The sequence below is a fragment of the Vibrio sp. 1CM23M genome, from assembly GCF_023161755.1.
GTDB classification, from domain to species: Bacteria; Pseudomonadota; Gammaproteobacteria; order Enterobacterales; family Vibrionaceae; genus Vibrio; species Vibrio coralliirubri.
In genome coordinates this window covers 1-57,671 of record NZ_JALNTR010000014.1, presented here as the reverse complement: position 1 = coordinate 57,671, position 57,671 = coordinate 1, and the positions used below count along the sequence as shown (strand labels likewise).

53 protein-coding genes and 1 riboswitch (1 of these 54 running past the window's edge) are annotated in these 57,671 nt (G+C 45.7%); of the genes, 18 read left to right on the top strand and 35 right to left on the bottom strand.

What is annotated here, in order from left to right; all coding sequences use genetic code 11:
• Positions 1–235, bottom strand: partial view of a YifB family Mg chelatase-like AAA ATPase gene (locus MSG35_RS22925; RefSeq protein WP_017058783.1) — the 5' portion only. Its footprint begins 1,289 nt before the window's first position; the window shows 235 of its 1,524 coding nt (coding positions 1–235); its start codon is at positions 233–235; its stop codon lies beyond the left edge, outside the window.
• Positions 236–707: 472 nt separating this feature from the next.
• On the opposite strand from MSG35_RS22925, the gene ilvG reads away from it, so the two are divergent.
• The 5 genes from ilvG to ilvA are packed head-to-tail and all read left to right on the top strand — an operon-like array spanning position 708 to position 7,043.
• Positions 708–2,354 carry an acetolactate synthase 2 catalytic subunit gene (gene ilvG, locus MSG35_RS22920; RefSeq protein WP_059022104.1) on the top strand — a complete coding sequence of 549 codons (1,647 nt, stop codon included), beginning with the start codon at positions 708–710 and terminating at the stop codon, positions 2,352–2,354.
• Position 2,355: 1 nt separating this feature from the next.
• Complete coding sequence (gene ilvM / locus MSG35_RS22915) at positions 2,356–2,640, top strand: acetolactate synthase 2 small subunit (RefSeq protein WP_017055442.1); 285 nt, start codon at positions 2,356–2,358, stop codon at positions 2,638–2,640.
• Between the two features lie 12 nt (positions 2,641–2,652).
• A complete protein-coding gene (locus MSG35_RS22910) occupies positions 2,653–3,621 on the top strand; it encodes a branched-chain amino acid transaminase (protein WP_017063017.1) in 969 nt (322 codons plus the stop codon).
• Positions 3,622–3,654: 33 nt separating this feature from the next.
• On the top strand, positions 3,655–5,496 hold the full coding sequence (gene ilvD / locus MSG35_RS22905; RefSeq protein ID WP_019825534.1) for a dihydroxy-acid dehydratase: 1,842 nt from the start codon (positions 3,655–3,657) through the stop codon (positions 5,494–5,496).
• A 2-nt stretch (positions 5,497–5,498) separates the two neighbouring features.
• Positions 5,499–7,043 carry a threonine ammonia-lyase, biosynthetic gene (gene ilvA / locus MSG35_RS22900; RefSeq protein WP_248385048.1) on the top strand — a complete coding sequence of 515 codons (1,545 nt, stop codon included), beginning with the start codon at positions 5,499–5,501 and terminating at the stop codon, positions 7,041–7,043.
• 100 nt (positions 7,044–7,143) lie between these two features.
• Here the strand turns inward: ilvA and punR are convergent, their stop codons facing one another.
• The gene (gene punR / locus MSG35_RS22895; protein ID WP_017058788.1) at positions 7,144–8,058 is read right to left on the bottom strand and encodes a DNA-binding transcriptional activator PunR; all 915 of its coding nucleotides are present in this window, start codon (positions 8,056–8,058) and stop codon (positions 7,144–7,146) included.
• Positions 8,059–8,221: 163 nt separating this feature from the next.
• On the opposite strand from punR, the gene punC reads away from it, so the two are divergent.
• Positions 8,222–9,433: a purine nucleoside transporter PunC gene (gene punC / locus MSG35_RS22890; RefSeq protein WP_050633564.1), complete on the top strand. Its 1,212-nt coding sequence runs from the start codon at positions 8,222–8,224 to the stop codon at positions 9,431–9,433.
• Between the two features lie 77 nt (positions 9,434–9,510).
• On the opposite strand, the gene MSG35_RS22885 is transcribed toward punC, so the two are convergent.
• From MSG35_RS22885 to MSG35_RS22770, 24 genes are all read right to left on the bottom strand, one after another.
• Positions 9,511–11,130: a sensor domain-containing diguanylate cyclase gene (locus MSG35_RS22885; RefSeq protein ID WP_248385047.1), complete on the bottom strand. Its 1,620-nt coding sequence runs from the start codon at positions 11,128–11,130 to the stop codon at positions 9,511–9,513.
• Between the two features lie 220 nt (positions 11,131–11,350).
• On the bottom strand, positions 11,351–12,709 hold the full coding sequence (gene glmU / locus MSG35_RS22880; RefSeq protein WP_048610853.1) for a bifunctional UDP-N-acetylglucosamine diphosphorylase/glucosamine-1-phosphate N-acetyltransferase GlmU: 1,359 nt from the start codon (positions 12,707–12,709) through the stop codon (positions 11,351–11,353).
• A gap of 183 nt (positions 12,710–12,892) precedes the next feature.
• A complete protein-coding gene (locus MSG35_RS22875) occupies positions 12,893–13,315 on the bottom strand; it encodes a F0F1 ATP synthase subunit epsilon (protein ID WP_004735742.1) in 423 nt (140 codons plus the stop codon).
• An 18-nt stretch (positions 13,316–13,333) separates the two neighbouring features.
• A complete protein-coding gene (gene atpD / locus MSG35_RS22870; protein ID WP_048610850.1) occupies positions 13,334–14,737 on the bottom strand; it encodes a F0F1 ATP synthase subunit beta in 1,404 nt (467 codons plus the stop codon).
• A 34-nt stretch (positions 14,738–14,771) separates the two neighbouring features.
• Positions 14,772–15,638, bottom strand: coding sequence for a F0F1 ATP synthase subunit gamma (gene atpG / locus MSG35_RS22865; RefSeq protein ID WP_016794171.1), 867 nt, complete (start codon positions 15,636–15,638; stop codon positions 14,772–14,774).
• 48 nt (positions 15,639–15,686) lie between these two features.
• Positions 15,687–17,228, bottom strand: coding sequence for a F0F1 ATP synthase subunit alpha (gene atpA, locus MSG35_RS22860; protein ID WP_010433235.1), 1,542 nt, complete (start codon positions 17,226–17,228; stop codon positions 15,687–15,689).
• A gap of 13 nt (positions 17,229–17,241) precedes the next feature.
• The gene (gene atpH, locus MSG35_RS22855; protein WP_009848122.1) at positions 17,242–17,775 is read right to left on the bottom strand and encodes a F0F1 ATP synthase subunit delta; all 534 of its coding nucleotides are present in this window, start codon (positions 17,773–17,775) and stop codon (positions 17,242–17,244) included.
• A 15-nt stretch (positions 17,776–17,790) separates the two neighbouring features.
• On the bottom strand, positions 17,791–18,261 hold the full coding sequence (atpF, locus tag MSG35_RS22850) for a F0F1 ATP synthase subunit B (protein ID WP_010433231.1): 471 nt from the start codon (positions 18,259–18,261) through the stop codon (positions 17,791–17,793).
• A gap of 58 nt (positions 18,262–18,319) precedes the next feature.
• Positions 18,320–18,577, bottom strand: coding sequence for a F0F1 ATP synthase subunit C (atpE, locus tag MSG35_RS22845; protein WP_004411110.1), 258 nt, complete (start codon positions 18,575–18,577; stop codon positions 18,320–18,322).
• Between the two features lie 50 nt (positions 18,578–18,627).
• Positions 18,628–19,425: a F0F1 ATP synthase subunit A gene (gene atpB / locus MSG35_RS22840; RefSeq protein ID WP_009848124.1), complete on the bottom strand. Its 798-nt coding sequence runs from the start codon at positions 19,423–19,425 to the stop codon at positions 18,628–18,630.
• Positions 19,426–19,433: 8 nt separating this feature from the next.
• Complete coding sequence (locus MSG35_RS22835) at positions 19,434–19,823, bottom strand: F0F1 ATP synthase subunit I (RefSeq protein WP_017058798.1); 390 nt, start codon at positions 19,821–19,823, stop codon at positions 19,434–19,436.
• Positions 19,824–20,015: 192 nt separating this feature from the next.
• Positions 20,016–20,897, bottom strand: a complete 882-nt coding sequence (locus tag MSG35_RS22830) for a ParB/RepB/Spo0J family partition protein (RefSeq protein ID WP_248385046.1) — start codon at positions 20,895–20,897, stop codon at positions 20,016–20,018.
• 23 nt (positions 20,898–20,920) lie between these two features.
• Positions 20,921–21,694 (bottom strand): ParA family protein, encoded by a 774-nt coding sequence (locus MSG35_RS22825; protein ID WP_019825554.1) that lies wholly within the window; start codon positions 21,692–21,694, stop codon positions 20,921–20,923.
• Positions 21,695–21,708: 14 nt separating this feature from the next.
• Complete coding sequence (rsmG, locus tag MSG35_RS22820; protein ID WP_017107525.1) at positions 21,709–22,341, bottom strand: 16S rRNA (guanine(527)-N(7))-methyltransferase RsmG; 633 nt, start codon at positions 22,339–22,341, stop codon at positions 21,709–21,711.
• Positions 22,341–24,236, bottom strand: coding sequence for a tRNA uridine-5-carboxymethylaminomethyl(34) synthesis enzyme MnmG (gene mnmG / locus MSG35_RS22815; protein WP_017058802.1), 1,896 nt, complete (start codon positions 24,234–24,236; stop codon positions 22,341–22,343). Before mnmG ends, rsmG begins: the two co-directional genes overlap by 1 nt.
• 482 nt (positions 24,237–24,718) lie before the next feature.
• Entirely contained in the window at positions 24,719–25,153 is a 435-nt protein-coding gene (gene mioC, locus MSG35_RS22810; protein ID WP_050633561.1) for an FMN-binding protein MioC, read from the bottom strand.
• Between the two features lie 50 nt (positions 25,154–25,203).
• Complete coding sequence (mnmE, locus tag MSG35_RS22805; RefSeq protein WP_248385045.1) at positions 25,204–26,565, bottom strand: tRNA uridine-5-carboxymethylaminomethyl(34) synthesis GTPase MnmE; 1,362 nt, start codon at positions 26,563–26,565, stop codon at positions 25,204–25,206.
• Positions 26,566–26,695: 130 nt separating this feature from the next.
• On the bottom strand, positions 26,696–28,318 hold the full coding sequence (gene yidC / locus MSG35_RS22800; protein ID WP_248385044.1) for a membrane protein insertase YidC: 1,623 nt from the start codon (positions 28,316–28,318) through the stop codon (positions 26,696–26,698).
• Between the two features lie 2 nt (positions 28,319–28,320).
• The gene (gene yidD / locus MSG35_RS22795; RefSeq protein ID WP_004735802.1) at positions 28,321–28,578 is read right to left on the bottom strand and encodes a membrane protein insertion efficiency factor YidD; all 258 of its coding nucleotides are present in this window, start codon (positions 28,576–28,578) and stop codon (positions 28,321–28,323) included.
• Entirely contained in the window at positions 28,545–28,868 is a 324-nt protein-coding gene (rnpA, locus tag MSG35_RS22790; RefSeq protein ID WP_017055478.1) for a ribonuclease P protein component, read from the bottom strand. Before rnpA ends, yidD begins: the two co-directional genes overlap by 34 nt.
• 45 nt (positions 28,869–28,913) lie before the next feature.
• The gene (gene rpmH / locus MSG35_RS22785) at positions 28,914–29,048 is read right to left on the bottom strand and encodes a 50S ribosomal protein L34 (protein WP_004735800.1); all 135 of its coding nucleotides are present in this window, start codon (positions 29,046–29,048) and stop codon (positions 28,914–28,916) included.
• 206 nt (positions 29,049–29,254) lie between these two features.
• Positions 29,255–29,992, bottom strand: coding sequence for an amino acid ABC transporter ATP-binding protein (locus MSG35_RS22780; RefSeq protein ID WP_215407469.1), 738 nt, complete (start codon positions 29,990–29,992; stop codon positions 29,255–29,257).
• On the bottom strand, positions 29,989–30,660 hold the full coding sequence (locus MSG35_RS22775; protein ID WP_009848134.1) for an amino acid ABC transporter permease: 672 nt from the start codon (positions 30,658–30,660) through the stop codon (positions 29,989–29,991). Before MSG35_RS22775 ends, MSG35_RS22780 begins: the two co-directional genes overlap by 4 nt.
• Before the next feature lie 135 nt (positions 30,661–30,795).
• Positions 30,796–31,545 (bottom strand): amino acid ABC transporter substrate-binding protein, encoded by a 750-nt coding sequence (locus tag MSG35_RS22770; protein ID WP_009848135.1) that lies wholly within the window; start codon positions 31,543–31,545, stop codon positions 30,796–30,798.
• A 310-nt stretch (positions 31,546–31,855) separates the two neighbouring features.
• Here MSG35_RS22770 and dnaA point away from each other — a divergent pair, with 310 nt between their 5' ends.
• From dnaA to gyrB, 4 genes are all read left to right on the top strand, one after another.
• Positions 31,856–33,277, top strand: coding sequence for a chromosomal replication initiator protein DnaA (dnaA, locus tag MSG35_RS22765; RefSeq protein ID WP_248385043.1), 1,422 nt, complete (start codon positions 31,856–31,858; stop codon positions 33,275–33,277).
• Positions 33,278–33,358: 81 nt separating this feature from the next.
• On the top strand, positions 33,359–34,459 hold the full coding sequence (gene dnaN / locus MSG35_RS22760) for a DNA polymerase III subunit beta (RefSeq protein ID WP_017058809.1): 1,101 nt from the start codon (positions 33,359–33,361) through the stop codon (positions 34,457–34,459).
• A 53-nt stretch (positions 34,460–34,512) separates the two neighbouring features.
• On the top strand, positions 34,513–35,592 hold the full coding sequence (recF, locus tag MSG35_RS22755) for a DNA replication/repair protein RecF (protein WP_017632663.1): 1,080 nt from the start codon (positions 34,513–34,515) through the stop codon (positions 35,590–35,592).
• A gap of 17 nt (positions 35,593–35,609) precedes the next feature.
• Positions 35,610–38,027, top strand: coding sequence for a DNA topoisomerase (ATP-hydrolyzing) subunit B (gyrB, locus tag MSG35_RS22750; RefSeq protein ID WP_048611241.1), 2,418 nt, complete (start codon positions 35,610–35,612; stop codon positions 38,025–38,027).
• A 60-nt stretch (positions 38,028–38,087) separates the two neighbouring features.
• Here the strand turns inward: gyrB and MSG35_RS22745 are convergent, their stop codons facing one another.
• Positions 38,088–39,014 (bottom strand): patatin family protein, encoded by a 927-nt coding sequence (locus MSG35_RS22745; protein ID WP_248385042.1) that lies wholly within the window; start codon positions 39,012–39,014, stop codon positions 38,088–38,090.
• 422 nt (positions 39,015–39,436) lie between these two features.
• Here MSG35_RS22745 and MSG35_RS22740 point away from each other — a divergent pair, with 422 nt between their 5' ends.
• Complete coding sequence (locus MSG35_RS22740) at positions 39,437–39,871, top strand: Hsp20 family protein (protein WP_009848140.1); 435 nt, start codon at positions 39,437–39,439, stop codon at positions 39,869–39,871.
• 106 nt (positions 39,872–39,977) lie between these two features.
• On the opposite strand, the gene MSG35_RS22735 is transcribed toward MSG35_RS22740, so the two are convergent.
• The 4 genes from MSG35_RS22735 to glyQ form a co-directional block, all read right to left on the bottom strand.
• Positions 39,978–41,228, bottom strand: a complete 1,251-nt coding sequence (locus MSG35_RS22735) for a valine--pyruvate transaminase (protein ID WP_048611244.1) — start codon at positions 41,226–41,228, stop codon at positions 39,978–39,980.
• A 254-nt stretch (positions 41,229–41,482) separates the two neighbouring features.
• Positions 41,483–43,570: an alpha-amylase gene (locus MSG35_RS22730; RefSeq protein WP_248385041.1), complete on the bottom strand. Its 2,088-nt coding sequence runs from the start codon at positions 43,568–43,570 to the stop codon at positions 41,483–41,485.
• A 202-nt stretch (positions 43,571–43,772) separates the two neighbouring features.
• Positions 43,773–45,839: a glycine--tRNA ligase subunit beta gene (gene glyS, locus MSG35_RS22725; RefSeq protein ID WP_048610822.1), complete on the bottom strand. Its 2,067-nt coding sequence runs from the start codon at positions 45,837–45,839 to the stop codon at positions 43,773–43,775.
• Positions 45,840–45,841: 2 nt separating this feature from the next.
• Entirely contained in the window at positions 45,842–46,756 is a 915-nt protein-coding gene (gene glyQ / locus MSG35_RS22720; RefSeq protein WP_017632669.1) for a glycine--tRNA ligase subunit alpha, read from the bottom strand.
• A 210-nt stretch (positions 46,757–46,966) separates the two neighbouring features.
• Positions 46,967–47,142: riboswitch (yybP-ykoY riboswitch) on the top strand.
• 34 nt (positions 47,143–47,176) lie between these two features.
• Here glyQ and MSG35_RS22715 point away from each other — a divergent pair.
• Positions 47,177–47,731: a TMEM165/GDT1 family protein gene (locus MSG35_RS22715; RefSeq protein ID WP_017055491.1), complete on the top strand. Its 555-nt coding sequence runs from the start codon at positions 47,177–47,179 to the stop codon at positions 47,729–47,731.
• 151 nt (positions 47,732–47,882) lie between these two features.
• On the top strand, positions 47,883–48,137 hold the full coding sequence (locus tag MSG35_RS22710; protein WP_017058818.1) for a hypothetical protein: 255 nt from the start codon (positions 47,883–47,885) through the stop codon (positions 48,135–48,137).
• An 83-nt stretch (positions 48,138–48,220) separates the two neighbouring features.
• Here the strand turns inward: MSG35_RS22710 and tusA are convergent, their stop codons facing one another.
• The gene (gene tusA / locus MSG35_RS22705; protein ID WP_004736675.1) at positions 48,221–48,472 is read right to left on the bottom strand and encodes a sulfurtransferase TusA; all 252 of its coding nucleotides are present in this window, start codon (positions 48,470–48,472) and stop codon (positions 48,221–48,223) included.
• Between the two features lie 149 nt (positions 48,473–48,621).
• Here tusA and MSG35_RS22700 point away from each other — a divergent pair, with 149 nt between their 5' ends.
• Together MSG35_RS22700 and MSG35_RS22695 are read left to right on the top strand one after the other, a co-directional pair.
• Positions 48,622–48,807, top strand: a complete 186-nt coding sequence (locus tag MSG35_RS22700; RefSeq protein ID WP_004736674.1) for a hypothetical protein — start codon at positions 48,622–48,624, stop codon at positions 48,805–48,807.
• 156 nt (positions 48,808–48,963) lie between these two features.
• Positions 48,964–49,905, top strand: a complete 942-nt coding sequence (locus MSG35_RS22695) for a LysR family transcriptional regulator (protein WP_248385040.1) — start codon at positions 48,964–48,966, stop codon at positions 49,903–49,905.
• A 134-nt stretch (positions 49,906–50,039) separates the two neighbouring features.
• Here MSG35_RS22695 and MSG35_RS22690 read toward each other — a convergent pair whose 3' ends face one another.
• The 3 genes from MSG35_RS22690 to fadB all read right to left on the bottom strand — a co-directional run bounded on the left by MSG35_RS22690 (position 50,040) and on the right by fadB (position 54,625).
• Positions 50,040–51,020 carry an MDR family oxidoreductase gene (locus tag MSG35_RS22690; RefSeq protein WP_019825590.1) on the bottom strand — a complete coding sequence of 327 codons (981 nt, stop codon included), beginning with the start codon at positions 51,018–51,020 and terminating at the stop codon, positions 50,040–50,042.
• 243 nt (positions 51,021–51,263) lie between these two features.
• Complete coding sequence (gene fadA, locus MSG35_RS22685; protein ID WP_017058821.1) at positions 51,264–52,427, bottom strand: acetyl-CoA C-acyltransferase FadA; 1,164 nt, start codon at positions 52,425–52,427, stop codon at positions 51,264–51,266.
• Between the two features lie 26 nt (positions 52,428–52,453).
• Positions 52,454–54,625, bottom strand: coding sequence for a fatty acid oxidation complex subunit alpha FadB (gene fadB / locus MSG35_RS22680; protein WP_248385039.1), 2,172 nt, complete (start codon positions 54,623–54,625; stop codon positions 52,454–52,456).
• 227 nt (positions 54,626–54,852) lie between these two features.
• On the opposite strand from fadB, the gene MSG35_RS22675 reads away from it, so the two are divergent.
• From MSG35_RS22675 to hemG, 3 genes are read left to right on the top strand one after another with little or no spacing between them, the layout of a single operon-like run.
• Positions 54,853–55,476: a YigZ family protein gene (locus MSG35_RS22675; protein WP_017058823.1), complete on the top strand. Its 624-nt coding sequence runs from the start codon at positions 54,853–54,855 to the stop codon at positions 55,474–55,476.
• Between the two features lie 34 nt (positions 55,477–55,510).
• Positions 55,511–56,968 (top strand): TrkH family potassium uptake protein, encoded by a 1,458-nt coding sequence (locus MSG35_RS22670; RefSeq protein ID WP_017077285.1) that lies wholly within the window; start codon positions 55,511–55,513, stop codon positions 56,966–56,968.
• Positions 56,969–56,978: 10 nt separating this feature from the next.
• Positions 56,979–57,506: a menaquinone-dependent protoporphyrinogen IX dehydrogenase gene (hemG, locus tag MSG35_RS22665; protein WP_050622176.1), complete on the top strand. Its 528-nt coding sequence runs from the start codon at positions 56,979–56,981 to the stop codon at positions 57,504–57,506.
• Positions 57,507–57,671: the final 165 nt, after the last annotated feature.

The window sequence follows — 57,671 nt, the reverse complement described above, 5'->3', positions numbered from 1 at the left end:
CCCCTTCTTTGGGTAAATCGGCAGGGGCGAGGTTGACCGTGATTCTTTTCGATGGAAACTCAAAGCGAGAATTGATGATCGCGCTTCTCACTCGATCTTTAGATTCCTTGACCGTTGTTTCAGGTAGACCCACCAGCGTAAAGCCAGGCATTCCGTTGCTTATATGCACCTCAACGGTCACTTCTGGCGCCTCTACACCCACACTAGCTCGACTATGAATTATCGCGAGTCCCATAACTTTCCTTTGTCTTTGATTTAAAAGTATTCGCTCTGGATATTCGTTGCTCACCAAAGCGATAAGGTTGTTATATAGCTTGGTGGAATGGTGTTTTAATGTGAAAAAAGAATGACATTTTCCTTGTCATGCGGCAGATTTGTGTGATAACACTAGAGATGTAGACATTTACTGAAGACAATAAACGAGAAAACTCGAATATTATGATTTTTAACGCTCGCATTTACGCACTGATTAACCTGATTATCGTAGTCATTATTAAGACTGCGCGGGGGCGAGTGGGAAGAAAGTAACCACGAATTAGAAAAAACCCCCGCACTGACAAGTCCGGGGGTTTTTTCTAATTTAAACATTCGATTTTTATATTTTTGAGCATTTTCGGCTTTGCCGATTTACAGGAAGAATGGGAGCACAAGATGTGCAGAGACAAAGGAAACAGTTACCAAAATAAAGGTAATACGGGAGAATTCCGATGAAAGGCGCAGAACTAGTCGTATCCGCACTCAAGCAACAAGGAATTGAGACCGTATTTGGTTACCCAGGTGGTGCCATCATGCCAATCTACGATGCACTCTATGACGGCGGGGTTGAACATATCCTATGTCGCCATGAGCAAGGCGCTGCTATGGCCGCGATCGGCATGGCTCGAGCAACACAAGATGTCGCTGTTTGTATGGCAACGTCTGGCCCAGGTGCTACCAACCTAGTCACTGGCCTTGCTGATGCCTTTATGGACTCTATCCCTATGGTTGCAATCACAGGTCAGGTTGCAAGTTCCCACATTGGTACCGATGCATTCCAAGAAATGGATGTGATTGGTATGTCTCTGTCATGTACTAAACACAGCTACCTAGTAACTGATATTGAAGATCTTGCTCCAACCCTCGCAGAAGCGTTTGTGGTAGCGAAATCTGGCCGTCCTGGCCCGGTTATCGTCGATATCGCGAAAGATGTTCAACTAGCAGAAGCACCTGTTAACGCTCTTCCTGAATTTACTCCACCCGCAATTCCTGTTGCGACAACCGATGCCATTGAACAGGCACAGTACTTTTTGTCTCAAGCAACCCGTCCTGTTTTATACGTAGGTGGTGGTGTTCAACTTGCTAAAGCAACCGATGCGGTTCGTGAGTTTTTACGCCTTAACCCAATGCCAGCAGTAAGCACACTGAAAGGCTTGGGCACTATCGAACGTGACGACCCACACTACCTTGGCATGCTGGGTATGCACGGCACTAAAGCCGCTAACCTTGTGGTTCAAGAGAGTGACCTATTGATTGTAGTCGGTGCTCGTTTTGATGACCGAGTAACAGGCAAACTCGATACCTTTGCGCCACACGCGAAGGTTATCCATATCGATATCGATGCAGCAGAGTTCAGCAAACTGCGTCTTGCCAACGCGCCAATTCGCGGTGACATCAACAAGATCATGCCTCAACTAGAGCTAAGCCAAGACATCTCCTCTTGGGTTCACCACTCTGAAGGGCTTCGTAGCTCATTCAAATGGCGTTACGACCACCCTGGCGATCTGATCTTTGCCCCACTGTTGTTGAAGCAACTATCAGATATGATGCCAGCAAGTTCTATGGTTTCGACCGATGTCGGCCAACACCAAATGTGGGCAGCTCAGCACATTCAGCCTCGCGATCCACAAAACTTCATTACCTCTGCCGGTTTAGGCACCATGGGCTTTGGCTTGCCAGCTGCAATGGGTGCATCGGTTGGGCGTCCTGATGACCAATCTATACTTATCTCTGGTGACGGCTCGTTCATGATGAACATTCAAGAGCTTGGCACATTGAAGCGTCGTCAGATCCCAGTGAAGATGGTACTGCTTAATAACTCTCGTTTGGGCATGGTTCGCCAATGGCAATCGCTGTTCTTTGATGGCCGCCACAGTGAAACTATCTTGGATGACAACCCTGACTTCGTGATGCTTGCGAAAGCGTTCGATATCCCGGGCAAAACCATCACTCGTAAAGAAGAAGTAGAACCAGCATTGAAAGAGATGCTAGAGAGTAAAACCGCTTACCTACTTCATGTTCTTATCGATGAAGAAGAAAACGTATGGCCACTAGTACCGCCAGGTGCTTCAAACAGTGAGATGTTGGAGAACACATAACATGAAAAGATACCTATTAGACATCAAAGCCGATGATAAGCCTGTACTACTAGAGCGTGTTCTTCGTGTTATCCGCCACCGTGGCTTCATTGTTAAGCAAGTTGCGGGCACTCAAAACCACGAAAGCAAAGTGGCGAGTGTTGAGATCATCGTAGACAGTGACCGTCCGATCTCGTTCTTGGTAAACCAAATCGAAAAGCTGTGGGATGTGCGTACCGTTGACGTTATCTCGATCAGCCGTAATGAACTGCCAAACAACAACTTACAACAAAAGATAAACGCATAAGGAACCGTAAACATGACAGCTAAAACAGCAGACTATATTTGGTTTAACGGTGAGATGGTTCCTTGGGCAGAGGCGAACGTTCACGTCCTGACTCACGCAATGCACTACGGTACTTCGGTGTTTGAAGGTGTTCGTTGCTACAACACACCAAAAGGGCCGGTTATCTTCCGTCACCCTGAGCACGCTAAGCGCCTAAAAGATTCAGCAAAAATCTACCGCTTCCCTATTCCTTACACAGAGGAAGAAATTATGGAAGCGACTCGCGAAACGCTACGCCAAAATAAGCTAGAGTCAGCGTACATCCGCCCTCTAGGTTTCGTAGGTAACGTTGGTTTGGGTGTCTGCCCGCCAGAAAACACTGAGATGGAGCTAATCATCGCTGCTTTCCCTTGGGGTTCTTACCTAGGCGAAGAAGCACTAGAAAATGGCGTTGATGCGATGATTTCTAGCTGGAACCGTGCCGCTCCAAACACGATCCCAACCGCAGCAAAAGCCGGTGGTAACTACCTATCTTCACTACTGGTTGGTGGCGAAGCTCGCCGTCATGGTTACGATGAAGGCATCGCACTGAGTGTTGATGGTTACCTTTCTGAAGGTGCAGGTGAGAATATCTTTGTGGTACGTAACGGCGTGCTATCAACGCCACCAGCGACCAGCGCGATTCTGCCGGGTATCACTCGTGATTCGATCATGACACTAGCAAAAGACATGGGTTACGAAATCCGTGAAGAGAACATTGCTCGTGAAGCGCTATACCTTGCCGATGAAGTCTTCATGACAGGCACAGCGGCGGAAATCGTTCCGGTTCGCAGCGTAGACAAAATTACAGTAGGTGAAGGCAAACGCGGTCCTATCACTGAAAAAGTTCAAGCGGCTTACTTTGGTTTATTCAATGGAACCACTGAAGATAAGTGGGGCTGGTTAGACTACGTTTACCCAGCAGACCAAACTTCAGAAAACCAAACGCAAACAACTAAGTAAGCAACAGCCAAATATTTTATAAGGATTTAAGCAATGCCAATCTATCGTTCAGCAACGACTACCCACGGACGCAACATGGCTGGTGCGCGCGCTTTATGGCGTGCAACTGGCGTTAAAGATGATGACTTCGGTAAGCCAATCATCGCGGTTGTAAACTCGTTCACTCAATTTGTACCAGGCCACGTTCACCTTAAAGACATGGGTCAACTGGTTGCGGGTGAAATCGAGAAAGCGGGCGGTATCGCTAAAGAATTCAACACCATCGCGGTTGATGATGGTATCGCAATGGGTCACGGCGGCATGCTTTACTCACTGCCATCACGTGAGCTTATCGCAGACTCAGTAGAGTACATGGTCAATGCACACTGTGCAGATGCTATGGTGTGTATCTCTAACTGTGACAAAATCACTCCGGGAATGATGATGGCTGCAATGCGCCTTAACATCCCAGTGATCTTTGTATCAGGCGGCCCAATGGAAGCAGGTAAAACCAAGCTTTCAGATCAGATCATCAAGCTCGACCTTGTTGATGCAATGATCCAAGGTGCCGATCCAACGATTTCAGATGAGCAAAGTGAGCAAGTAGAACGTTCTGCATGTCCAACCTGTGGTTCATGTTCAGGTATGTTCACAGCTAACTCAATGAACTGTCTAACAGAAGCACTTGGCCTATCTCAGCCTGGTAACGGTTCTATGCTAGCGACGCACGCAGACCGTGAAGAGCTATTCATCAATGCTGGTAAGCGCATCGTTGACCTCACTAAGCGTTACTACGAGCAAGACGACGAATCAGCACTGCCTCGTAACATCGCAAACCGCGCAGCATTCGAAAACGCGATGGCACTGGATATCGCGATGGGCGGTTCTAGTAACACCGTTCTTCACCTATTGGCTTCTGCTCAAGAAGGTGAGATTGATTTTGATATGGGTGATATCGACGAGATGTCTCGCCGCGTTCCACACCTATGTAAGGTTGCGCCTTCAACGCCTAAATACCACATGGAAGACGTTCACCGTGCTGGTGGCGTAATGGCTATCCTAGGTGAGCTTGATCGTGCAGGTCTACTGAACAACCAAACACGCACTGTACTTGGCCTAAGCATGCAAGAGCAGCTAGCTCAATACGACATCATGCAGACCGAAGACGAAGCCGTGCTTAAGTTCTTCCGTGCAGGCCCTGCGGGCATTCGTACGACTAAAGCCTTCTCACAAGATTGTCGTTGGGATCGCCTTGATGATGACCGTGTCGATGGTTGTATTCGTACCAAAGAGAACGCATTCAGCCAAGAAGGTGGCCTAGCGGTACTTTCAGGTAACATCGCCGTTGATGGTTGTATCGTCAAGACCGCGGGTGTTGATGAGGAGAACCTGAAATTCCAAGGTCCTGCAATCGTATTCGAAAGCCAAGACACGGCGGTAGACGGTATCTTAGCGGGTAAAGTAAAAGCCGGCGAAGTGGTTGTTATTCGTTACGAAGGTCCTAAAGGTGGTCCGGGCATGCAAGAAATGCTCTACCCAACTACTTACCTAAAATCTATGGGTCTAGGTAAGTCTTGTGCGCTTCTAACGGACGGACGTTTCTCTGGTGGTACTTCGGGTCTGTCTATCGGTCACGCTTCTCCAGAAGCTGCAAGTGGCGGTGTTATTGGTCTAGTGAATACTGGCGACATCATCACTATCGACATCCCTAGCCGCTCAATCACACTTGATGTGCCTGAAGCTGAGCTAGAAGCGCGTCGTGTTAAGCAAGACGCACTAGGCTGGAAACCAGAAAACCGTCAGCGTGAAGTTTCATTCGCACTGAAAGCTTACGCAAGCATGGCAACCAGTGCCGACAAAGGCGCCGTGCGTGATAAGTCTAAGCTTGAGGGCTAACTATGAGTGATGACACCTCCAGTCCCCAGAAACAAACTGGCGCAGATTACCTGCGTCAGATCCTGAGAGCGCCGGTTTACGAAGCGGCAATCGTGACACCTCTACAGGATATGCCACGTTTAAGCGCGCGCATTGGAAATCAGGTCCAGCTTAAGCGAGAAGACCGCCAGCCGGTGCACTCGTTCAAGCTACGCGGCGCCTACAACATGGTATCAAGCCTTTCTGAGCAGCAAAAAACCGCAGGTGTGATTGCTGCATCGGCGGGTAATCATGCTCAAGGTATGGCGCTATCTGGCTCTAAGTTGGGTATTCAGACCACGATTGTGATGCCAAAAACCACACCAGACATCAAGGTTGATGCGGTACGTGGATTTGGCGGTAACGTGGTTCTGCACGGCAGCAACTTTGATGAAGCCAAGGCAGAAGCCGAGCGTCTTTCTGCTGAACATGGCTTCACCTTTGTGCCTCCTTTCGATCACCCACTGGTGATTGCAGGACAAGGCACGATGGGTATGGAAATGCTGCAGCAAAACGGTCACATGGATTATATCTTTGTGCCGGTTGGTGGTGGTGGCTTAGCTGCGGGTGTTGCTGTGCTAGTAAAACAGCTGATGCCAGAGATTAAAGTCATTGCAGTAGAACCAGAAGATTCGTCGTGCTTAAAAGCGGCCCTCGATGCTGGTGAACCTGTAGTACTGGATCAGGTCAGCATGTTTGCTGATGGTGTTGCGGTTAAACGCATTGGTGAAGAGACATTCCGTCTTTGCCAACAGTACATTGACGGTCACATTGCAGTCTCTAGTGATGAGATCTGCTCTGCGGTGAAAGACATCTTTGAAGACACTCGAGCGATAGCTGAACCTTCAGGAGCGCTTGCTCTGGCTGGCTTGAAGAAGTTTGCTGAACAGAACCAACTGCAAGACAAGCAATTGGCAACGGTATTGTCTGGTGCTAACACCAACTTCCACGGCCTACGATATGTATCTGAACGTTGTGAGCTGGGTGAGAAGCGAGAAGGTCTACTTGCGGTTACTATTCCAGAGCGACAAGGGGCATTCCTGGAGTTCTGTAATATCATTGGTGGCCGAGCGGTGACTGAGTTTAACTACCGCCACAACGACGAAAGCCTAGCGAATATCTTCGTTGGTGTACGCCTACAAGGTGGTCAAGAAGAACTCGAACACATCATCAATGACTTACGTGAGGGCGGCTACCCGGTTGTCGATCTGTCTGATGATGAGATGGCAAAACTGCACATTCGCTACATGATTGGCGGTAAACCATCGAAGCCACTGAAAGAACGCCTATACAGCTTTGAGTTCCCAGAATACCCAGGTGCATTGATTAAATTCCTTGATACCTTAGGTACCCACTGGAACATCAGCCTATTCAATTACCGTAATCACGGTGCCGATTACGGCCGAGTATTGTGTGGCTTTGAGCTTGATGATGATGACTTGGCTCAGTTCTCAACACACCTACGAGAGCTTGGCTACCAGTGTAAAGATGAAACCGATAACCCTTCCTACAAGTTCTTCTTGTCTTAAGAGTTAACGATCGAATCAAAAAAGAGCGAGTATTTACTCGCTCTTTTTATTGGTGCTGATTCAGCTCAAGCTTGAAAAGGATCTTCTTATAAAGAGATCATTAGATCGCCTTGCGATGATCCAACCAATCTTGGTGCAGCTGTTCACTTGATCCTAGATATTTGACCATCCATTCGATCAGTTTATGGTTATCGTCTTTTCGCCATACCAAACAACAATGACTCTGCGGACTCGGTTCAGGCAGTATTTTCTCCACCAGCAGGCCTTGTTCGATAATTGGCGCGGCAATGTGTCTTGGCATATAACCCACCCCTACTCCATTTTTAAGGCATTCAATCGCGCTATACCAGTTAGGTAACAATAGGCGTCTTTGATTTGAGTAATGGCCTGTGTGTCGCTTAGGGAGCACACTAGAAGTATCGTCTAAACATATTGCGGGATACTGGCTAACAAATTCTTCATTGAGGTTTTGCTCTCGCACACACGGGTGGCTTGGCGACATTACAAACGCCCAATCTAGGCGTCCCATATCTTTAACCTCAAAGTCGCCACCGACCGGAATCGCCGAGGTCGCACCAATCACAATATCTGCTCTACCCTGTGCAATAGCTTCCCAAGAGCCATTAAACACCTCCATGTTGATCTGAAGTTCAGCAAACTCAAAGGTTTGATAGAACTCTTCAATCATCGGCTTCATCTTGTCGAGCTTAACCACGTTATCGAGCGTTAGGCGCAAGGTTTTCTTCCAGCCACGCGCTGCTCGGCGAGTCTGGGCACTGACCTCTTCCATCTGCCTCAGTAACGCACGTGCCTCTTCAATGAACAATTCACCTGCAGGTGTCAGCTCTACTTTTCTTGGTAAACGTCTGAAAAGTAGAACATCCAGTTCTTGCTCTACCTGCCTAACACCATAGCTGATCGCCGATGGCACTTTGTGCAATTGTTCTGCCGCCGCAGTAAAACTGCCTAAGCGAGCAACCGTATCGAGCATTTCTAAAGAGGATTTAGAGAACATAAGCCTTCAAATTTTTTGATTGATAACCACATATTTTAGCGTTTTATTTTATCAGGTCTGAAAAATAGAATGTCAGCATAAATAAACAGGGGCTTTCACTTCTGTATATCAAACAATTTTTTTGATGATAAAAACATCACTACCTTTAGCTTAATGGCATCTTATGAATATTTCTAAATTTCAATTGGTCTACCTTGCAGTTCTTTCAATGCTTGGCTTTATTGCGACCGATATGTACCTTCCTGCATTTAAGGCAATGGAAGTTGATTTCGCAACCGGCCCAGAGCAAATAGCTCTGTCTCTAACGGTATTCCTTGGCGGTATGGCAATGGGTCAGCTTCTTTGGGGTCTAGCGAGTGACAAGTATGGTCACCGTAATACGCTGGCGGTTGGTCTTGTTATCTTTACCGCAGCTTCATTCGGCTTAGCATTCAGCACCGAGGTATGGCACCTACTGACACTACGATTCATTCAAGCGATCGGCGTATGTGCTCCTGCGGTAATCTGGCAAGCAATGGTTATCAAGCGTTACTCGCAAAGCAGTAGCCAGCAAATTTTTGCAACCATCATGCCTTTGGTTGCGCTATCTCCTGCACTAGCACCTCAGCTAGGTGTGTTACTGGCAGATAACTTTGGCTGGCACAGTATCTTCATCACATTGACCTTGATGGGTGCACTGCTAGTGGCAACGACAATGGCTCAACCAAAAGAAGCGCCTGAAGTAAAACAAACATCGATTAAGACAGACATCAAGATGTTGCTTAAATCAAAGCCTTACATGGGTAATGTTTTAATGTTTGCATCAGCATCTGCAGCGTTCTTCGCTTACCTAACGGGTATGCCAGAGATAATGGCTCAGCTAGGTTATGAAGCAAAAGATATCGGTTTGAGCTTTATCCCACAAACAATCGCGTTCATGGCGGGTGGTTACTTCGGTAAGCAAGCGGTGAAGAAATATGGTGATGGTGTTGTACTAAGAAACCTTATCGGTTTGTTCAGCGTAGCAGCGATGCTTATTTTTATTGCATCACAATGGGAACTGACGTCAATCTGGCCTCTACTTGCGCCTTTCTGTTTGATTGCTGTCGCAAACGGCGCACTTTACCCAATCGTAGTAAACCGTGCCCTATCAAGCGCTAAACAGAGCCCTGCGACAGCTGCTGGTCTACAAAACAGCCTGCAAATCAGCATCAGTGGCCTATCAAGTGCATTGGTCGCAGCAATGGCTAGCCAAGCACTAAGCGCGACAGGTATCGCGGTTGTGATCTGTTTGGGCGCATTGTGGGTTGGCTATATTGTTTCGAACAAAGAGCTTTCTGAACACTTCGCGACACCAGACAACTCTCGAGTGGTCGCTGACGAGAAACAAGATTAGTTTCTAGGTTAACGAAAACAAAAAAGAGCGAGATTACTCGCTCTTTTTTTATATCTAAATTCAGCCTTTGCTTATGACTATTTCGAAGCCGCTTCACCGTCAACAATTTCTAACGCTGGCGCTTTATGGCGGCTATATTCATCATAGTTAACCACTCGGCTGCGGCCCATATCTTTCGCCATGTACAAAGCATTATCGGCCATCTTGACCAGAGATTCGGTATCAGACGCAGGCTTAGGATAGGTGGCCACACCAATTGAAACTCCAAGCTGCCCTAGCGATAAGCCTTTGTGCTCAAGGTGCATTGAGCGCACCGCATCACACAAGGTTTGACCAAACTCCGTCGCTTCTTGCATTGAATAATGTGGAAGCAGAACCGCTAACTCCTCACCACCGAGCCGGCAAGCAATCTCGTCTTCGCTAACACTCTGTTTGAGTAGTGCACTGATCTCTTTCAATACGAAGTCACCCGCATCATGACCAAAGTTGTCATTAAAGCGTTTGAAGTGATCCAAATCGAGCATCAATAGCGATAATGGCTGCTCGCTGGTGGCCGAATTCATTGAGTGCTCTTCCAGTTTTTGTTCGAAGAAACGACGGTTGAATAAGCCAGTAAGAGGGTCGCTCAATGCTTGCGAGCGAAGCTTCTCTTGCAGGCTCAGGTTAGCTAATGCCAAGCCTAAGTGCTCTGAAACGCTGAACGCCAATTGCTCAGTAATGGGATCTATCTTGATATCACCAACACCGAAATAAAGGTGCATTATACCGATGGTGTTGCCATGTGCCGTCAACGGAATACACAGGGTTTGGTTGTTTTCCATCTCATGCATGTGACCACAGGTTAACGAGTGGAAATCGTCATTTGATTGATGTGCACGCCCCTTACGCAGTGACCAACACTCTTCAGGAGCAAAGCTCGCACTTCCCGGCCAAGTCTCTCCCCAATCGAGCTGAGTGATCAACTGGTTACGCGATGCACGCATCAAAGAAACACTGCCGTTCACGTTACCGAGAATTCGCGGCAAGATATCCGACACGATCTGTTGGGCTTCCACCATGTTGTTACACGCGGCCAGCATATTCGCGAGGCGGTGCATCAACTCAATTTCGTGGGTTCGTTGGCGAATGCGTTCATCTTGCTTCTTCTGTTCTTCTTCCACTCGATGAACAATTTGGCGATTACTCACGTAAGAGGTGCCGATCAAGAAGCTCAAACTCAGTAACACCATACCAACCAGAATCCCCATCAATTGGAAGTTCATCTGTTTCAGTTGATGCATTGGCGAAGAGATCACGATAACGAAATCTTGCCCGTTAACGCTCTCATTCATTGAATAGTAGATTCGGTCGATGGAGGTAACGGTACTAAAACGGACATCACTGCCAGTACCTTGTTGAAGGGCTTGCTTGAATTCGGGGCGGTTAGCGTGATTTTCAACTCTAGCTAGTGCATGGTCTGAAAGATCCGTATCACCAATCACGACACCATCGGGACTGATCACTTGGATTCGGAGTCGAGTGTTGGCTTGCGTTAAGTCTCCGATGTAATCATCGACATCCATATCAGCCGTAAATAACTCACTATCTTCACGAATTTCATAGATAACGTCTGACATCAAAGAGACAAGATGATCACGCTCATTCTCAACAACCAGCTTTTCCAACGTTACATAAAAGCCATAGAGACCTATTAACATTGAAAAAGACAAAATAATGATCGGCAATGTTTGCCATTTCTTTTCAACCAATATCACCGTACATTAACCCATTTATACCGAACTACTGCCCGAATATTAACAATCTATTAAAAAAATACAATTGCCAAATTGATTATTTTGTTAGCAGTGAGTGACCGATACAAAAAAGCCAGTAGCGATGCTACTGGCTTTCATAAGAATATCTTTTGAACGTTAGAGATTATTTCTTAGTTGGACGTTTCCAATCAGCAATCTTACGTTCTTTCGCACGGCTGATAACCAGCTCATTTTCAGAAACATCGCGTGTTACTGTAGAGCCAGCTCCAACGGTAGCACCATTACCAATCGTAACAGGTGCTATTAATTGGCTATCTGAACCAACGAATACGTCGTCGCCGATGATGGTCTTAAACTTATTCGCACCATCGTAGTTACAAGTAATTGCACCCGCACCCACGTTTACGCGCTGACCAATTTCAGCATCGCCTAGATACGTTAAGTGGTTCGCTTTAGAACCTTCACCAAGGCGAGTGTTCTTCACTTCAACAAAGTTACCGACGTGCGAGTTATTACGCATGTCAGCACCAGGACGTAGACGAGTGAAAGGACCAACCGTACAGTCTTCACCTACTGTTGCACCTTCGATCACACTGTATGGGCGAACGATGGTGTTGTCATCAATCTCGCAGTCTTTCAATACACAACCAGTGCCGATAATCACGTTATCGCCAATGCTTACGCTGCCTTCGATGATAACGTTAGTATCAATCTCAACGTCCATACCGCACTGCAGTTCGCCACGTAGATCGAAGCGGCTTGGGTCGCGCAGCATTACGCCTTGCTTTAATAACTTGTCTGCTTGCTCAGCTTGGTAAGCACGCTCTAGACGAGCCAGTTGAGAGCGGTCGTTTACGCCTTCCACTTCAATTGGGCTTACTGGGTGTACCGCTTCAACCGCTCGACCTTCATCGTGAGCCGCTGCGATAACGTCAGTCAGGTAGTATTCACCCTGTGCGTTGTCGTTACTTAGGCCAGACAACCAGCGCTTCAGATCGCCACCAGTCGCCACCATAACGCCAGTGTTGATCTCTTTGATAAGCTTCTGCTCATCCGTTGCATCTTTCTGCTCAACGATAGCCACAACAGGGCCATTACGACGAATAATGCGACCGTATCCCATTGGGTTGTCTAGCACGACCGTAAGTAGCGCGATACCACCGTTTGGTTGAGCGTCTAATAGGTTTTCAATGGTTTCAGGTGAGATCAGTGGAACATCACCGTATAGCACCAATACTTTTTCATCATCAGCGAAATGTGCAGATGCTTGATCCACCGCGTGGCCTGTACCCAGTTGCTCAGCTTGCAGTGCCCAATTTACAGATTCTTCAGCTAGAGTAGCCTTCATCTGATCACCACCGTGGCCGTAAACCAGGTTGATGTTTTGAGCGCCTAGACCATTACAGGTATCGATAACATGCTTCACCATTGGCTTACCCGCAAGTGTGTGCAGAACCTTTGGTGTGTTTGAATACATGCGAGTGCCTTTGCCCGCCGCGAGAATTACCGCGCTAAACTTCATTGTAAACCTATCCAACGTTATTTTTATTAAGCCGATATTGTAACCGTTTTTGGCCGAAAAATTAAATCGCAATAACCATTTAACCAGTAGTGATACGTAAAAGAAGCATTTTTGAGAACATCAAAAATGCAAAAAGGCGACCCTTAGGTCGCCTTTATCTCAGAGTCTATAATCTTAAAAAGATTAACGACGCTGTTTTGTCAGTTCGATAACTCGTAACTGAGCAATGGCTTTAGCCAGTTCACCGGCCGCTTGTGCGAAGTCTATGTCGCCATGCTGATTTTGGATATTCTCCACAGCCTTGCGTTTAGCTTCTTCCGCCTTTGCTGCGTCTAGCTCTTCACCACGGATAGCTGTATCAGCCAGTACAGTCGCTGTACCAGGCTGAACTTCTACCATACCACCAGAAACATAAATAATTTCTTCGTGGCCGTGCTGCTTAACAATACGCACCATACCAGGCTTGATAGCGGTCAGCAGTGGAGTATGACCATGGAAAATACCAAGCTCACCCTCACTACCGGTCACCTGAAACGTCTCAACAAGGCCTGAGAAAATTTGTTTCTCTGCACTTACAACGTCTAGGTGAAAGGTTATTGCTGCCATATCGCCTCCTAGTTAGCCTTATAGCTTCTTAGCATTCTCGATAGCTTCGTCAATTGCACCACAGTACATGAACGCTTGCTCTGGAATGTCATCGTATTCACCAGATAGAAGACCTTGGAAGCCACGTAGAGTCTCTTTAAGAGGTACGTAAACGCCTGGGTCACCTGTAAATACTTCCGCTACGTGGTAAGGCTGAGTTAGGAACTTCTCAATCTTACGAGCACGAGATACAACTTGCTTATCTTCTTCAGATAGCTCGTCCATACCTAGGATAGCAATGATATCTTTCAGCTCTTTATAGCGCTGAAGAGTAGACTGAACGCCACGAGCGATGTCGTAGTGCTCTTGTCCAACTACCAATGGATCCAGTTGACGTGAAGTAGAATCTAGCGGGTCGATCGCTGGGTATAGACCCATAGATGCGATGTTACGGTTAAGTACAACCGTTGCATCCAAGTGAGCGAACGTTGTTGCTGGAGACGGGTCAGTCAAGTCATCCGCTGGTACGTATACCGCCTGTACAGACGTGATAGAACCAGATTTAGTTGACGTGATACGCTCTTGTAGAACACCCATTTCTTCAGCTAGTGTAGGTTGGTAACCTACCGCAGAAGGCATACGACCTAGAAGTGCTGATACTTCAGTACCTGCTAGTGTGTAACGGTAGATGTTATCAACGAACAGTAGAACGTCACGACCTTCGTCACGGAAGCGCTCTGCCATTGTTAGACCAGTCAGTGCAACACGTAGACGGTTACCTGGTGGCTCGTTCATCTGACCGTAAACCATCGCTACTTTTGATTCTTCAGGTTTTTCGATGTTTACAACACCTGCTTCCTGCATCTCAAAGTAGAAATCGTTACCTTCACGAGTACGCTCACCTACACCTGCAAATACAGATAGGCCTGAGTGTTGAAGTGCGATGTTGTTGATAAGTTCCATCATGTTAACGGTCTTACCTACACCAGCACCACCGAATAGACCGATTTTACCACCCTTAGCGAATGGACAAATCAAGTCGATTACTTTAACACCAGTTTCTAGAAGAGCTGTCTCGTTAGACTGCTCTTCGTAGCTTGGAGCTTCACGGTGAATGGCGTAATGCTCTTCAGCACCAATCTCGCCACACTCATCAATCGCGTCACCTAGGACGTTCATGATACGACCCAATGTCTTAGTACCTACTGGTACTGAGATTGGAGCGCCAGTATTTTCAACTGTCAAACCACGACGTAAACCATCAGAGCTACCCATTACGATTGCGCGAACTACGCCACCGCCAAGTTGTTGCTGAACTTCAAGAACTAGACGTTCTTGTACTTCATTAACATTCAGAGCGTCGTATACACGAGGTACTTCACCCTGTGGGAACTCTACGTCGACTACCGCACCGATGATCTGTACGATCTTACCTGTAGCCATCGTTAATCCTCTAACTATTTAGTTTTACCTAAGCTTAAACCGCAGCTGCGCCTGAAACGATCTCAGAAAGTTCTTGTGTAATCGCCGCTTGACGCGCTTTGTTATACACAAGTTCTAAGTCATCAATAATGTCACCAGCGTTATCTGTTGCTGATTTCATTGCAATCATTCGAGCCGCTTGCTCACAAGCAAGGTTCTCAACCACACCTTGGTACACTTGAGATTCGACATAGCGAACCAATAGTGCATCTAGTAGTGGTTTTGGCTCGGGCTCATAAATGTAGTCCCAAGAATGACTGCGTTTCATTTCTTCGCTGTCTGATTTAGGCAAAGGAAGTAATTGATCGATCGTTGGTTCTTGAACCATAGTGTTTTCAAACTTGTTGAACACTACGAACAGGCGATCTAATTCGCCTTCATCATATTTCTTCAGCATAACGCTTACAGAGCCAATCAAGTCTTCAAGGCTTGGACGATCGCCCAGACCAGAAACTTGAGCTGCTACTTTCGCGCCGCTGTTGTTGAAAAATGCTGTCGCTTTTGAACCTACAATTGCAAGTTCAACGTCAGCACCTTTCTCAGACCAATCTTTCATGTCGTTCATGGCTTTTTTGAACAAGTTAATGTTCAAACCACCACAAAGACCACGGTCTGTAGAAACGATGATGTAACCAACACGTTTGGCTTCACGTTCCTCAAGATAAGGATGCTTATACTCGAGGCTACCATTAGCCAAATGACCGATCACTTTACGCATTGTTTCTGCATATGGACGAGTAGCTTCCATTGCGTCTTGAGAACGACGCATTTTTGAAGCTGCTACCATTTCCATTGCTTTCGTAATCTTCTGTGTGCTTTTAACACTACCGATTTTATTACGTATCTCTTTTGCGCCGGCCATCGTTACTCTCCGTTAATGGTATGAGGTGGCCCTAAGACCACCTACCAATTACCAGGTCTGGGTTGCCTTGAAATCGTCAACAAGCTTCTTCAGCTCAGCTTCGATTTCTTTATTGAAAGCACCCGTTGTGTCGATCTGTGTTGCTAGATCGGCATATTGACCACGAGCAAACGACAGTAAAGCAGCTTCAAAGTCTAGAACTTTAGAAAGTTCAACGTCTTGAAGGTATCCACGCTCTGCAGCGAAGATTACTAGAGCTTGGTCAAATACAGACATAGGAGCGTATTGCTTCTGCTTCATCAGTTCTGTAACTTTTTGACCGTGGTCTAGCTGCTTCTTAGTCGCTTCATCAAGATCCGAAGAGAACTGAGCAAATGCTGCAAGTTCACGGTATTGAGCTAGAGCAGTACGGATACCGCCAGATAGCTTCTTGATGATTTTAGTCTGCGCCGAACCACCTACACGAGAAACTGAGATACCAGGGTCAACAGCTGGACGTACGCCCGCGTTGAATAGCTCAGTTTGTAGGAAGATCTGACCATCAGTAATCGAGATTACGTTCGTTGGTACGAATGCAGATACGTCACCAGCTTGCGTTTCGATGATAGGTAGAGCAGTTAAAGAACCAGTCTTGCCTGTCACTTCACCGTTAGTGAATTTTTCTACGTATGCTTCGCTTACACGAGCAGCACGCTCTAGTAGACGAGAGTGAAGGTAGAAAACATCACCTGGGAACGCTTCACGACCTGGTGGACGCTTAAGTAGTAGCGAGATTTGACGGTAAGCTACAGCTTGCTTAGATAGATCATCATAAACAATCAGTGCATCTTCACCGCGATCACGGAAGTATTCGCCCATCGCACAACCAGCATACGGTGCAAGGTATTGCAGCGCTGCAGATTCAGAAGCAGATGCAACAACAACAACAGTGTTTGCTAGTGCGCCGTGCTCTTCTAGTTTGCGAACTACGTTAGCAATAGTCGACGCTTTTTGGCCGATAGCTACGTAGATAGAGAAAATACCAGAATCTTTTTGGTTAATAATCGCATCGATCGCCATTGCTGTTTTACCAGTTTGACGGTCACCGATTACTAGTTCACGTTGACCACGACCGATAGGGATCATTGAGTCAACAGACTTGTAACCAGTTTGAACAGGTTGATCTACCGATTTACGGTCGATTACACCTGGTGCGATAATTTCTACAGGCGAAGTCAATTTAGCTTCGATTGGACCTTTACCATCAATTGGCTCACCTAGCGTGTTTACAACACGACCAAGCATTTCAGGACCTACTGGTACTTCTAGAATACGACCAGTACCTGTAACTTTCATGCCTTCCTGTAGGTCAGCATACGGGCCCATTACAACAGCACCAACCGAATCACGGTTCAAGTTTAGTGCTAGAGCGTAACGGCCACCCGGTAGTTCGATCATTTCACCTTGCATCACGTCCGCTAGGCCGTGGATGCTAAGGATGCCATCGCTTACAGAAACGATAGTACCTTCATTGCGAGCTTCACTAACAACGTCGAAAGATTCAATACGTTGTTTAATTAGATCGCTAATTTCAGTGGAATTAAGTTGCATGCTCCAATCCCCATTAAGACTGCAATGCATCGCTCAGGCGGTCTAGACGACTGCGCGCTGAGTTATCGATGACTAGGTCTCCGGCTCGAATAATAACTCCACTAAGTAGAGTCTCATCTATACTGCAATTCAGCTGAACTTTGCGCGCTAAGCGCTGTTCCAATTTGCTGCTGATCTCTGCGCGTTGTTCTTCAGAAAGTTCAACCGCTGAAGTTACTTCAACGTCGATCTCTTTCTCATACTCTTTTTTGAGTATAAAGAACTCTTTACAAACATCAGGAAAAGCCATTAAGCGGCCATTCTCTGCCATCACTTTAATTAAGTTCTGACCGAATTCATCAAATTGTTCGCCACAAATTACAATGAATACTTCAGCTAATTTTTCAGCAGTCATAGAACCGCTTAATAAATTATGAACATCATCATTTTGTGCCACTTCGGCAGCAAAAGTAAGCATCTGACCCCATTGGTCTAGCTCACCTTTATCTACCGCAAAGTCAAACGCTGCTTTAGCATAGGGGCGTGCGATTGTAGTCAAATCAGACATATACAGCCCCTTGCTTTAAAGTTTTGCAGTAATGTTGTTAAGAAGATCATCGTGTACATCTTTATCGATTGTACGCTCAAGGATTTTCTCAGCACCAGCTATAGCCAGAGTTGCGACTTGTTTGCGCAGGTCATCACGGGCACGTGTACGCTCTGCTTCAATTTCTGCTTCAGCTTGCGCTAAGATTTTCTGGCGTTCTGCCTGAGCTTCTTCGCGTGCTTCATCAATAATTTGAGCTTTACGTTTGTTTGCCTGATCAATAACCTCAGTTGCAGTGCGCTTTGCTTCTTTCATTTGCTCAGAAGCGTTGGCTTGTGCCAGGTTCAAGTCTTTAGCAGCGCGTTCAGCGGCTACTAGACCGTCAGCAATTTTTTTCTGACGTTCTTCAATTGCTTGCATGATTGGTGGCCATACATATTTCATGCAGAACCAAACAAACAATGAAAAAGCAATTGCTTGACCTAACAGAGTTGCGTTCATATTCACAACAGCTACCCCTCGTTAAGAATCAACTACAAAAATTTAATTAACTATTGAGAGTTAATTAGCCTGCTAGTTGACCAACAAATGGGTTAGCAAACGTGAATAGTAGTGCGATTACGATACCGATCATTGGAACAGCATCCAGTAGACCAGCGATGATGAACATCTTAACTTGTAGCATTGGAGCCATTTCAGGTTGACGCGCAGCGCCTTCTAGGAATTTACCACCAAGAATAGCAAAACCAATTGCAGTACCTACGGCACAAAGACCAACAATAATAGCAACAGCGATTGCTGAAAAACTTAGTACAGTTTCCATTTACGTTCTCCGATTAACATTAATAGTTAGAATAAAGCTTAAAAATTTTTTTAGTGATCACTATCTTCATGAGCCATTGATAAGTAAACGATTGTCAACATCATGAAAACAAACGCTTGAATCAAAATAACCAAGATATGGAAGATAGCCCAAGGTAGTGCACCTACCCATTGTAAGTACCACGGTAGCATTGCCGCGATAAGAATAAACACCACCTCACCCGCAAACATATTACCAAATAAACGCATACCTAGAGATAGTGGCTTCGCTAATAACGAAATTACCTCAAGTACCAAGTTAAATGGAATCATGATTGGGTGATTAAATGGATGCAGTGCCAATTCTTTAGCAAATCCGCCTAGACCTTTCACTTTGATGCTGTAGTAGATCATCAGAGCAAAAACACCTAAAGCCATTGCCATTGTTATATTTACATCAGCTGTAGGAACCACTTTCAAGTAAGGGATACCTAGCCAATGCTCTGCAGGATATGGTAAGAAATCGATAGGCACTAAGTCCATCAAGTTCATAATGATAATCCAGCAGAATATAGTCAGTGCTAGTGGGGCAATCAGAGGGTTGCGGCCATGGAAAGTTTCTTTAACGTTGTCACCAACGAATTCCACTACCATTTCAACAAAACACTGAAGCTTACCAGGTACACCTACTGTTGCTTTCTTAGCGACTGAGCGAAAAACCCAAAGGAATAACATCCCTGTCAACACCGAAAAAAACAGACTGTCTATATGTACGTTCCAGAAACTTGTCTCCTCTACAAGACCAAACTTAGCTAAAGAAAGGTTTTGTAAGTGGTGCTCAATGTATCCGGATGCTGTTGGCGCAGCCATAACTCATCCTATTTTTTATTGTTAATGAAAAGCACTGGCGCAAAGATATTAATACCTAGAACCAGTAAATAGGTCAGTTTGAGGGGAACTAATTCCACCTGCATATACATGTAGACAATAGAGAATAGTAGAACTGTGATAAGGATTTTTAGCGCTTCGCCTGCATAGAACGACGCCGCAACTAACTTAGTTGCGCGAGCTCCACTAAATAGGAAAGCACACACACAAAAAACTGCATTTGCGATGACAAAAATACCGCCACCGATTAATGCAGCAAAACCCCAATCAGGATTAACAGCTAAACCTAACCCTATCGCCACTAATATAACCGCGCTAAGCTCGATCAATAACATTTGCTTTGCAAGCACTCGTCCTGGTCTTGCTAACGCCGCTACCATGTATTCGTTCCTCTTTTAAGCCTTCTTTACTACTCGCTTAAAAGCGTGCTGAGAAATTGGCGAAAATTATACGTTCAGCCAAATTGATTGCAATAACAATGCAGCAATCATTTACATTTTTGCATACAAACCTACAACTTTTGTACGAAATTACTTGTTTATTACATAATTGACCTAAATCAATTATCTCATTTAGTACTCTAGTTTAGCAATAAGTTGCTCTAATTTGTGAGGCTCATCAAGAGTAATTATCACTTTTGACTTACCGCTAACAGAACGAGTAACTGAAACGTTTGCTTGCAATTTTTCCGTGAGTCTTCGTGAAAGTTCGATAGCTTCTGTGTCTTCAGGCTTCGATTCACCTTCAACGTCTGGTTTTAAGCACTTTTTGACAAGTTGCTCAGTTTGACGCACGGTCATTTTTTTGGTTGCCGCAGTGTTTGCTGCTTCAACCTGTGTATCACCTTCAAGCGCAAGCAGTGCTCGAGCATGCCCCATTTCCAGTTGTTTATTGGAAACTAAACCTTTTACTTCATTTTCGAGCTGATTTAGACGTAATAAGTTACTCACCGTTGCTCTCGATTTACCGATAACATCAGCGACTTGTTGGTGTGTCAGCTCAAATTCGTTCTGTAGGCGCTCTAGCGCTTGTGCTTCTTCGATAACATTCAGGTCTTCACGCTGAATATTCTCAATCAATGCCATCGCGATAGCGGCCTTGTCTTCAACTCTCTTGATCAGGCATGGCACTTGTTTAAGGCCAGCTTGACGAGCCGCTCTCCAACGACGTTCACCAGCAATAATCTCGAACTGGTCATGCGCCAATGGGCGAACTACGATCGGTTGGATAATACCTTGAGATTGAATTGATGCAGCCAGCTCTTCTAGCGCTTCAGGCGCAATATCCTTACGCGGTTGATATACACCAGGCTTCAAGCAACCAACAGCCAGTTCGATAAGCTCACCATCAGCCGACAACGCCTGACTATGAGAAGCAACTTGCTGTTTTTCACGAGCCAATGAGCTAGTTGCAAGCAATGCATCTAGCCCTTTTCCTAAACCACGCTTAGACATTGAGCGAATTCCTTTGGTTGGACCTATACTGGGACTTCTTCACGACGCAACATTTCGCCTGCAAGAGCAAGATAAGCCTTAGCTCCTGCGGAATATTTGTCGTAGTACATTGCTGGCTTGCCGTGACTCGGAGCTTCTGCCAGACGCACATTTCTAGGGATCACAGTTCGGTAGACTTTGCTACCAAAGTGTTTTTTGAGTTGATCAGATACTTCGTTCGATAAGCGGTTGCGAGGATCGTACATAGTACGCAGAAGACCTTCGATCTTCAGGTTCTCATTTACAACAGCCGCTAGCTTACTGATGGTATCCATCAATGCAGTCAAACCTTCCAAAGCAAAGTATTCACATTGCATAGGAACCAATACGGAGTCGGCCGCAGCCATCGCGTTAATTGTAAGAAGGTTTAATGAGGGCGGGCAATCAATAAAGATGAAATCATAGTTATTGCGAATGGATTCGAGTGCGTTTTTTAAACGAACTTCACGAGCAAACACTTCCATCAGCTTGATTTCTGCCGCAGTAACATCGCCGTTCGCAGCGATGAGGTCATAATTGCCAGATGTACTCCGGCAAACCACCTCATCAAATGGGGTGTCTTCAACCAACAAATCGTAAGCAGTTGCTTCAACTTGATACTTGTCGACACCGCTCGCCATAGTGGCATTACCTTGAGGATCGAGGTCAACAACCAATATCTTGCGTTTTGTTGCCGCCATTGATGCTGCTAAATTAATGCAAGTTGTTGTTTTTCCTACGCCACCCTTCTGGTTGGCAATTGCTACGATTCTACCCACTATGGCCTCGCTGATTATCCCTGACGCGATAAAGTAACTAGATGACGCTCTCCATCAAGCTCTGGCACTTGCAAAGCTTTAATGTCTGTCACTGAACACCATTCAGGTAACAGGTCGATTTCGTCTCTAGGATGTTGTCCCTTAAGAGCCAAAAATACACCGGATTGCTCTTTAGGTAAATGGTGACACCACTCTACCATGTCTGTCATTGATGCAAATGCACGACTGAGCACTGCATCAAACTTTTCTTCTGGTTGAAATTCTTCAACGCGACTTTGAACCGGTACCACGTTGTCGATACCCAGCTCATGAATCACCTGTTTGATAAAACGAATACGCTTACCTAGGCTGTCTAGCAAGTAAAACTCGCAGTCTGGATTCATGATTGAGAGCGGAATCCCAGGAAGACCAGGTCCCGTGCCCACATCGATAAAGCGCTTACCTTGTAAGTGAGTGCTAACAATGATGCTATCTAAGATATGTTTCACCATCATTTCTTGCGGGTCACGAACTGACGTTAGGTTGTAAGCCTTGTTCCACTTGTTCAGTAACTCAACGTAGCCAACCAACTGACCACGTTGTTTTTCAGATACTTCAAGTTCAGTCTGGCCAATCAGGTGATCCAGTTTTTCGCGTAATACGCTCATTATGCTTCCTCACCTTTTTTCAACAGGCCATGTTTTTTCAAGTAAACCAACAGAATTGAGATTGCTGCAGGTGTGATGCCTGAAATTCGCGAAGCAATACCAATTGAATCAGGCTTAGCTGTCGTTAGTTTAAGAACCACTTCGTTAGAAAGTCCTTTTACCTTGCTGTAATCGATATCAGCAGGCAGTTTGGTGTTTTCATGACGCAGTGATTTTTCAATTTCGTCTTGTTGACGCTGAATGTAACCATCGTACTTCACTTGGATCTCAACTTGCTCAGACGCTTGTTGATCTTCCAGTGCAGGACCAAAACGATCCAATGCGGTTAGCTGTGAATAAGTCATTTCAGGGCGACGAAGAAGATCTTCACCGCTCGCTTCACGAGACATTGGTGTTTTCAGAATTTGGTTCAGTTGATCAATATCTTCAGATTTTGGATTAATCCAAGTCTCTTTCAGACGTTGACGCTCCTTCTCCATGTTTTCCATCTTCTCGTTGAAACGAGCCCAACGAGCGTCATCAACAAGGCCAAGTTCACGCGACTTTTCAGTCAAACGGATATCGGCGTTGTCTTCACGAAGCAGCAAACGGTATTCCGCGCGAGATGTAAACATGCGGTAAGGTTCTTTGGTACCCATGGTAGACAGGTCGTCGATAAGCACGCCCATGTAAGCTTGGTCACGACGCGGACTCCAGCCTTCTTTGCCTTGAGTAAACAAACTTGCATTCAGACCGGCCATCAAGCCTTGTGCAGCCGCTTCTTCATAGCCAGTGGTACCGTTGATTTGACCGGCAAAGAATAGACCTTTGATAAACTTAGTTTCGTAAGTCAGCTTAAGGTCGCGAGGATCAAAGAAATCGTACTCAATCGCATAGCCAGGGCGAACGATGTGAGCATTTTCAAAGCCCTTCATCGAACGAACAATTTGAACCTGTACATCAAACGGCAGACTGGTAGAGATACCATTCGGGTATAGCTCGTGAGTCGTTAGACCTTCAGGCTCAATAAAAATTTGGTGACTGTTCTTGTCAGCAAAACGCATTACTTTGTCTTCAATCGAAGGACAGTAACGAGGGCCAATGCCTTCAATCACACCCGCGTACATAGGGCTGCGATCAAGGTTGGCACGAATTACGTCATGCGTATTTTCATTGGTATGCGTGATGTAGCATGGAATTTGACGAGGTTGTTGAGCTCGGCTACCCATGAACGAGAAAACAGGCGTCGGGTTATCGCCGTGCTGAACCTCAAGCTCAGAAAAATCAACGCTACGCGCATCGATACGAGGAGGAGTACCTGTTTTCAGGCGATCAACTCGGAATGGAAGATCACGAAGACGGTCAGCCAGTGCGATCGATGGTGGATCGCCAGCACGGCCGCCTGACGAACTTTCCATACCAATATGGATCTTGCCGCCTAGGAATGTGCCCACAGTCAGAACCACAGCGCTTGCGCGGAATTTAAGGCCCATCTGCGTTACCACACCGACCACTTGATCCTGCTCAACGATCAAGTCATCAACCGACTGTTGGAACAAAGTCAGGTTTGGCGTGTTTTCAAGAACGTTGCGAACAAAGGCTTTGTACAGTGCGCGGTCAGCTTGTGCTCGAGTAGCACGAACCGCAGGGCCTTTTGATGCGTTCAATGTTCTGAACTGAATACCTGCATGATCAATAGCTTGCGCCATTAATCCACCCATTGCATCGACCTCTTTTACCAAGTGGCCCTTACCGATCCCGCCAATGGCTGGGTTACAAGACATTTGTCCTAGTGTATCGATATTATGAGTAAGTAATAACGTACTTTGACCAGTACGTGCAGATGCGAGTGCGGCTTCCGTTCCTGCATGGCCACCACCAACAACGATGACGTCAAATTTTTCGTGATAAAGCATGAACCGACCTCAGGTATTCAAACGTTTTCTAGATTGATAAAAAGGAGCGATATTCTACCTGTTTTCATAGCCTGAGAAAACGTTTTTGGGATTTTTCGAAAAAGCTGTTTTTAATTAATATAGATAAGATCTTTAAGGAGATCTTTTATTAGATCTATTATTAGGATCGAGGGTGTCTGTGGATAAGTCGAAAATGATCAACGAGATCATGGATCTTTTTTGGATCAAATGATGTGATCTAACTTTGATCAGGATGAGGATTAGCTGGGATCAAAATGGCTACTTATTCACAGGAGGAAATTAGCCTAAAACTTGTTATTTGGATAACTATAGGTTAATCACCGTATATGTATAATCTTATCCACAGCAGAAATTGAAAATAGATCGCTAATTTTCGATGTTTTTGAAAAAAAGTTATTCACAATCGCGATGTTCAGAGACAAAAAAAGCGGCATAAGCCGCTTTTTAAGAGAGGAGAGAGGTTAAAACTGGTCGCTATGATCGTTAAACCAAGCTTCTGCTGCGTCTTCTGGTACCGGAGTTTCCAATACATCGATGGTAAAACAGTCAGAAATAGGCTGAGCACCGAGCTCTTTCATCTGGCTGTGGATTGATTTTCCCGCCAAACAGAAGGTATCGTAACTCGAATCACCAAGTGCCACGACAGCAAAGCGAACCGGGCTTAAATCTGGAGATTGCTGGGTCAATGCGTCGATAAACGGCTTAATATTATCTGGAAATTCACCCGCACCATGAGTTGAAGTAACCAGCAACCAAAAGCCTTGTTGGGGAATATCATCGAATTCAGGCTGATTATGAAGGGTGATCTCGTGGCCTTGCTCTTCAAGAAGATCATTAAGGTGATCGCCAACGTACTCTGCACCACCTAAGGTGCTGCCTGTAATAATGTGGATCATTAAGCTGTCCTTACTAAAGAAAAAGGCCAGCATGAGCCGGCCTTTAAAGGTTATTTACCAATACAGAAAGAGGTGAAGATACGGCCGAGTAGGTCATCTGAACTGAACTCACCAGTAATCTCGTTAAGGTGTTGCTGCGTTATACGCAGTTCTTCTGCCAAGATTTCCCCTGCCATATAGCCTTCGAGCTGTTGCTGGCCAATATCTAGATGTTCAGATGCGCGTTCTAGAGCATCTAAGTGGCGACGACGTGCCATGAAGCCACCTTCATTACCACCAGCAAAGCCCATGCAATCTTTTAAATGATTACGCAGCGCATCAACGCCTTGTCCCGTCTTTGCTGATAGTCGAATCAGAGTTGGATCATTAACATGGCAAATCCCGAGATCTTCACCGGTTTGATCGGCTTTGTTACGAATCACGGTCATTCCGATGTTATTCGGCAGACGATCAACGAAATCTGGCCAGATATCTTTCGGGTCGGTTGCATCGGTAGTGGTGCCATCGACCATAAATAAAACGCGATCGGCTTGAGCAATTTCTTCCCAAGCGCGTTCAATACCGATTTTTTCGACTTCATCCGAGGCTTCACGCAGGCCTGCGGTATCAATAATGTGCAGTGGCATACCATCAATATGGATATGTTCACGAAGTACATCACGGGTTGTACCGGCAATATCAGTCACAATCGCGGAGTCTTTACCCGATAATGCATTCAGTAAGCTCGACTTACCTGCATTAGGACGGCCTGCAATCACCACCTTCATGCCTTCACGCATGATGGCACCTTGATTGGCCTCTTGGCGAACCGCTTCGAGGTTGTCGATGATAGCTTGTAAGTCAGCACTTACTTTACCGTCAGCAAGGAAATCAATCTCTTCTTCTGGGAAGTCGATAGCGGCTTCAACATAGATGCGTAAGTGAATCAGAGAGTCCACCAGCGTATTAATGCGTTTCGAGAACTCACCTTGCAACGATTGCAGAGCTGATTTCGCCGCTTCTTCTGAACTGGCATCAATGAGGTCAGCAATCGCTTCTGCTTGGGTTAAATCCATCTTGTCGTTCAAGAACGCACGCTCCGAGAACTCACCTGGGCGTGCTGCGCGTAGCCCTGGAATCGCGAGGATTCGCTTGATGAGCATATCCATTACCACAGGACCACCGTGGCCTTGTAGCTCTAATACGTCTTCACCGGTAAACGAGTACGGGTTAGGAAAGTAAAGCGCGATGCCTTGGTCTAGCTCTAAACCATCGTGAGATTTAAAAGGGGTGTACTCAGCGTAACGTGGTTTCAGTACTTTGCCGGTAACTTCAAGCGCAACTTGGGCTGCTTGTGGGCCTGAAACGCGAATAATACCGACGCCGCCACGGCCGGGTGCAGTCGCTTGAGCAACAATCGTATCTGTAGTCATAGTTGTGCCTGCTAGCATGTGAAAGCCAAAAAGGGGCGCTCACGATTAATCAATTAGCTGAATTGTAATCAGCTAAAAACAAAAAGGCGACCTTTTGGTCGCCTTTCTTTATCTCTTTCTATTATCGAACTTACTTAGAATGTAAGCCTTTCTTTTCCAGCGCGCGGTAGATAAGCGTTTGCTGAATCAGAGTTACGATGTTCGATACTAGCCAGTATAGAACCAGACCTGAAGGGAAGAACAGGAAGAAGAATGTGAACATAACCGGCATAAAGGTCATGATCTTCTGCTGCATTGGATCCGTTACAGTTGTCGGGCTCATCTTCTGGATTAGGAACATTGAAGCACCCATCAGAAGTGGCAAGATGTAGTATGGGTCTTGTGCTGAAAGGTCAGTAATCCAACCGAAGAACGGTGAGTGACGCAGTTCAACAGACTCCATTAGTGCCCAATATAGCGAAATGAAGATAGGCATTTGCAGAAGGATAGGTAAACAGCCACCTAGTGGGTTTACTTTCTCTTTCTTGTAAAGCTCCATCATTTCTTGGCTCATGCGTTGACGGTCGTCGCCAATACGCTCACGCATTGCAGTCAGCTTAGGCTGAAGCATACGCATTTTCGCCATAGACGTGTACTGAGCTTTCGTTAGTGGGTACATAGCACCACGAACGATGAAAGTTAGACAGATGATTGCCAGACCCCAGTTCACAACGATGCCTTGAATGAACGAAAGCAGAGTATGAAGTGGTTTAGCAATGAACCATAACCAACCGTAGTCAACTACTAGGTCTAGGTTTGGTGCAACAGCAGCCATTTGGTCTTGAAGTTTAGGACCAACCCAAAGCGTTGCTTTGAAGTTTGCTTCGTCGCCAGTAGCGATGGTTTTGTTCGGCATGCGAACACCGATGTCGCCAAGGTTACCAATTACACGAGTGTAAAGGTTGCTGCCTGCTTCGTCGCGTGGGATCCATGCACTTGCAAAGTAGTGCTGAATCATCGCTGCCCAACCTTGACCGTTTGCTAGGTTAAGAGACAGGTTGCGATCTTGCATGTCGTCGAAGCTGTATTTTTTGTAACGCGTATCTTCCGTAGAGTAAGCACCACCACGGTAAGTTGGCATTGTTAGGCTACCACCGTCATCCATAACGTTTTGACGTAGGTGAGCGTACATGCCGAATGTTGCGTTATTGCCAGAGTTGTTGATTACATCGTATTCAACGTCAATCGCGTAGCTGCCGCGCTTAAGGATGAATGTTTTAGTGTAATCAAGGCCGTTCGCTTGGTAAGTCATTGGGATGCGTAGTTCATCTTGACCTTCAGCCAGCGTAAAGCTGTCTGCTGAAACCGTGTAGCTAGGGCGGTTAGTGCTGCTTAAATCGATACCTTGAGGACCCACTAGACCGCTTTGAGCGATAAATTGGTGACCTGGTTCGTTTTTAAGAAGAACAAAAGTGTCTTCAGAATCGAACTCTGCAGAGTAATCGTTTAGGTTTGCTTTAACGACATCACCACCAACCGTATCAATTGACAGAGTCAGTACATCAGTTGTTACTGTGATAGTTTTAGCAGAAGAAGCAACTTGACCAGGAGCCGGGTCTAGATCATCTGCATAAGATGGCGCTGGTAGGGTGCTGCCAGATTGTGCCTGCTCAACCGCTTGTGGTGCTGGATTCTGAGCTACGTTCCATTGTTGGAACAGTAGGAAAGAAACCAAAGCCAATGCGATTAACAGGATATTACGTTGAGAATCCATCGTTATTTATCTCTGTCTTGTTTTTGGACTGGTGGAACGGGGTCAAAGCCCCCTTCGTTCAAAGGATGGCATTTTAATAGACGTTTGCCTGATAACCAACACCCTTTTACAAAACCGTGAGCTTTCAACGCTTCTATCGCATATAAAGAGCAGGTTGGAGTAAATCGGCAGCGTGGGCCGATGAGTGGACTAATAAACCATCTATAAAAATAGATGGGTATTAGCGCTATCCACGCGAAGGGCGAGACAGGCGAAGCCATAATTTGTCGAGTAGCTTGAACATTTCTTCATTGCTTAAATCTTGCGCGCTCTTCTTAGCTATTACAACAAAATCTTTGTTAGGAAGTTTGTGTTGAGTGTTACGAAAGCTTTCACGAGTAAGACGCTTGAATCGGTTACGACCCACGGCTGTTTTAATCTGCTTTTTCGGAACGGCTAATCCAAGACGAGGATTTGAAAGAGAGTTATTTCGAGCAATGATGGTGAAATGAGGAGAGCCAGCTCGATGAGCTTGCTTGAAGACATTTTGATAATGTTCGGGAGTTAACAAGCGTAACTCCCGACCGAAGGCTAGCTTATTCAAAATAATCAAAGATTACTTAGAAAGACGCTTACGGCCTTTTGCACGACGTGCATTGATTGTTGCGCGACCGTTCTTAGTAGCCATGCGAGCACGGAAACCGTGAGTACGCTTACGCTTTAGAACTGTAGGTTGAAAAGTGCGTTTCATTGTAATTACCTTACTGATCAGTAGTTTTAGGTTTTTGTTAAACCCGGCGTGGGCATTTTTTCTCTTCTTTATATAAGAAAGGAAAACCGACGCCTCTCAACAAAGAGGCGGAATTGTAATCACTGTCACAAAAAGTGTCAATGATTGGGTTAACTAAAATTCCGGTCGGGGGATTATACGTAGAATAACTAAAATCACAAGGATCCTTAGTCGATCCCAACCTTATTTAAGAATTTTATTAATTTAGGATCCTGTGGATTACCAAAAATATCCTGTGGAGATCCCTGTTCGACAATATGACCGTCAGCCATGAAGATCACTCGGTCTGCGACCTCTCTAGCGAACTGCATTTCATGGGTAACCACCAGCATGGTTTGGTGCTGATTTGCCAGTTTTTTCATTAGGTTAAGCACTTCGCCAACCCACTCAGGATCGAGAGCTGAAGTCGGCTCATCAAACAATAATAGCTCTGGTTGTAGTGCCATTGCACGGCCAATACCAACCCGTTGTTGTTGGCCACCTGAGAGAGCGGCTGGGTAGCTATCACCTTTGTCACCTAAGCCAATATCATCAAGTATTTGTTGTGCTTTTTCATGGGCTTGCTGCTTTTTCCAACCACGAACAGTAATTAAACCTTCAGCAATATTCTGTCTTGCGGTTTGGTGAGCGAACAGTGCATAGTTTTGGAACACAAAACCGGTTTTACGACGAAGTGCAAGCACCTCTGCCTTAGTGTGTTTTTGAGTATCAACCTTGATGTCATCAATCGAAATCGTGCCTTGATCGGCTTGCTCTAGAAAATTCACACAACGCAGCAGGGTAGACTTACCTGTGCCACTTGAACCTATGATGACAATTATCTCACCTTGTTTGATTTCGAGGTCGATCCCTTTCAAAACTTCGGTGTCACCAAACTGCTTGTGGATATTTTGTAATTTGATCATCGTACATATGCCTTATTCAGTTTCACTTCAGCCCAGATTTGAATACGAGTGAGGATAACCACCACGCCCCAGTAAATCAGCGCCACCGCTAAGAAAGCCTCGAAGAAGCGGAAACTTGAAGAAGCCTCCATCTGAGCTTTAGCCATGATTTCGGCTACACCTAGGGTGAATGCAAGGGAAGTCGATTTGATCATGTCGATGAAGTAGTTCATCAATGATGGCAGTGCCACGCGAGTTGCTTGTGGCAAGATCACGCGACGCATGGCTTGACTGGTGGTCATACCTACTGAAAGACTGGCTTCCATCTGGCTGCGATCAATACCGATAATCGCGGCACGAATACTTTCTGCCATATACGCGGCAAAGTGCAGGGTTAAGCCAATCACAGCGGCGCTGAATGCATCCAACCCAACCATCCACGGGAATACTTGTGGTAAGCCATAATAAAGGAGGAACAGCTGTACCAACAATGGTGTTCCTCGGAAGAAGCTAATGTACAGCTGGCTCAATTGGTCGAGTACTGGGATTTTGAATACACGAATATTCGCCAGTATCAGAGACAGGATCAGAGCAAAGAACAAGCCCCAAGTAGCCATCTCCATCGTGGTGCCTAAATACTTCAGTAGTATCGGCAACAGCTCTAGCATGTAATTAAAGTCAAATCCCATAATCTATCTCGTATTTTTATTGGCAGTGTTGTTCTATATGTAAGTACTGTTCTATCAGGTTTTTTAATCAATGCACAAAAGCAAAAAGCCCACCGCTGTATAAAGCAGTGGGCCTTGAATGGAGAAAGTGAGTAATTACTTCTGAGTAATGTCCGCACCAAACCATTTCTGAGAGATACTTTCTAGCGTACCATCTGCGCGCATTGCTGCTAATGCTTCATTTACTTCTGCTTGCAGTTTTTTGCCGTTATCGTTGTCCACGAAAGGCCAAGCGTTTTCAATGGTTTCGAATGGCTGACCAGCTAGTTGTAATGGTAGACCTGTCTTCTTGATAAGCTCTAATGCTGATAGGCGATCCATTACGAACGCATCTGCACGACCCAATGCGACATCATGTTCAATACCTGTATCGTAGGTTTTCACATTGATCTTGCCATCTTTGTCGTAGCTGCGAAGCAGTTGTTCAAAGTTTGAGCCTAGGTTTACCGCAACCGTCTTACCATCTAGGTCTTCGATACCTTTAATGCTGTCATTACCTTTACGAACGGTAATTTGTGCGCCGTCTACTACGTATGGGTCTGCGAATAGGTATTTCGCTTTACGTGCATCTGTCATTGTAATTTGGTTTGAAATAGTATCGATGCGACCCGTTTCAAGAAGACCAAACAGACCAGAGAAGTTTGCCGTTACGTATTCAACCTTGTAATCGTTACGCTTACCGATCTCATCCCATAAATCTACTTCAAAACCTTGTAGCTGGTCTTGCTTAACGAACGTAAACGGGAAGTAGCGACCAGACATGCCGACTTTAACTTCAGTCGCAGCTTGAACAGTAGCAGCAGAGAGTGCGATAGCCGCAATTGCAGCCTTAATCCAGTTATTCATTTGGTAACTCCTTATATTTATAGGGTTGGATGTTACTGGGAAAATGCTCAATAGAATAAATAACCAGATGTTATTAACCATAACCAGATTGAATTCCCAATTTGGGGATAACTAGCAAGGATCCGGGCATAAGTGGATCATTGTGTGAGTAAATTAGGGGCAAGATGTGTGGATCCACCGATTCATTACAAATTTATTGTGAATAACTTGGATCTTATTCACTGGATCTGTGATCAATTGCTGGTGATCTGACTTATCAACAGGTAAAATTAGCAGTCATTTCATATTACTTAAATAGAGTGGGGGCACCGTGTCATCTTCGCTTTGGTTGCAGTGTTTGCAACAGCTTCAAGAAGAGTTACCAGCTACAGAATTCAGTATGTGGGTTCGTCCGTTACAAGCGGAGCTCAATGACAATACTCTAACTCTATTTGCACCGAACCGTTTCGTACTCGATTGGGTTCGTGATAAGTATCTAAATAGCATTAACCGTTTGCTGCAAGAATATTGCGGCAACGATATCCCACATCTTCATTTTGAAGTGGGAAGCAAGCGTGTGATTGCACCAAAGCCTGCGATACCAGCACCGACTCAGACTCGTACTGCAGCCGATGTGGCCGCTGAGTCATCAGCACCTGCGCAATTACAAGCTCGCAAGCCTGTCCATAATATTTGGCGTGATGAAGAGCCTGTCGCGGTTGATTTGAATCACCGCTCAAACGTGAACCCAAAACATAAGTTCAATAACTTTGTTGAAGGTAAGTCGAACCAACTGGGTTTGGCTGCGGCACGTCAGGTTTCTGATAACCCAGGAACAGCCTATAACCCGTTGTTCCTATACGGCGGCACTGGTTTAGGTAAAACGCACTTGTTGCATGCGGTGGGTAACGCCATTGTTGATAATAAGCCAAATGCGAAAGTGGTTTACATGCACTCAGAACGTTTTGTTCAGGATATGGTAAAGGCCCTGCAAAACAACGCGATCGAAGAATTTAAGCGCTACTACCGTAGTGTTGACGCATTGCTTATAGATGACATCCAATTCTTTGCCAATAAAGAGCGTTCTCAAGAAGAGTTCTTCCATACCTTTAACGCGCTGCTTGAAGGTAACCAACAGATCATCCTAACGTCTGACCGTTATCCAAAAGAGATCAACGGGGTAGAGGATCGTCTTAAATCTCGCTTCGGCTGGGGTTTGACGGTTGCGATTGAGCCACCAGAGCTTGAGACGCGTGTTGCGATCTTGATGAAGAAAGCCGAAGACCACCAAATTCACCTTGCGGATGAAGTAGCGTTCTTTATTGCCAAGCGTCTACGCTCTAACGTTCGTGAGCTGGAAGGCGCATTGAACCGTGTTATTGCGAATGCAAACTTCACTGGCCGCCCGATCACGATCGACTTCGTGCGTGAAGCACTGCGTGACCTACTTGCACTGCAAGAAAAACTGGTCACTATTGATAACATTCAAAAGACAGTCGCTGAGTACTACAAAATCAAAGTCGCTGATCTATTGTCTAAGCGTCGTTCTCGTTCTGTTGCTCGTCCACGTCAATTGGCGATGGCACTGGCGAAAGAGCTAACAAACCACAGCTTGCCTGAGATTGGCGATGCATTCGGTGGTCGTGACCACACGACTGTACTGCATGCTTGTCGTAAGATTGCTCAGCTGCGTGAAGAGAGCCACGACATTAAAGAAGATTATTCGAACTTGATTCGTACCCTTTCTTCTTAATACACAGTATTCTTAACCTTAATAAGCAGAATCTTGGCCACGTACTATTACGCAGTGCCATTTAGACCGTAAGAGCAAGATATGAAATTTACCATTGAACGTAGTCACCTGATTAAGCCATTACAACAAGTATCTGGCGCACTCGGTGGCAGGCCAACGCTTCCAATTCTAGGAAACCTACTGATTAAAGTAGAAGATAACGTGTTGTCGATGACAGCGACGGATCTAGAAGTTGAACTGATCAGCCGTGTAACGCTTGAAGGTGATTTCGAAGCGGGCAGCATTACCGTACCTTCACGTAAATTCCTAGATATCTGCCGTGGATTGCCAGATAACTCAGTGATCACTGTGGTATTGGATGGTGACCGTATTCAGGTTCGCTCTGGTCGTAGCCGCTTCTCATTAGCAACATTACCTGCGGCAGATTTTCCAAATATTGAAGACTGGAGCAGTGAAGTTGAAGTGTCAGTGACACAAGCTGAACTTCGCGGTCTTATCGAGAAAACACAATTCTCAATGGCGAACCAAGATGTTCGTTATTACCTCAACGGTATGTTGTTTGAGATTGAAGGTTCTATCCTGCGCAGCGTGGCGACCGATGGTCACCGTATGGCAGTATCTCAAGCACAACTGGGTGCGGATTTTGCTCAGAAGCAGATCATTGTTCCTCGTAAAGGTGTTCAAGAGCTAGTGAAGCTATTGGATGCACCTGAACAGCCAGTAACACTGCAAATTGGTAACTCTAACGTGCGAGCTGAAGTGAACAATTATGTCTTCACTTCTAAGCTGGTTGATGGTCGTTTCCCTGATTATCGCCGCGTAATGCCGCAAAATACCACCAAGACACTTGAAGCTGGCTGTGATGAATTACGTTCAGCATTTTCTCGTGCTGCGATTCTATCGAATGAAAAATTCCGTGGTGTTCGCGTTAATCTTGCGGATAGCGAGATGCGTATTACCGCGAACAACCCAGAGCAAGAAGAAGCAGAAGAAGTACTCGATGTTAACTTCGACGGTGATGCTCTAGAGATTGGCTTTAACGTAAGCTACGTATTGGATGTTCTGAACACACTGCGTTGTGAACAGGTTCGTATCTCAATGTCAGACGCCAATGCGAGTGCTCTTATTGAGAACGCACAAGATGACAGCGCGATGTACGTTGTTATGCCAATTCGCTTATAAGCTGCCCCATGTTGACCTACCGAGTCGTGATTGAAGATTAATATGAAGACGTTATGCCTTTATCGCGCTTAATCGTTAAGCAGTTTAGAAATATTGAAGCCTGTGACATTCAACCGTCATCAGGCTTTAACTTTCTTATAGGGGCTAACGGAAGCGGCAAAACCAGCGTCCTTGAAGCGGTGTATCTGCTCGGACACGGTCGCTCATTCAAGAGTTCACTTACCGGTCGTATCATACAAAACGAGTGTAGTGAGCTGTTTGTACACGGCCGTTTTATGACCTCGGATCAATTTGAGCTGCCAATTGGCATTAATAAGCAGCGCGATGGCACGACAGAGGTTAAAATAAGCGGTCAAACTGGGCAAAAGTTGGCTCAGTTAGCTCAAGTCTTACCTTTGCAGTTGATTCACCCCGAAGGGTTTGATTTACTGACAGATGGACCTAAGCATCGCCGAGCATTCATTGATTGGGGAGTCTTCCACAGTGAGTCGGGCTTTTATGATGCGTGGGGCAGGGTAAAGCGCCTCAATAAGCAGCGAAACGCCTTATTGAAAACGGCAACCCACTATCGAGAGCTGAGCTATTGGGACCAAGAACTGGCCCGTTTAGCAGAAAGCATCAGTCAGTGGCGTGCCACCTACGTTGATCAGCTCAAAGAAGTCGCCGAAGAGATCTGTGCGACCTTCCTTCCTGAGTTTGAGATAAAGATTAACTATTATCGTGGCTGGGACAAAGACACCCCATACGCCGAGATATTAGAAAAGAATTTTGAAAGGGATCAGCAGCTTGGTTACACCTTTAGTGGGCCAAACAAAGCGGATCTGAAGATAAAAGTGAACGGCACTCCAGTGGAAGATGTCTTGTCACGAGGTCAGTTGAAGTTGATGGTGTGCGCGCTGCGAGTAGCACAAGGGCAACACCTCACTCAAATGACAGGTAAGCAGTGCATCTATTTGATAGATGACTTCGCTTCCGAATTAGATAGCCAACGCCGAGCACGTCTTGCTGAGTGTTTAAAGGCGACCGAGGCTCAAGTTTTTGTAAGCTCTATTACCGCTGATCAGATTGCAGATATGCATGACGAAAATAGCAGGATGTTTCATGTGGAACATGGCAAAATAGAGCAAGGATAATTAGTCAGAGAGTAACTATGTCAGATAATTACGATTCATCGAGTATTAAAGTACTGAAGGGTCTGGATGCGGTACGTAAGCGTCCTGGAATGTACATTGGCGACACGGATGATGGTACCGGTCTGCACCACATGGTTTTTGAGGTGGTAGATAACTCTATTGATGAAGCGCTAGCTGGTCACTGTAATGACATCATTGTAACTATCCATGAAGATAGTTCTGTGTCTGTGAGCGATGATGGCCGTGGTATTCCAACAGAATTGCACCCAGAAGAAAACGTATCAGCAGCAGAAGTAATCATGACGGTTCTTCACGCTGGTGGTAAGTTCGATGATAACTCGTACAAGGTATCTGGTGGTCTGCACGGTGTTGGTGTTTCAGTAGTTAACGCACTTTCTAAGCAAGTTACTCTTACTATCCACCGCGGTGGCAAAATCCACACTCAAACCTACAGCCACGGTGAGCCTCAAGCGCCACTAGCAGTTATCGGTGACACGGATAAAACAGGTACAGAGATTCGTTTCTGGCCGAGTGAAGAAACCTTCACTAACATCGAGTTCCATTACGACATTTTAGCTAAGCGTCTACGTGAGCTATCATTCTTGAACTCAGGTGTATCAATTAAGCTAATTGACGAGCGCGAAGAAGACAAAATGGATCACTTCGAATACGAAGGCGGTATCCAAGCGTTTGTTGAACACCTTAATACTAACAAAACGCCAATCATCCAAAAAATCTTTCACTTTAACTCTGAGCGTGAAGACGGTATTACCGTTGAAGTTGCGATGCAGTGGAATGACGGCTACCAAGAAAACATCTACTGTTTCACCAACAACATCCCTCAACGCGATGGTGGTGCTCACTTAGCAGGTTTCCGTGCGGCGCTAACGCGTACACTGAACAGCTTCATGGACAAGGAAGGCTTCTCTAAGAAAGCGAAGACTGCGACCTCTGGTGATGATGCTCGTGAAGGTCTGACGGCGATTGTTTCTGTTAAAGTGCCAGATCCTAAGTTCTCAAGCCAAACTAAAGATAAGCTGGTTTCTTCAGAAGTGAAGTCTGCCGTTGAATCTACAATGGGTGAGAAGTTGTCTGAGTTCCTTATTGAGAACCCAGGTGAAGCGAAAACAGTTTGTTCTAAAATTATTGATGCAGCACGTGCTCGTGATGCAGCGCGTAAAGCTCGTGAAATGACTCGTCGTAAAGGCGCATTAGATTTAGCGGGTCTTCCAGGTAAGCTTGCTGACTGTCAGGAAAAAGATCCTGCACTGTCTGAACTATATATTGTGGAAGGTGACTCTGCTGGCGGTTCAGCTAAGCAGGGGCGTAACCGTAAGAACCAAGCAATCCTACCGCTGAAAGGTAAAATCCTTAACGTAGAGAAAGCACGTTTCGATAAAATGCTGTCTTCTCAAGAAGTAGCAACGCTAATCACAGCTCTTGGTTGTGGTATTGGCCGTGACGAATACAACCCAGATAAACTGCGTTACCACAACATCATCATCATGACCGATGCCGATGTCGATGGTTCTCACATCCGTACTCTGCTACTGACGTTCTTCTACCGTCAAATGCCAGAGCTGATTGAACGTGGTTACATCTACATTGCTCAACCGCCACTTTACAAAGTGAAGAAAGGTAAGCAAGAGCAGTACATTAAAGATGAAGATGCGATGAACCAGTATCAAGTATCTTTGGCTTTAGACAATGCAGAACTGCACGTAAACCCTGAAGCGCCAGCATTTGCAGGTGAAGGTTTAGAGAAGCTTGTTCAGCAATACAATGCAGGCATCAAGCTTGTTGATCGTATGAGCCGCCGTTACCCACGCGCATTGGTTCACGAACTGATTTACGTTCCTCGTCTAACGGCTGAGCAGTGTCATGATGACGCGGCAGTTGAAGCTTGGGGTAAGCAGCTTGTTGAACAGCTAAACGCGAAAGAAGTAGGTGCGAGCCAATACAGCCTTGAAGTTGAAAAACACGAAGAGCTAGGCTTAAGTGTTCCTAAGATTGTGGTTCGTACTCATGGTGTGACTCATGAGCACGTACTGAGCATCGATCTTATTAACTCTAAAGAGTTTGGTAAGCTAGCGGACCTTTCTGAAGCTCTTGATGGCTTGATTGAAGAAGGTGCTTACATTAAGCGTGGTGAGCGTACTCAAGAAGTTTCTAGCTTCGTTGATGCTCTGAACTGGTTAGTGAAAGAGTCTCGTCGTGGTCTAAGTCTACAGCGATACAAAGGTCTAGGTGAGATGAACCCGGATCAACTTTGGGAAACCACAATGGATCCTGAAACTCGCCGTATGATGCAAGTAACGATTGAAGATGCTGTTGGTGCTGATCTGTTGTTTACGACGCTAATGGGTGACCAAGTTGAACCTCGTCGTAACTTCATCGAAGAGAATGCATTGAAGGTAGCTAACCTTGATGTATAGATTTCTTTAGTACTAAAGAAACTCAATACAATAAAAGCACTGCCCATTGGCGGTGCTTTTTTATATCTGTTCGATATGACGACCTGCCGTGGCGAGGAAGTACTTCCCGGATAAAAGTCCTACTTCGTAGTCATGTTCAAGTGCATGCTGTGGGCTGCCCAGCAATGTAGAGTGCAGCGCCTTGTCTGGGTGAATCTCATAGATGGTCGCGTCTTCTGGCGGGTTACTCAGAAAGTCTTGAGTCGCGCGGTAATGGGCTTCGTGCTTGAGTAACAGCTCAATCATCGCTTTAGCTTTTGTTTTCCCTAACAACTTACTGTATTTACACATCCAGCGGTGATCAAAAGACGTTGAGATAGGTACCGTCCGAATCACCACAATATGCTTATAACCCCGCTTATAGGCTTCTTGTGCAGGGATCGGGGCGGCAATGCCACCATCAAGCCACTCTTCATCATTAGCTTGAATTGCCTTTGGGCTGATAAAGGGAACCGCACATGAGGCTTTGAGAGCGTCCTGCCAAGCGTGTGAGTCTAAGTCAAAATAGGCTGGCTCGTGACGAGTCGCGTGGGATGCACAGGCAAGCACCTGACAACTTTTCATATTGTCATGACCTGACTGCCAGTTGAGCGGCAAGTTTGTTTCGGTTTGCTCAAGTAACCAGTCTAGATCTAATCCTTTCTTTTGCAGTAAGAACTTATAGGTATCAAAGAATTCAGGACTGGCTGTTGCTTCTGTTATGACGCGGTAAGCATGGCGATGTTGCCCGCATATATAGGATGCTAGGTTAAGAGAGCCCGCTGATGTGCCAATCATCAATGAAAACGGATTAAAATTTTGTTCGAGAAAAGCATCCAGCACGCCCGCTGTAAAAATTCCGCGTTGGCCGCCGCCTTCCGTCACCAGAGCCACTTTATCGATGTGGATATCTAGGTGCGCTAAGGCATCGTAAGAGTGGAGTGCGTAAGAAATATGCGTAGAAGACATCAGGATTGCCACCAAAAGCGATAGAAAAGGATTCAACCTGATTAGGATATGACCAATGGTGGTTAATTAAAATTAAGTAATATTTATATAGCGTTTGGTTTTTCTTAACTAAAAAGTTGAATCACGCCGCTTGAAAAGCGCTTTGTGGCACCACATATCTATTTATGAAGAGAATGACTGTCTTGCTCAAAAGAGAAGAAACAGAACCTTCATTACCGCTAACGAAGTATCGCTCAATAGAGGATAACTTTGGCAGCACACAACTTAAAAATTGATTCATTGCCATGTCCCAGCGTTGTCGCCAATAGAGGCGAAACCCGAGGAATGCGAATTGAATCTCTTAGCTGTTTACTGGGTCACACACAGGTTCGATCCAAGTAAAATTCTCAGCTAAGACTATTGCTTACTAAAAGGATAGCATTATGAGAACTGTAGATTTCACTCCACTTTACCGCAACGCAATCGGCTTCGATCGTCTATTCAACATGATGGAAGCGAACACATCGAAGAACTCTTCTGGCGGTTATCCTCCATACAACATCGAGCAGAAAGACGAGAACAACTACCGTATTACTATGGCAGTCGCTGGTTTTGCTGATGACCAATTAGACCTGACTCAGAAAGAGAACATGCTAATTGTGAAAGGTGAGCGTAAAGCAGAAGCAGAGAAAACCTTCGTATATCAAGGTATCGCAGAGCGCGATTTCGAGCGTAAATTCCAACTGGCTGACTACGTAAAAGTGGTAGGTGCAAGCATGGAAAATGGTCTTCTTCACATCGACCTAGAACGCGAAATCCCAGAAGCGATGCAACCACGTAAGATTGCTATCAATGGTAATAGCCTACTAGAAGGTTAATTACTGTTAGCTCCTTAGAGCTAAAAATTATCGGGAAGTAAAAGTGAAAGAGCACCTCATGAGGTGCTCTTTTTGTATTTGGTCTACGGTAAGCTAAAAGCCCTGATTACTGCTCTGAGTAAGCCTTTTTCACTTCTTCAGCAATGATAGCAATACCTTTCTGCATCGCTTCATCGTCTTGTACGTAGTTCATACGCAAGCACTGGTGAGCATGATCCCACTCGTCTTCTTGACCGATAAAGAAGTATTCACCAGGAACAATCAACACGCCGCGAGCTTTAAGGCGGTCGTACAATTCCATTGTGGTGATCGGCAACTCATCAAACCATAGCCATAAGAAGATAGCGCCTTCAGGTTTGTGAATGCGGAAGCGTGGGTCATCGATAGCGTCTTGTAGCAGTTCAACTGCACGTAGCGATTTGTCTTTGTAGAAAGGTTTGATCACCTCACTGCTCAAGCGTAGTAAATCACCTTTTTCAATCATGTGGTTGGCAATCGCAGGGCCGACGCTGTTTGGCGCTAAGCTGATGATGCCATTCATGTTGGTCAATGCTTGTGTTACTTCTTCACTCGCAATCACGATACCGCAACGCACACCCGGCAAACCAAGCTTAGAAAGGCTCATGCACAGAATGGTATTTTCATTCCAGAACGGTTCGACATCTTCAAAGATGATGTTTGGAAACGGCAGGCCGTAAGCATTGTCGATCAGCAGTGGGATGTTGTTTTCACGCGCCAGTTTATCCAATTTACGTACTTCTTCGTCGGTCAGTACGTTGCCTGTTGGGTTGGTTGGACGAGATGCACAGATAGCCGCGACTGAGTCATCAACCTTTAGTTGTTCAAAATCGACGTGATATTTGAACTGGCGGTTTTCTAGCAGCTCGATCTCTGGGTGGTAAGAGATAAAGATATCGTCATCAATGCCGGCATCGCCGTAGCCGATGTATTCTGGTGCGATCGGCAGTAGGATTTTCTTATGTGAGCCGTCAGGCTGTTGGCCTGCTAGCAGGTTGAATAGGTAGAAGAAGCCACTTTGACTGCCATTAGTCAGGCTGATGTTCTTCTCGCTGATGTCCCAGCCATAGGTCTCTTTAAGCATTGCCGCTAACGACTTGATGAAGCTGTCTTTACCCTGCGGACCATCGTAGTTGGCGAGGGCGGCGATGAGTTCTCCACTGGCGAGCATGTCGGCACTGGCTTGGTTAAAGTAATCGAGCATGGCAGGGATAGCAGCTGGGTTGCCACCACCGAGCATGATAGCGCCAGGAGTGCGCAGGCCATCATTCAAATCATCCATTAAACGAGTGATTCCAGAGTATCGATTAAACTTTTCGCCAAACTTAGAGAACTGCATTACTAATTTTACCTAATTCATTGTGATTGCTTGTTACGTGTCATTAAGGCAGACCTTATGTCTGCCATCAGTGTATTCCTTGAACATACCGCAATGTTTTTGCGACGCATAGCGCCAAATGCTCTAACACGTAAAAAACTTCTATAAAGTTTGGTTAATGAGTGACAGCTTGCTTATTGAACGTACCATTAGCGATAAAAAAAGGAGAAGCCTAAGCTTCCCCTTTAGTTTCTGGTGTTTATGTTAATGAAGGTTTAGTTCGAGCCGGTATAAACGATTAATACCTTGTCATCTTGGTATTGGCGTTCGAACGCATAGTAGCCCTTACTATTGCGGATGATGTGCTTACCCTGAGCAACGGCTGGGTGGCGTTGGCGGAATTGGCCAAGCGCTTGCCAATGTTCTAGCAGTTCTGCACGTTCGCCAGTGATTTGATCCCAAGGCATGTCAGAGCGAGTGCCTTGCATAGGGTCGGAGCCTGTTGGGCCAAAATCTCGTGCAATTTCGTCCCCGTAATAGATCTGTACCGCACCGGGAGCCAGCATCAATGCGTTTGCTGCCTTGGTCTGTTTGGCAAAGTCGCTGCCGTGTTTTGTCCAGAATAGCGAGGTGTCGTGAGACGATAGGTAACTCAGAACGTTGAATTCGCTGTCGTTGTTGATCTTCTCTGCGTATCGAAGGTAATCAGCATCAAGATCGGATAGACACTTGAGCGCCTTTGGTGCGATATCACTCTGGAATTCAAAGTTGATGATTGAATCAAATCCGTTAGCGAAGTAATCTGATTTGACCACGCTGTGTGCCCATACTTCGCCAGTCATCCAGAAGGGTAAGTCATCCAAGGCCTTGTCTGGGTTGTTCTGTTTCCACTCGGCAAGTGCTTGGTTGGTGCTCTCTTTCAGTTCTGCCCATGCTTCGAGTTCAACGTGTTTAGCGGTATCGACCCTGAAACCATCGACACCGTATTCGCGCACCCAATCCGATAACCAAGTGATTAAATGGTCACGAGGTGTTTTGAGTTCATCGGTCGCGCTGGTGGACTTATTGAGATAGAAATTAGGCAGCCCGGTTGTCTCTGTCGACTCTGTTTTAAAATCGGGTAGGTGCGCCAAAGACATGGTGAGGTTATTGTAACCCGGAGAGTCATAGGCGCCGATATCGCTGCGTAGCCAAGCTTTGCCCCACCACTTTTCCCACGCTTCTTTGTCGCTGTAAGAGATGTAGTTGTTGAAGTAATGCCAGTTCTGACCTTTGGCAGGTTGCCAATCTGTCCAGTTTTCGCCAAGTGTTTGTTTGGCTTCTTCGTCAGTTAGGTTGAGCTTACCAAAATCAAACTCTTGCATGTCGGCAAGCGTCGCATAGCCGGTGTGGTTCATTACCACATCCCAAACAACGCGAATGCCTTTGCTGTGCGCGGTATCGATGAAGGTTTTCAGCTCGTCTTCGGTGCCCATATTGTCATCGAGCTTAGTCCAGTCTTGATGGTAGTAGCCGTGGTAGCCGTAGTGTTTGAAGTCACCTCGATCACCGCCGCCAACCCAGCCGTGGATTTGCTCTAACGGAGACGTTATCCAGATAGCATTAGCTCCAAGTGATTCTATGTAATCGAGCTTTTCGGTTAAGCCTGCCAAGTCACCACCGTGGAAGGTGCCGATTTCGTCTTGTCCATCTTGGCTGCGACCATAGCTGTTGTCGTTATCAGGATTACCATTGTGGAAACGGTCGGTCATTACGAAGTAAACCGTGGCGTTATCCCAACTAAAGTCAGCTTTGGCTTCTGGTTCTACTTTCTCAAGTAGCAGAACACCTTGGCTGTTTTCTGCAGGCTGCATGGTGACACTGCCATTCGTTACTGTGACTTGTTTGCCTGAAAGAGCGTCTCTTACCACGGTACCATCATCAAAGGTTTGAGTAACATCGATGGTGGTTGGTTGGTCACTGGGTACAGGACAGGCAAAGCTTTGAACTTGTTGTTGCTTCGGTTTTATCTGAACCGTGAGTTCATTGGTCTGTGGGTTGAGCGTGAATTGATAAGTGTTAGCGCGAAAGACTTTTATGGCGATCTCAGATTTCTCGGCACAGTCGTCGAGGCGAAGGGGTTTATTGAATTTGATGCGACTCTCTTCGGCTAGCGCATAGTTGGTGCCACAGGTATTTTGAGTATCGCTGATAGAGAAGGTATAGCTACCTTTCGCGAGTTCCTGTTCTGCAATCACGGTGCCTTTACTGGATGATTCGAATACGACAGTGTCGTTATCAATTGTCAGTAATAGGTTGTTGTCACTGGTTTGGCTGCATGCGCTGAGTGCGAGCATTGAAAGCGCGAGTACTGTTTTTTTCATTGTTCCCTTCCCCTGAATAAACAGGTCAGTTATAGCAAACAATGCCCTCTACAGTCTGAGTGCTGTTTCATTCAGTTAATCAATAAGACCTCTACAAACAAATGCTTGGTTCACAAAAACAAAAAGGGAAGCTTTCGCTTCCCTTTGGGTGTTTACCGTTAATTACTCAGAGTATGACTTAGAGTAACTGTCACACTTGTGCTTATTTTTGCAGTAGAGAGATGTCAGCAATCTGTAGGAACAGGTTACGTAGGTTGTTCAGTAGCGTTAGACGGTTCTTCTTAAGCGCTTCGTCATCAGCCATAACCATTACGTTATCGAAGAATGCATCAACAGGTTCACGTAGATCAGCAAGCTTGCTTAGGGCTTCTTGGTAGTTGCCTGTTGCGAATGCTGGTTCTAGTGCTTCTGTCATTACTTCAACGTTTTCAGCCAGTGCTTTCTCTGCGTCTTCTTGAAGAAGAGCAAGATCGATTTCAGCTGGTAGCTCGCCATCGAATTTCGCAAGGATGTTACCTACACGCTTGTTCGCTGCTGCTAGTGCTTCTGCTGCTTCCAGTTCACGGAAGTGAGAAACCGCTTTAACACGTTGGTCAAAGTCAGCTGGCTTAGTTGGACGACGTGCTAGTACCGCTTGGATGATATCAACGCTGAAACCAGCATCTTGGTACCATGCGCGGAAACGACCTAGCATGAAGTCGATAACGTCAGCTTCTACGTTGTCGTTGGTTAGCTTGTCGCCTAGTAGCTCTTTCGCTTTACCGATAAGGTCTGTTAGGTCTAGGTTGTAGCCGTTTTCAACGATGATACGAAGCACACCGAGTGATGCACGACGTAGAGCAAATGGGTCAGAACCTTTTGGTGCTTGGCCAATACCGAAGATACCTACGATAGTGTCTAGCTTGTCTGCCATTGCAACTGCTGAAGAGATGCCTGTGCTTGGTAGGTCGTCACCCGCGAAACGAGGCATGTACTGCTCGTAAAGTGCTAGTGCAACTTGCTCGTCTTCACCATCGTGAGTTGCGTAGTGCATGCCCATTACACCTTGTGTATCCGTGAATTCGAATACCATAGATGTCATTAGGTCACACTTAGCCAGTAGGCCAGCGCGCTTAGACTTCTCAACGTCAGCATCGATTTGCTCAGCGATGTAGCCAGCAAGTTCTGTGATGCGGTCTGTTTTGTCTTTGATAGTACCAAGCTGCTTCTGGAAGATAGCTTGGTCTAGTTCAGCAAGACGGTCGATAAGCGGACGCTTACGGTCTGTGTTGAAGAAGAATTCAGCATCAGCAAGACGCGGACGTACTACTTTCTCGTTACCTTCGATAACATGGCGAGGCTCTTTAGACTCGATGTTTGATACGAAGATGAAGTTCGGTAGTAGTTTCTTGTTGTCATCGTAAACAGGGAAGTACTTTTGGTCACCTTTCATGGTGTAAACCAACGCTTCAGAAGGGACTTTTAGGAATTCTTCTTCGAACTTCGCTGTAAGTACTACCGGCCATTCAACCAGAGACGTTACTTCTTCAACAAGGTCATCTTCTAGGTCAGCTGTACCGCCAACCGCAGCTGCCGCTTTTTGCGAATCAGCAAGGATGATCGCTTTACGCGCTTCGTAATCTGCCATTACTTTACCGCGCTCTTCTAGGATCGCAGGGTATTGGTCAGCAGAATCGATTGTGAACTCTTGTTCGCCCATGAAACGGTGACCACGGATAGTACGAGCAGATGCTACGCCTAGGATTTCGCCTTCAACAAGCTCATCGCCTAGCAGTACTGTCAGTGTTTTCACTGGACGGATAAATTGAATGTCTGAGTTACCCCAGCGCATTGCTTTAGGAATTGGTAGGCCAGCCAGTGCTTTCGCAGCGATGTCCATCACCAATTCTTGAACTGGTTTGCCAGCTACTTCTTGTTTGAAAAGAAGCCACTCGCCTTTGTCTGTTTTCAGACGGTCAGCTTGCTCAACAGTAATACCGTTACCACGAGCCCAACCTTGTGCTGCTTTGGTCGCGTTGCCTTCAGCATCGAATGCAACAGAAACAGCAGGGCCACGCTTCTCAACCACTTTGTCTGCTTGGCCTTCAGCCAGTGCAGTTACTTTAAGTGCTAGACGACGAGGTGCTGCGTACCACTTGATGCCTTCGTGAGAAAGTTCAGCCGTTTTAAGGCCTGCTTCAAAGTTAGAAGCAAATGCTTCTGCTAGAGAACGAAGTGCTGTTGGTGGAAGCTCTTCCGTACCCAGTTCAATTAGAAAATTCTTCGCCATGATTATTTATCCTTCTTACACATTGGGAAGCCAAGCGCTTCACGTGACGCGTAGTACGCCTCAGCAACTGATTTAGTCAGGTTGCGGATACGAAGGATGTAACGTTGACGCTCTGTTACAGAGATAGCTTTGCGCGCATCAAGGATGTTGAATGCGTGACCTGCTTTTAGAATGCGCTCGTAAGCTGGAAGCGGCAGTGGCTTCTCAAGCTCAAGTAGCTCTTTACACTCTTTCTCGCACTGGTCGAAGAAAGTGAATAGGAAATCTACGTCTGCGTGCTCGAAGTTGTACGTTGATTGCTCAACTTCGTTTTGGTGGAAGATGTCACCGTAAGTCACGTTAGAACCGTCTGGTGCTACGTTCCATACTAGGTCGTAAACAGAATCTACTTCCTGGATGTACATTGCTAGACGCTCGATACCGTAAGTGATCTCGCCAGTTACTGGCTTACACTCAAGGCCGCCAACCTGTTGGAAGTAAGTAAACTGAGTTACTTCCATGCCGTTTAGCCATACTTCCCAACCAAGGCCCCATGCGCCTAGTGTTGGGTTTTCCCAGTTATCTTCAACGAAGCGAATGTCGTGAACAAGTGGGTCAACACCAAGAACCTCTAGGGAGCCTAGGTACAACTCTTGGATATTGTCTGGCGATGGTTTTAGCGCTACTTGGAATTGGTAGTAGTGCTGCAGACGGTTAGGGTTTTCACCGTAACGGCCATCGGTCGGACGACGAGAAGGTTGAACGTAAGCTGTAGACATTGGCTCTGGGCCAAGTGCTCGTAGACATGTCATTGGGTGAGAGGTGCCTGCACCTACTTCCATATCTAGAGGTTGAACAATGGTACAACCGTTTTGAGCCCAGTAATCCTGCAGCGCGAGGATCATTCCCTGGAAGGTTTTGATATCGTATTTTTGCATAGTCAGGTTCGCGCGATTCTTTTAAATGAATGAGAAAAATAACCTCTGAGTATACCGAGATATTCGTAAAGCGAGTAGGGGTAATCTTGTTTAATTAGTGGTCTAAAATGTCGTTTAGTGGATTTTTTTGCCTTTAATGTTTGTTTTTCGGCACAAGTGGATATTTTGATAAGTTTGACACTTGTGTTTGAAAGCGTGGGTGATTAAAATCTCGCGGTCTTTGGGGAGTAGCTTACTTATTCATATCCTATTGAATGAGTTCGTTCGTCAACATAATTGATGCAAAATCATCATGGCGTTCGAGGCAACCACCACCTTGGTGGCGCTTAGCAAGACCTTAGACAAGCATCGTGAACCGGGATGGGGCGCGAGGTTTGTCTTTGGTTAAATATAATAATCTCCATCCCAAATGAGCATGTCGTGAGCGTTTTAGCAATTTCAATTACAACTGTCGCCTTAGCCGAGATCGGTGATAAGACCCAGTTGCTGTCCCTTTTATTAGCCAGTCGATATCGAAAACCGATACCTATCATTGCGGCTATCTTCTTTGCCACCATTGCCAATCATGCCCTTGCTGCATGGCTCGGGGTTGTGGTCGCCGACTATCTTTCACCTGAAGTATTAAAGTGGGTGCTGGTGGTCAGTTTCATCGCGATGGCGGGTTGGATTCTGATTCCGGATAAGTTGGATGACGATGAGCAGATCTCGAATCGAGGCCCGTTTGTCGCCAGTTTCATCGCCTTCTTCATTGCTGAGATCGGTGATAAAACCCAGATTGCGACCTCTATTCTAGGGGCTCAATATTCTGATGCATTAACCTGGGTGATTCTGGGTACTACGATCGGTATGTTGCTGGCGAATGTGCCTGTGGTGATCATCGGTAAACTGTCTGCGGATAAGATGCCTCTTGATCTGATTCGTAAGATCACAGCCTTGTTATTCGTGGGTTTAGCTATCGCTGCGGCTTTCTATTAACAGGTGGTATTGAGTCTTATTATACTCAATCAGTAGAGTAATGTGTTGTAGGTCATACTCTTACAGTATTGTGGGGCTTATCGAGCGAATGGACATATAACTGTCATACTTGTCATGATATTTTAATCTTGTGAGTTAAGAACACGAGGGCATGATTATGTTGACGCGTTATATGGGTATTACTCCACAAAGCCAAAGTTATCTTTTTACCTTTGGTCTTGCACTTACACTATTAGGCATGGTGTTGACGGACATGTGGCTGCCAATGGTCGCGGGTGCCATCATCATGACTGCGCTTGCAGTAGAAGCTTGGATTCGGGTCGCGCATATTATTCCGATGCGCAAAGATATCCGAGAAATTCAGCATCAGCTCGAGCATCTGCAAAACAAGTCTAGAAGCGAATAAACAAAAAGCCGCTCGTACTCTGAGTTCTGTCTAAGAACATAAGGTACGAGCGGCTTTTTTGATACTTGATAGTCGGTGGGGCGTTACGCCTCCAATCCTTTTCTGATCAAATACTGGTAAGGCAACGTTTCTGTCGCTTGGCCTACCAACTGGTGATCCATGAATCGACAAAAGCTCGGAATATCTCGAGTTGTCGAAGGATCGTCAGCTTTTACCAGTAACACATCGCCATCCTGCATGTTTCTAATTGTCTTCCTGACCATCATTACTGGTTCCGGGCAACGCAGGCCTTCAGCTTCTAAAGTATGGGTTGCCAGTTCAGGTTTGAATGTCATGGTTTGTATCTCTATATCTATCTAACGAGTGAATAATACGTCTGCAGAAAAAATATGCAATAAGTGCTTGGCAAACAGAATCATTTCCTATAACTTAGTTAACAAGTTGATAACAACTTGAAGCAAAGGCAACTAGCTAAGGAGTGGCGATGTTGACAGGATTAGATAGATTAACAATTTATTCGGTTCTCTGTTTTATTTCTTTTTGTGCGTTAGTACTACGCTCATCGACAGAGACCTCACTGATGCCTATTTTTGGCATAGTAGCAACGATCATTGGTATTTGGGTAGAGATGCGCCGTTGGCAAGGCATAGCCGAAGAGCAAGAGCACTAACCCGAATACAGCAAGCGAATTCCGATACGACAACATTCCGACACTATCCCCAAATTTTCTTGGGCTTCCCCGCGTAATTGCGGGATTTTTTTTATCTAAAGCATGCTATAAACAACTTAGTGACTAATGGCAATCGTATACAGCTAGGTAAGTGGCGTGGAATTAGAAGACATCTATCGTAGAGACCTTAATTTATTGGTCGCTTTAAAGGTATTGATTGAAGAGGGCAGCGTAAGCCAGGCCGCGCTTCGTCTTAGCTTAAGCCAATCCGCAACCAGTCGAGTATTAGGGCGTTTAAGAGAATTACTAAACGATCCGTTGTTTACACGTCAAGGTCAGCACCTTATTCCTACCAAGAAAGCACTCGAGATCAGTCAGCGTATTGATCAGCCTTTGGAGTCTTTTCGCCAATTGCTGAGTCCGAGTGACTTTGACCCTTACTATTGCAGCGAACGTTTTCTGATCGCTACCACCGATTATGCGATGCAAACCATCTTGCCTTATGCGTTGCCTAAGATTTATGAACAAGCACCCAATATCTCTTTGGAGTTTGCTCCGTTGCAGCATGAGCACTTGTTTAAGCAACTCAGTACCGAACGTGTTGATATGGCGATCTGTCGTCCGAGTGGCAGCATTGCACCACTTCATCAAGAAGTCTTGGGGCCGGTTGGTGTGTCGTGTCTGTTATCTAAAAACCACCCGTTGGCGGATCAACCTTTAAGCCTTGAAGACTATGTTTCACTCCCGCATGCGATGATTGCGATCAGTGATGGTGTTAAGGCTTTATTAGACAACGCGTTAGCCAATCAACAGCCTCGCAAAATGGTGTTGCGTGCTTATCACCTTGAAGCCGCATTGGCGATTGTCGATAGAATGCCGTTGGTGATTACTGTACCTGCTGATTTGGCTTATTTGGTCGCTGAGCGTTATGACTTAGTCGTCAAGCCATTACCATTTGAATTTATGCCGTTTGATTACTCACTGATCTGGCACTCGCGATGTGATTCTTCTGCTTCACAACAGTGGTTAAGAAGAGTGGTAAAAGAAGAGTGTGGTGAGTTGATTCAAAAACGGATTGCGGATGTCGGTTTGGGTTAACTAGGAGTGAGCCTGGGTTCACTGACCCGAATGACAAAAACGCAAAAGGGCTGATAAAAATCAGCCCTTTGTTGTTTTGGGTTATCCAAGCCTAAAGCTGTTGCTTAAGGTTTGATAACTTTATGTTTGAGAATCTATAGTTTAATGACTACGCGACCTGTGATTTGACCGTTAGTGATGTCTTCTGCTGCTTGAATTGCACCGTCTAAAGACACTTCTTTGGTTGCTTGAGCGTAGAAAGATTCTGGTAGTAGCTCCGCCAGTTGTTCCCACGCTTTAATACGTTTTTCACGAGGGCACATTACAGAATCAACACCTTGTAGGCGAACGTTACGCAGAATGAATGGCATTACCGTAGTTGGTAAGTCAAAACCACCTGCTAGACCACACATAGCAACTGCACCATTGTAATCAATTTGCGCCAATACTTTAGCAAGCACTTTGCTGCCTACCGTATCGATAGCGCCAGCCCAAAGTTGTTTCTCTAGTGGCTTAGCTGGTTCTTCTAGTTCAGCACGTTCTACAATGCGTGTCGCGCCTAGTGATTTAAGTAGTTCACCGTTTACAGAAGCACGGCCAGTCACTGCTGCCACTTTGTAGCCCAGTTGGTTTAGTAGAGTGATAGATACGCTACCTACGCCGCCACTTGCACCTGTTACTAGGATTTCACCGTCTTCTGGCTTGATGCCTGCATCTACGATAGCTTGCACACAAAGCATTGCTGTGAAGCCTGCTGTACCGATCGCCATGACTTTCTTAGCGTCTAGACCTGCTGGCATTGGCACTAACCAATCACCGTTTAGGCTCGCTTTTTCAGCCATGCCGCCCCAGTGACCTTCACCAACACCCCAACCCGTTAGAACAACTTCATCGCCTGCTTTGTAGCGTGGGTCATCAGATTGTGAAACCACACCTGAAAGGTCGATACCAGGAACCATAGGGAAGTTACGAACAATGCGCCCTTTACCTGTAATCGCCAAACCATCTTTGTAGTTCAAAGAAGAGTAGCTAACATCAATCTTCACGTTACCTTCTGGTAATTGAGACTCTTCAATTTGAGAAACTGACGCGATAGTTTTTTTGTCTTCTTGGTTTAGTACAAGTGCTTTAAACATGATCTGCTCCGTGGAGGAATATTAGGAAACTGAAGTAACTTTAGTTGAATCATCCGAGAAAAAATAATGAAACATCAACATTGAATATATGCGTTTTGTGCATAGATATCAGGGTTGGTTTTTTCTCTCGTTGAGTCCGCTGAACGCAATCGATGCATTGTTGGATGCCAAGTAATAAAAAGTGCAGCTATATAAATATAGCTGCACAAAATATTACCCTTCAAGTATTACAGTCAGTAAACGCTATGGGCGTTCAAATACCGTTGCAATACCTTGGCCTAAACCAATACACATAGTCGCCAAGCCGTATTTCACGTCTTGTGCTTCCATCAGGTTAATTAGGGTCGTCGAGATACGAGAACCAGAACAGCCTAGTGGGTGACCAAGAGCAATCGCACCGCCGTTAAGGTTAACTTTCTCGTCAACCACATCCAGTAGACCTAAGTCTTTAGCACAAGGTAGAGATTGAGCAGCAAACGCTTCGTTTAGCTCAATCACACCCATGTCTTCAATGGTTAGGCCTGCACGTTTAAGTGCTTTTTGGGTTGCTGGTACTGGGCCGTAACCCATGATTGAAGGATCGCAGCCAGCGATAGCCATAGACTTCACGCGAGCACGAATCTTAAGGCCAAGTGCGTTAGCTTTCTCTTCGCTCATGATAAGCATTGCAGAAGCACCATCAGACAGAGCTGATGAAGTACCTGCTGTTACCGTGCCGTTTGCTGGGTCAAACACCGGTCGAAGCTGAGATAAGCCTTCAACTGTTGTCTCTGGGCGAATGACTTCGTCGTAATCCAAAGTGAACAGAGAGCCATCTGCAGCGTGAGCTTCGGTTGGTAGGATTTCATTTTTGAAACGACCTTCAACCGTTGCTGCTTGAGCTCTAGCATGTGAGCGTGCTGCGAATGCATCTTGGTCTTCACGGCTAATACCGTGCATCTTACCTAGCATCTCAGCGGTTAGGCCCATCATGCCAGCCGCTTTTGCTACATGTTTTGACATGCCAGGGTGAAAATCAACACCATGGTTCATTGGTACGTGGCCCATGTGTTCCACACCACCGATCAGACAGATTTCAGCATCGCCAACCATGATAGAGCGGGTTGCATCATGCAGAGCTTGCATAGATGAACCACATAAACGGTTGACTGTTACCGCACCAATCTCAATCGGTAGACCAGCAAGCAAGGCAGCGTTACGTGCAACGTTAAAGCCTTGCTCTAGTGTTTGTTGTACACAACCCCAGTAAATGTCTTCAATCTCGACAGGGTTCACTTCTGGGTTGCGCTCTAAAATGCCTTTCATCAAATGTGCCGACAGATCTTCAGCACGAGTGTGACGGAAAGCTCCACCTTTGGAACGTCCCATTGGGGTGCGAAGGCAATCAACAACAACTACATTTTTCATTTTGCTATTCCTTTTCCAAATGTGGGTTACAGAGAACTGGCTTGTTGGCTGTCGTAAAAGCTTTCGCCCTTCGCTGCCATATCAAGCAATAGTTGAGGAACTTGGTACATTGCACCTAAGTCTTGGTAGCCTTTCGCCATTTCAACGAAGTTACCAATACCCACACTGTCTAAGTAGCGGAATACGCCGCCTCTAAATGGAGGGAAGCCTAAACCGTAAACCAGTGCCATATCCGCTTCTTGCGGTGTCGCGATAATGCCTTCTTCTAGACAAAGTACCACTTCGTTGATCATTGGAATCATCACACGCTGGATAATGGTTTGGTCATCAAAATCTTGTGGCTGTTGGCATACGTCAGCCAATATAGGAAGAATGTCTTCAGAGAAGGTCTTCTTAGGACGACCGCGTTTGTCTACGCTGTATGTGTAGAAACCGCTGCCGTTCTTCTGGCCGTATTTTTCAGCGACATAAAGCGCGTCGATCGCATCACGACCTTCTTTGCCCATACGCTCTGGGAAACCTTGCGCCATTACGGCTTGTGCGTGGTGTGCTGTATCTAGGCCCACAACGTCTAGCAAGTATGCTGGGCCCATTGGCCAACCGAATTTACGTTCCATCACTTTATCGATCTTGGTGAAGTCAGCGCCGTCACGTAGCAACATGCTGAAGCCGCCAAAGTAAGGGAAAAGTACACGGTTAACGAAGAAGCCTGGGCAGTCGTTAACAACGATAGGGGATTTGCCCATCTTCGCTGCGTAAGCGACTACGCGATTAATTGTTTCTTCTGAAGTATGCTCGCCACGGATGATCTCAACCAAAGGCATGCGGTGTACTGGGTTAAAGAAGTGCATGCCACAGAAGTTTTCTGGGCGTTTTAGAGATTTCGCTAACAGGTTGATTGGAATCGTTGAGGTGTTTGATGTAAGAACTGTATCTTCACCCACGAGACCTTCAACTTCACTCAGCACTGCTGCTTTTACTTTAGGGTTTTCTACAACGGCTTCCACAATCACATCAGATTGTTCAACACCTGCATAATGCAGACTTGGAGTAATAGAAGACAGAATGCCTGCCATCTTGAATCCATCTAGGCGCCCGCGCGATAAGCGTTTATTCAACAGCTTAGAAGCTTCGTTCATACCAAGACCAAGAGACGCCTGTGCGATGTCTTTCATCATCACTGGCACGCCCTTCAATGCTGACTGGTAAGCAATACCGCCGCCCATGATGCCAGCACCAAGTACTGCAGCACGTTCAGTCGCTTTATTTGCAGATTTACCAGCCTGTTTTGCTAAGCCTTTGATGTATTGGTCATTTAAGAACAGGCCAACCAGAGCTTTCGCTTCTTCAGATTTTGCTAGCTTAACGAAGTGTTTACGTTCGATGTCGAGTGCTGCATCGCGATCGCTGCGTGCTGCTTCTTCAATCGCAATCACAGAAGTAATCGGAGCTGGGTAGTGAGGCCCTGCTTTTTGAGCCACTAAGCCTTTAGCCATAGTAAAGCTCATCATCGCTTCGAGTTTGCTTAGTGAAAGCGCTGATGTTTTTTGTTTACGGCGTAATTGCCAGTCTAATTTTTCATTAGCAGCCAGAGAAACGGTGTTGATTGCCGACTCTAGTAACTGGTCGGTTTCAACAATCGCATCTAACAAGCCAACTTTAAGCGCTTCATCTGCACGGCATGCTTTGCCTTGCGTGATAATTTCCATTGCGCTGTCAGCACCGATAACACGAGGTAGGCGCACACAACCACCAAAACCAGGCATGATGCCAAGTTTGGTTTCAGGTAGGCCTATGCTGGTGGTCTTGTCACCGATACGGAAATCGGTAGCTAAGACACATTCACAACCGCCGCCAAGGGCATGGCCACGCATCATTGAAAGAGTTGGGACAGGGAGGTCTTCGAGCTTGCTGAAGATTGAATTAGCGAATCTTAACCATTCATCAAGTTCTGCTTCTGGCTTAGCAAATAGGCCAAGAAATTCAGTGATGTCTGCGCCTACAATGAACGCGTCTTTGTTTGAAGTTAAGATTAAACCACGTAATCCTGCGTGAGCATTAAGAGCATCTAACGCTTTGTCTAGTGATTCTAAAGTAGCAAGGTCGAGTTTGTTTACAGAGGCTGGTGCACAGAAGCTTAATTCCGCAATACCATCTTGTAATTCCTTTACCTGTAGGGTGTTAGCTTGGTAAATCATTGTCTATCTCCATGACATACAATCCACGATTGTTTGAGAGAATCTTGTTATCTTTCTATTATTGTAGAGTACCTGGTAAGACCAGTTATGTTAGTCTGTACCTCTGCTTGATTAATTTCAATACATTTTTTAAACAATTGTTTAACATTGTGCGATAGCACAGATCCTCTAACCGTTATTATTCACGCGTGATACACTTCGTCGCTCTTATTAACTAAGTTAACGATATGAATGAACAGCCTTATTTAATACCTTCTGCGTCGGCTCTGTTTGAAGAAGAGATAAAAAAGAGCGTCTTTATTACGCATCTTGCTCATACTCCAAGTGTAGAAGCTGCAAAACAGTTCGTAGAACAGGTGAAAAAAGAGCATTCTTCAGCACGACATAACTGTTGGGGTTTTGTTGCTGGTCGACCTGAAGACTCAATGCTTTGGGGCTTTAGTGACGATGGTGAACCCTCAGGTACAGCGGGTAAGCCTATCTTGGCGCAACTGTCTGGTTCTGGTGTTGGCGAGTTAACGGCTGTAGTCACTCGTTATTCTGGCGGAATCAAGCTTGGTACAGGTGGTTTGGTTAAGGCTTATGGTGGTGGCGTACAACAAGCTCTCAAGCTGCTTCAAACTATCGAGAAAAAAATAACCACAAAATTACGGCTAGAGTTAGACTATGGCTTTGTGCCGATCGCACAATCCATCATGGCTCAGCATCAGGCTGTTGAGGTCCAAGCGGATTATGGTGTTCAAGTTGAGCTTATTATTGAAATAGAGCTCCTTCAGGTAGATTCGTTTACCCAAACCATGATCAATAAAAGCGGTGCTAAGGCACTGGTAACGAAAGTTAAAGACAACTAGGAAGTGTGAAGCATTTCGCTTCGTTCAATAGCTCATGCAATTTCGCTCAATTATTCGAATCGTCGGATTATTATTAGCACTTTTTAGTGTATCAATGCTTGCTCCTGCGCTCGTCGCACTGATCTATCGAGATGGTGCGGGTGTGCCATTTGTGACGACCTTCTTCGTTCTCTTATTCTGTGGAGCAACTTGCTGGTTTCCAAACCGACGCTATAAGCATGAATTGAAAGCTCGTGATGGCTTTTTGATTGTTGTTCTGTTTTGGACGGTAATCGGTAGTGCGGGTGCGCTGCCGTTTTTGATCGCCGATAACCCCAATGTGTCGGTCACCGATGCTTTCTTCGAATCCTTTTCGGCATTAACAACTACCGGCGCGACCGTAATTGTCGGCCTCGATGATCTGCCTAAGGCGATTCTATTTTACCGTCAATTCCTACAATGGTTTGGTGGCATGGGTATCATCGTATTGGCGGTAGCCATCCTCCCTGTTCTGGGTATCGGTGGTATGCAGCTATATCGTGCTGAAATCCCGGGTCCAGTAAAAGATAGCAAGATGACTCCGCGTATTGCTGAAACGGCAAAAGCGCTTTGGTACATATATCTGAGCCTAACGATTGCTTGTGCAGTAGCGTTTTGGCTTGCTGGGATGAGCTTCTTTGATGCCATCAGTCATAGCTTCTCTACTATTGCGATTGGTGGCTTCTCGACTCACGATGCGAGCATGGGGTATTTCAATAGCCCTGCGATCAACATGATTACAGTCGTGTTCCTTCTTATATCAGCATGTAACTATTCGCTTCACTTTGCTGCATTTGCTTCTGGTGGTGTGCATCCTAAGTATTATTGGAAAGATCCTGAATTCCGCGCCTTTATCTTTATTCAGGCGGTCTTGTTCTTGGTTTGTTTCTTATTACTGCTTAATCACCACTCTTATGACTCGTATTACGATGCCTTTGATCAAGCCTTGTTCCAAACAGTATCTATATCTACGACAGCAGGCTTCACCACCACCGGCTTCTCCGAGTGGCCATTGTTCTTACCTGTTCTGCTTCTGTTCTCTTCTTTTATAGGGGGCTGTGCAGGTTCAACGGGCGGTGGTATGAAAGTGATTCGAATCTTATTGCTTACTCTGCAAGGTGCTCGTGAAATGAAGCGTCTTGTTCACCCGCGTGCTGTCTATACCATCAAGGTTGGCGGTTCTGCACTGCCACAACGTGTCGTGGATGCGGTTTGGGGCTTCTTCTCTGCATATGCCTTGGTTTTTGTGGTTTGTATGTTGGCTCTTATTGCAACCGGTATGGATGAGCTGAGTGCTTTCTCTGCCGTAGCGGCAACATTGAATAACCTTGGCCCAGGCTTAGGTGAAGTGGCAATGCACTTCGGCGATGTGAATGACAAGGCTAAGTGGGTGTTGATCGTATCTATGCTGTTTGGTCGTTTAGAGATATTCACCTTATTAATTTTATTGACCCCTACGTTTTGGCGTAGCTAAGGACAACATTGTGGCAAAAGCTCTATTTTTGTATTCAAGCCGTGAAGGGCAGACCAAGAAAATCTTGAACTATATAAAAGAAGAAATGAATGAGTTCGAATGTGAGCTTCAAGATCTGCACACTGTTACTAGTGTCGACTTTGCTCAATACGACAGAGTCTTGATTGGCGCATCTATTCGTTATGGCCACCTTAATAAGAAGCTATATCAGTTCATTGATGCCAACCTTGCTCAGTTGCAATCAAATAAGGTCGCTTTCTTCTGCGTTAACTTAACAGCTCGTAAAGAAGACCAAGGTAAAGATACTCCTGAAGGTAGCGCTTATATTAAGAAGTTTCTTCTTAAGTCCCCATGGCAACCTACTTTGATCGGTGTATTCGCGGGGGCTCTCTATTACCCTCGTTATAACTGGTTCGATAAAACCATGATTCGCTTCATTATGAATATGACAGGTGGAGAAACGGATACAACCAAGGAAGTTGAGTACACAAACTGGGAAAAAGTCTCTTTATTCTCTAAAAAACTACAAGAGATGTAAGAGAAAAGCCTACTTTTGAGGCGTTTTGAGTTCTTTTTAATCGAACGAATAAAAAAACGAGAAAAACTTCAAAAAGGGCTTGCCAGTGTGATCGAAATCTCTATAATGCCACCTCGCTGACACGGGATGGCTCCGTAAGAAACCAAAATGAATCAGCAGGTCAAA

Bases quoted from the DNA above. Each gene is read 5' to 3' on its own strand.
- ilvG (WP_059022104.1), top strand. From the start codon at position 708: ATGAAAGGCGCAGAACTAGTCGTATCCGCACTCAAGCAACAAGGAATT.
- ilvM (WP_017055442.1), top strand. From the start codon at position 2,356: ATGAAAAGATACCTATTAGACATCAAAGCCGATGATAAGCCTGTACTA.
- MSG35_RS22910 (WP_017063017.1), top strand. From the start codon at position 2,653: ATGACAGCTAAAACAGCAGACTATATTTGGTTTAACGGTGAGATGGTT.
- ilvD (WP_019825534.1), top strand. From the start codon at position 3,655: ATGCCAATCTATCGTTCAGCAACGACTACCCACGGACGCAACATGGCT.
- ilvA (WP_248385048.1), top strand. From the start codon at position 5,499: ATGAGTGATGACACCTCCAGTCCCCAGAAACAAACTGGCGCAGATTAC.
- punR (WP_017058788.1), bottom strand. From the start codon at position 8,058: ATGTTCTCTAAATCCTCTTTAGAAATGCTCGATACGGTTGCTCGCTTA.
- punC (WP_050633564.1), top strand. From the start codon at position 8,222: ATGAATATTTCTAAATTTCAATTGGTCTACCTTGCAGTTCTTTCAATG.
- MSG35_RS22885 (WP_248385047.1), bottom strand. From the start codon at position 11,130: ATGTTAATAGGTCTCTATGGCTTTTATGTAACGTTGGAAAAGCTGGTT.
- glmU (WP_048610853.1), bottom strand. From the start codon at position 12,709: ATGAAGTTTAGCGCGGTAATTCTCGCGGCGGGCAAAGGCACTCGCATG.
- MSG35_RS22875 (WP_004735742.1), bottom strand. From the start codon at position 13,315: ATGGCAGCAATAACCTTTCACCTAGACGTTGTAAGTGCAGAGAAACAA.
- atpD (WP_048610850.1), bottom strand. From the start codon at position 14,737: ATGGCTACAGGTAAGATCGTACAGATCATCGGTGCGGTAGTCGACGTA.
- atpG (WP_016794171.1), bottom strand. From the start codon at position 15,638: ATGGCCGGCGCAAAAGAGATACGTAATAAAATCGGTAGTGTTAAAAGC.
- atpA (WP_010433235.1), bottom strand. From the start codon at position 17,228: ATGCAACTTAATTCCACTGAAATTAGCGATCTAATTAAACAACGTATT.
- atpH (WP_009848122.1), bottom strand. From the start codon at position 17,775: ATGTCTGATTTGACTACAATCGCACGCCCCTATGCTAAAGCAGCGTTT.
- atpE (WP_004411110.1), bottom strand. From the start codon at position 18,577: ATGGAAACTGTACTAAGTTTTTCAGCAATCGCTGTTGCTATTATTGTT.
- atpB (WP_009848124.1), bottom strand. From the start codon at position 19,425: ATGGCTGCGCCAACAGCATCCGGATACATTGAGCACCACTTACAAAAC.
- MSG35_RS22835 (WP_017058798.1), bottom strand. From the start codon at position 19,823: ATGGTAGCGGCGTTAGCAAGACCAGGACGAGTGCTTGCAAAGCAAATG.
- MSG35_RS22830 (WP_248385046.1), bottom strand. From the start codon at position 20,897: ATGTCTAAGCGTGGTTTAGGAAAAGGGCTAGATGCATTGCTTGCAACT.
- rsmG (WP_017107525.1), bottom strand. From the start codon at position 22,341: ATGAGCGTATTACGCGAAAAACTGGATCACCTGATTGGCCAGACTGAA.
- mnmG (WP_017058802.1), bottom strand. From the start codon at position 24,236: ATGCTTTATCACGAAAAATTTGACGTCATCGTTGTTGGTGGTGGCCAT.
- mioC (WP_050633561.1), bottom strand. From the start codon at position 25,153: ATGATCCACATTATTACAGGCAGCACCTTAGGTGGTGCAGAGTACGTT.
- mnmE (WP_248385045.1), bottom strand. From the start codon at position 26,565: ATGACTACAGATACGATTGTTGCTCAAGCGACTGCACCCGGCCGTGGC.
- yidC (WP_248385044.1), bottom strand. From the start codon at position 28,318: ATGGATTCTCAACGTAATATCCTGTTAATCGCATTGGCTTTGGTTTCT.
- yidD (WP_004735802.1), bottom strand. From the start codon at position 28,578: ATGGCTTCGCCTGTCTCGCCCTTCGCGTGGATAGCGCTAATACCCATC.
- rpmH (WP_004735800.1), bottom strand. From the start codon at position 29,048: ATGAAACGCACTTTTCAACCTACAGTTCTAAAGCGTAAGCGTACTCAC.
- MSG35_RS22780 (WP_215407469.1), bottom strand. From the start codon at position 29,992: ATGATCAAATTACAAAATATCCACAAGCAGTTTGGTGACACCGAAGTT.
- MSG35_RS22775 (WP_009848134.1), bottom strand. From the start codon at position 30,660: ATGGGATTTGACTTTAATTACATGCTAGAGCTGTTGCCGATACTACTG.
- MSG35_RS22770 (WP_009848135.1), bottom strand. From the start codon at position 31,545: ATGAATAACTGGATTAAGGCTGCAATTGCGGCTATCGCACTCTCTGCT.
- dnaN (WP_017058809.1), top strand. From the start codon at position 33,359: ATGAAATTTACCATTGAACGTAGTCACCTGATTAAGCCATTACAACAA.
- recF (WP_017632663.1), top strand. From the start codon at position 34,513: ATGCCTTTATCGCGCTTAATCGTTAAGCAGTTTAGAAATATTGAAGCC.
- gyrB (WP_048611241.1), top strand. From the start codon at position 35,610: ATGTCAGATAATTACGATTCATCGAGTATTAAAGTACTGAAGGGTCTG.
- MSG35_RS22745 (WP_248385042.1), bottom strand. From the start codon at position 39,014: ATGTCTTCTACGCATATTTCTTACGCACTCCACTCTTACGATGCCTTA.
- MSG35_RS22740 (WP_009848140.1), top strand. From the start codon at position 39,437: ATGAGAACTGTAGATTTCACTCCACTTTACCGCAACGCAATCGGCTTC.
- MSG35_RS22735 (WP_048611244.1), bottom strand. From the start codon at position 41,228: ATGCAGTTCTCTAAGTTTGGCGAAAAGTTTAATCGATACTCTGGAATC.
- MSG35_RS22730 (WP_248385041.1), bottom strand. From the start codon at position 43,570: ATGAAAAAAACAGTACTCGCGCTTTCAATGCTCGCACTCAGCGCATGC.
- glyS (WP_048610822.1), bottom strand. From the start codon at position 45,839: ATGGCGAAGAATTTTCTAATTGAACTGGGTACGGAAGAGCTTCCACCA.
- glyQ (WP_017632669.1), bottom strand. From the start codon at position 46,756: ATGCAAAAATACGATATCAAAACCTTCCAGGGAATGATCCTCGCGCTG.
- MSG35_RS22710 (WP_017058818.1), top strand. From the start codon at position 47,883: ATGATTATGTTGACGCGTTATATGGGTATTACTCCACAAAGCCAAAGT.
- tusA (WP_004736675.1), bottom strand. From the start codon at position 48,472: ATGACATTCAAACCTGAACTGGCAACCCATACTTTAGAAGCTGAAGGC.
- MSG35_RS22700 (WP_004736674.1), top strand. From the start codon at position 48,622: ATGTTGACAGGATTAGATAGATTAACAATTTATTCGGTTCTCTGTTTT.
- MSG35_RS22690 (WP_019825590.1), bottom strand. From the start codon at position 51,020: ATGTTTAAAGCACTTGTACTAAACCAAGAAGACAAAAAAACTATCGCG.
- fadA (WP_017058821.1), bottom strand. From the start codon at position 52,427: ATGAAAAATGTAGTTGTTGTTGATTGCCTTCGCACCCCAATGGGACGT.
- fadB (WP_248385039.1), bottom strand. From the start codon at position 54,625: ATGATTTACCAAGCTAACACCCTACAGGTAAAGGAATTACAAGATGGT.
- MSG35_RS22675 (WP_017058823.1), top strand. From the start codon at position 54,853: ATGAATGAACAGCCTTATTTAATACCTTCTGCGTCGGCTCTGTTTGAA.
- MSG35_RS22670 (WP_017077285.1), top strand. From the start codon at position 55,511: ATGCAATTTCGCTCAATTATTCGAATCGTCGGATTATTATTAGCACTT.